The 41,310-nt window shown below is 75.3% G+C and carries 40 protein-coding genes and 1 riboswitch; of the genes, 32 read left to right on the forward strand and 8 right to left on the reverse strand.

All coding sequences use genetic code 11. The features are described from left to right. From dacB to ACGBYP_RS16260, 10 genes are all read left to right on the forward strand, one after another. Nucleotides 1-2,218, forward strand: a 2,218-nt coding sequence (dacB, locus tag ACGBYP_RS16215) for a D-alanyl-D-alanine carboxypeptidase/D-alanyl-D-alanine-endopeptidase (RefSeq protein WP_411585753.1), incomplete at its 5' end; no start/stop codon positions are given. A gap of 39 nt (nt 2,219-2,257) precedes the next feature. Continuing rightward, the gene (locus tag ACGBYP_RS16220) at nt 2,258-3,349 is read left to right on the forward strand and encodes a zinc-dependent metalloprotease (protein ID WP_411585755.1); all 1,092 of its coding nucleotides are present in this window, start codon (nt 2,258-2,260) and stop codon (nt 3,347-3,349) included. A 14-nt stretch (nt 3,350-3,363) separates the two neighbouring features. After that, nucleotides 3,364-4,395 carry a tRNA lysidine(34) synthetase TilS gene (gene tilS / locus ACGBYP_RS16225; RefSeq protein ID WP_411585756.1) on the forward strand — a complete coding sequence of 344 codons (1,032 nt, stop codon included), beginning with the start codon at nt 3,364-3,366 and terminating at the stop codon, nt 4,393-4,395. A 46-nt stretch (nt 4,396-4,441) separates the two neighbouring features. Beyond that, entirely contained in the window at nt 4,442-4,999 is a 558-nt protein-coding gene (gene hpt, locus ACGBYP_RS16230; protein WP_411586060.1) for a hypoxanthine phosphoribosyltransferase, read from the forward strand. A 182-nt stretch (nt 5,000-5,181) separates the two neighbouring features. Continuing rightward, nucleotides 5,182-7,182, forward strand: a complete 2,001-nt coding sequence (gene ftsH, locus ACGBYP_RS16235) for an ATP-dependent zinc metalloprotease FtsH (protein ID WP_411585758.1) — start codon at nt 5,182-5,184, stop codon at nt 7,180-7,182. A gap of 65 nt (nt 7,183-7,247) precedes the next feature. Continuing rightward, nucleotides 7,248-7,850 (forward strand): GTP cyclohydrolase I FolE, encoded by a 603-nt coding sequence (folE, locus tag ACGBYP_RS16240; RefSeq protein WP_411586061.1) that lies wholly within the window; start codon nt 7,248-7,250, stop codon nt 7,848-7,850. Further along, nucleotides 7,847-8,710: a dihydropteroate synthase gene (gene folP, locus ACGBYP_RS16245; RefSeq protein WP_411585759.1), complete on the forward strand. Its 864-nt coding sequence runs from the start codon at nt 7,847-7,849 to the stop codon at nt 8,708-8,710. The genes folE and folP overlap by 4 nt, the downstream gene beginning before the upstream one ends. Further along, nucleotides 8,703-9,122 carry a dihydroneopterin aldolase gene (folB, locus tag ACGBYP_RS16250; protein ID WP_411585760.1) on the forward strand — a complete coding sequence of 140 codons (420 nt, stop codon included), beginning with the start codon at nt 8,703-8,705 and terminating at the stop codon, nt 9,120-9,122. The genes folP and folB overlap by 8 nt, the downstream gene beginning before the upstream one ends. Continuing rightward, the gene (gene folK, locus ACGBYP_RS16255) at nt 9,119-9,610 is read left to right on the forward strand and encodes a 2-amino-4-hydroxy-6-hydroxymethyldihydropteridine diphosphokinase (protein WP_411585762.1); all 492 of its coding nucleotides are present in this window, start codon (nt 9,119-9,121) and stop codon (nt 9,608-9,610) included. Before folB ends, folK begins: the two co-directional genes overlap by 4 nt. Further along, entirely contained in the window at nt 9,607-10,095 is a 489-nt protein-coding gene (locus tag ACGBYP_RS16260; RefSeq protein ID WP_411585763.1) for a DUF3180 domain-containing protein, read from the forward strand. The genes folK and ACGBYP_RS16260 overlap by 4 nt, the downstream gene beginning before the upstream one ends. Here ACGBYP_RS16260 and ACGBYP_RS16265 read toward each other — a convergent pair. Then, nucleotides 10,092-11,270, reverse strand: a complete 1,179-nt coding sequence (locus ACGBYP_RS16265) for an ABC transporter ATP-binding protein (RefSeq protein ID WP_411585764.1) — start codon at nt 11,268-11,270, stop codon at nt 10,092-10,094. The two genes, ACGBYP_RS16260 and ACGBYP_RS16265, sit on opposite strands and share 4 nt — an antisense overlap. Nucleotides 11,271-11,319: 49 nt before the next feature. On the opposite strand from ACGBYP_RS16265, the gene ACGBYP_RS16270 reads away from it, so the two are divergent. The 3 genes from ACGBYP_RS16270 to ACGBYP_RS16280 all read left to right on the forward strand — a co-directional run bounded on the left by ACGBYP_RS16270 (nt 11,320) and on the right by ACGBYP_RS16280 (nt 13,884). Then, nucleotides 11,320-11,994 carry an ABC transporter permease gene (locus ACGBYP_RS16270; RefSeq protein ID WP_411585766.1) on the forward strand — a complete coding sequence of 225 codons (675 nt, stop codon included), beginning with the start codon at nt 11,320-11,322 and terminating at the stop codon, nt 11,992-11,994. Next, nucleotides 11,991-12,713, forward strand: coding sequence for an ABC transporter permease (locus tag ACGBYP_RS16275; RefSeq protein ID WP_411585768.1), 723 nt, complete (start codon nt 11,991-11,993; stop codon nt 12,711-12,713). Before ACGBYP_RS16270 ends, ACGBYP_RS16275 begins: the two co-directional genes overlap by 4 nt. A gap of 154 nt (nt 12,714-12,867) precedes the next feature. Then, nucleotides 12,868-13,884 (forward strand): glycine betaine ABC transporter substrate-binding protein, encoded by a 1,017-nt coding sequence (locus ACGBYP_RS16280; protein ID WP_411585770.1) that lies wholly within the window; start codon nt 12,868-12,870, stop codon nt 13,882-13,884. Between the two features lie 114 nt (nt 13,885-13,998). Here the strand turns inward: ACGBYP_RS16280 and ACGBYP_RS16285 are convergent, their stop codons facing one another. Further along, entirely contained in the window at nt 13,999-14,604 is a 606-nt protein-coding gene (locus tag ACGBYP_RS16285) for a DUF1684 domain-containing protein (RefSeq protein ID WP_411585772.1), read from the reverse strand. Nucleotides 14,605-14,695: 91 nt separating this feature from the next. Here ACGBYP_RS16285 and ACGBYP_RS16290 point away from each other — a divergent pair, with 91 nt between their 5' ends. The 11 genes from ACGBYP_RS16290 to ACGBYP_RS16340 all read left to right on the forward strand — a co-directional run bounded on the left by ACGBYP_RS16290 (nt 14,696) and on the right by ACGBYP_RS16340 (nt 27,547). Continuing rightward, the gene (locus ACGBYP_RS16290) at nt 14,696-16,336 is read left to right on the forward strand and encodes a DUF6779 domain-containing protein (protein WP_411585774.1); all 1,641 of its coding nucleotides are present in this window, start codon (nt 14,696-14,698) and stop codon (nt 16,334-16,336) included. A 237-nt stretch (nt 16,337-16,573) separates the two neighbouring features. Beyond that, nucleotides 16,574-17,536, forward strand: coding sequence for a Rossmann-like and DUF2520 domain-containing protein (locus tag ACGBYP_RS16295; protein ID WP_411585775.1), 963 nt, complete (start codon nt 16,574-16,576; stop codon nt 17,534-17,536). Next, nucleotides 17,533-18,390 carry a pantoate--beta-alanine ligase gene (gene panC, locus ACGBYP_RS16300; RefSeq protein ID WP_411585776.1) on the forward strand — a complete coding sequence of 286 codons (858 nt, stop codon included), beginning with the start codon at nt 17,533-17,535 and terminating at the stop codon, nt 18,388-18,390. Before ACGBYP_RS16295 ends, panC begins: the two co-directional genes overlap by 4 nt. Then, nucleotides 18,387-18,812, forward strand: a complete 426-nt coding sequence (gene panD, locus ACGBYP_RS16305; RefSeq protein WP_411585778.1) for an aspartate 1-decarboxylase — start codon at nt 18,387-18,389, stop codon at nt 18,810-18,812. The genes panC and panD overlap by 4 nt, the downstream gene beginning before the upstream one ends. After that, entirely contained in the window at nt 18,809-20,455 is a 1,647-nt protein-coding gene (locus ACGBYP_RS16310) for an L-aspartate oxidase (RefSeq protein ID WP_411585779.1), read from the forward strand. Before panD ends, ACGBYP_RS16310 begins: the two co-directional genes overlap by 4 nt. A 52-nt stretch (nt 20,456-20,507) precedes the next feature. Then, complete coding sequence (gene nadC, locus ACGBYP_RS16315; RefSeq protein ID WP_411585780.1) at nt 20,508-21,428, forward strand: carboxylating nicotinate-nucleotide diphosphorylase; 921 nt, start codon at nt 20,508-20,510, stop codon at nt 21,426-21,428. A gap of 3 nt (nt 21,429-21,431) precedes the next feature. Beyond that, a complete protein-coding gene (locus tag ACGBYP_RS16320; RefSeq protein ID WP_411585782.1) occupies nt 21,432-22,244 on the forward strand; it encodes a type III pantothenate kinase in 813 nt (270 codons plus the stop codon). Nucleotides 22,245-22,254: 10 nt separating this feature from the next. Then, nucleotides 22,255-23,760 (forward strand): lysine--tRNA ligase, encoded by a 1,506-nt coding sequence (lysS, locus tag ACGBYP_RS16325; protein WP_411585783.1) that lies wholly within the window; start codon nt 22,255-22,257, stop codon nt 23,758-23,760. A gap of 139 nt (nt 23,761-23,899) precedes the next feature. Beyond that, nucleotides 23,900-24,277: a histone-like nucleoid-structuring protein Lsr2 gene (locus ACGBYP_RS16330; protein ID WP_411585785.1), complete on the forward strand. Its 378-nt coding sequence runs from the start codon at nt 23,900-23,902 to the stop codon at nt 24,275-24,277. A gap of 349 nt (nt 24,278-24,626) precedes the next feature. Beyond that, nucleotides 24,627-27,170 carry an ATP-dependent Clp protease ATP-binding subunit gene (locus ACGBYP_RS16335; RefSeq protein ID WP_411585786.1) on the forward strand — a complete coding sequence of 848 codons (2,544 nt, stop codon included), beginning with the start codon at nt 24,627-24,629 and terminating at the stop codon, nt 27,168-27,170. A 164-nt stretch (nt 27,171-27,334) separates the two neighbouring features. Continuing rightward, nucleotides 27,335-27,547 carry a hypothetical protein gene (locus ACGBYP_RS16340; protein WP_411585788.1) on the forward strand — a complete coding sequence of 71 codons (213 nt, stop codon included), beginning with the start codon at nt 27,335-27,337 and terminating at the stop codon, nt 27,545-27,547. A gap of 12 nt (nt 27,548-27,559) precedes the next feature. On the opposite strand, the gene ACGBYP_RS16345 is transcribed toward ACGBYP_RS16340, so the two are convergent. After that, entirely contained in the window at nt 27,560-28,462 is a 903-nt protein-coding gene (locus ACGBYP_RS16345) for an A/G-specific adenine glycosylase (RefSeq protein WP_411585790.1), read from the reverse strand. Nucleotides 28,463-28,642: 180 nt separating this feature from the next. Between ACGBYP_RS16345 and ACGBYP_RS16350 the strand changes: the two genes are divergently transcribed. After that, nucleotides 28,643-29,338, forward strand: coding sequence for a MucR family transcriptional regulator (locus ACGBYP_RS16350; RefSeq protein ID WP_411585792.1), 696 nt, complete (start codon nt 28,643-28,645; stop codon nt 29,336-29,338). A gap of 105 nt (nt 29,339-29,443) precedes the next feature. Here the strand turns inward: ACGBYP_RS16350 and disA are convergent, their stop codons facing one another. The 3 genes from disA to ACGBYP_RS16365 form a co-directional block, all read right to left on the reverse strand. Continuing rightward, nucleotides 29,444-30,526 carry a DNA integrity scanning diadenylate cyclase DisA gene (gene disA, locus ACGBYP_RS16355; protein ID WP_411585793.1) on the reverse strand — a complete coding sequence of 361 codons (1,083 nt, stop codon included), beginning with the start codon at nt 30,524-30,526 and terminating at the stop codon, nt 29,444-29,446. Between the two features lie 121 nt (nt 30,527-30,647). Continuing rightward, nucleotides 30,648-32,015 carry a DNA repair protein RadA gene (radA, locus tag ACGBYP_RS16360; protein WP_411585795.1) on the reverse strand — a complete coding sequence of 456 codons (1,368 nt, stop codon included), beginning with the start codon at nt 32,013-32,015 and terminating at the stop codon, nt 30,648-30,650. A 61-nt stretch (nt 32,016-32,076) separates the two neighbouring features. Then, entirely contained in the window at nt 32,077-32,667 is a 591-nt protein-coding gene (locus ACGBYP_RS16365; RefSeq protein ID WP_411585797.1) for a copper chaperone PCu(A)C, read from the reverse strand. A gap of 102 nt (nt 32,668-32,769) precedes the next feature. Here ACGBYP_RS16365 and ACGBYP_RS16370 point away from each other — a divergent pair, with 102 nt between their 5' ends. Next, nucleotides 32,770-34,335 (forward strand): cryptochrome/photolyase family protein, encoded by a 1,566-nt coding sequence (locus ACGBYP_RS16370; RefSeq protein WP_411585799.1) that lies wholly within the window; start codon nt 32,770-32,772, stop codon nt 34,333-34,335. Here the strand turns inward: ACGBYP_RS16370 and ACGBYP_RS16375 are convergent. Further along, nucleotides 34,332-35,192 carry a UbiA family prenyltransferase gene (locus ACGBYP_RS16375; RefSeq protein WP_411585800.1) on the reverse strand — a complete coding sequence of 287 codons (861 nt, stop codon included), beginning with the start codon at nt 35,190-35,192 and terminating at the stop codon, nt 34,332-34,334. The genes ACGBYP_RS16370 and ACGBYP_RS16375 overlap by 4 nt on opposite strands. Before the next feature lie 130 nt (nt 35,193-35,322). Here ACGBYP_RS16375 and ACGBYP_RS16380 point away from each other — a divergent pair, with 130 nt between their 5' ends. The 6 genes from ACGBYP_RS16380 to ACGBYP_RS16405 all read left to right on the forward strand — a co-directional run bounded on the left by ACGBYP_RS16380 (nt 35,323) and on the right by ACGBYP_RS16405 (nt 39,929). After that, nucleotides 35,323-35,805: a CarD family transcriptional regulator gene (locus ACGBYP_RS16380; RefSeq protein ID WP_166753741.1), complete on the forward strand. Its 483-nt coding sequence runs from the start codon at nt 35,323-35,325 to the stop codon at nt 35,803-35,805. 53 nt (nt 35,806-35,858) lie between these two features. After that, nucleotides 35,859-36,539: a 2-C-methyl-D-erythritol 4-phosphate cytidylyltransferase gene (gene ispD, locus ACGBYP_RS16385; RefSeq protein ID WP_411585802.1), complete on the forward strand. Its 681-nt coding sequence runs from the start codon at nt 35,859-35,861 to the stop codon at nt 36,537-36,539. Continuing rightward, the gene (gene ispF / locus ACGBYP_RS16390) at nt 36,536-37,045 is read left to right on the forward strand and encodes a 2-C-methyl-D-erythritol 2,4-cyclodiphosphate synthase (RefSeq protein ID WP_411585804.1); all 510 of its coding nucleotides are present in this window, start codon (nt 36,536-36,538) and stop codon (nt 37,043-37,045) included. The genes ispD and ispF overlap by 4 nt, the downstream gene beginning before the upstream one ends. Next, the gene (gene cysS / locus ACGBYP_RS16395; RefSeq protein WP_411585806.1) at nt 37,042-38,442 is read left to right on the forward strand and encodes a cysteine--tRNA ligase; all 1,401 of its coding nucleotides are present in this window, start codon (nt 37,042-37,044) and stop codon (nt 38,440-38,442) included. Before ispF ends, cysS begins: the two co-directional genes overlap by 4 nt. Then, nucleotides 38,427-39,410 carry a 23S rRNA (guanosine(2251)-2'-O)-methyltransferase RlmB gene (rlmB, locus tag ACGBYP_RS16400; RefSeq protein WP_411585807.1) on the forward strand — a complete coding sequence of 328 codons (984 nt, stop codon included), beginning with the start codon at nt 38,427-38,429 and terminating at the stop codon, nt 39,408-39,410. Before cysS ends, rlmB begins: the two co-directional genes overlap by 16 nt. 125 nt (nt 39,411-39,535) lie before the next feature. Next, a riboswitch (guanidine-III (ykkC-III) riboswitch) is annotated at nt 39,536-39,604 on the forward strand. Further along, nucleotides 39,603-39,929: a DMT family transporter gene (locus ACGBYP_RS16405; protein ID WP_411585809.1), complete on the forward strand. Its 327-nt coding sequence runs from the start codon at nt 39,603-39,605 to the stop codon at nt 39,927-39,929. It overlaps the preceding riboswitch by 2 nt. A gap of 4 nt (nt 39,930-39,933) precedes the next feature. Here ACGBYP_RS16405 and ACGBYP_RS16410 read toward each other — a convergent pair whose 3' ends face one another. Beyond that, nucleotides 39,934-41,211: a DUF445 domain-containing protein gene (locus tag ACGBYP_RS16410; RefSeq protein WP_411585810.1), complete on the reverse strand. Its 1,278-nt coding sequence runs from the start codon at nt 41,209-41,211 to the stop codon at nt 39,934-39,936. Between the last annotated feature and the right edge of the window lie 99 nt (nt 41,212-41,310).

Raw genomic sequence — 41,310 nt, forward strand, 5'->3', positions numbered from 1 at the left:
GCTGGTCGAGCTGCCCGAGGTCGGACCGTCGGACGTCGGGCCGTCGGACGTCGAGGCCCCCGCGGTCGAGTCGTCGGCGATCGATCCGTCTGACGCCGCGCCGTCCCACGCCGGCCCGGTGGAGGCCGCGTGGCTGGACGGGGCCGCGGCGCCGGAGCTCCCGTCCCCGGCGGACGACGTCCCGGCGGACGACGTCCCGCCGGAGGACCCCGAGGCGGCCGCCCGCCGCGCCGCCGCCGCTGCCCAGGCCGCCGCCGACCTGGCCACGATCAAGGAGTGGGCGGCCCAGCGAGCCGCAGCGCAGGCCGCCGAGGAGCAGGCCGCGGCCGAGGAGCAGGCCGCGGCCGACCAGGCGGTCCCGGACGAGGCCGAGGTCGCACGGCTCGCCGCCGCGCAGGCCGCCGCCGACCTGGCCGCCGTCCGCGAGTGGGCCGCCCAGCGGGCGGCCGAGGAGCAGGCCGCCGCCGACCGGGCGGCCGCCGAGCGCGCCGAGAGCGAGAGCGCCGAGAGCGAGCGCGCCGAGACCGCGCGGCTGGCCGCCGAGCGTGCCGCCGAGGTGCAGGCGGAGTCCGAGCGCGCTGCCGCAGCCGCCCGGGTGGCCGCCGAGCGGGCAGCCGTCGCCCAGCAGGCCGCCGACCGGATGGCCGCCGAGCGCGCCGCCGCCGACCAGCAGGCGGCAGAGCAGGCGGCGGCAGAGCAGGCGGCAGCCGAGCAGGCATCGGCCGACCGGGCGGCAGTCGAGCTGGCCGCCACCCGCCGGGCGCAGGAGGCGGCCCGACCCGCGTCCGGGGCCACTGCGGCTCCCGCCCGGGGTCGTCGCCGGGCCGCGGCGGGCCGGGGCAGGCGGCGGGTGAGGGTCCTCGTCGCCTCGCTGCTCGCCCTGGTCCTCGTGGCGGCCGGCGTGGTGCTGGCGCTCGACCTCACCGGCGGCCGGGGTGGTGACCCCGCGACGCCGGAGGCCGAGCCGGTGGCCGACGCGGTCCTGCCCGAGCTCACCGGACCGCAGCCGGTCCTCGCCGGCCTCGCCACCACCGCGCCGGTGCCCGACCCGGGCGTCCTGGCCGCCACGCTCGCGCCGCTGCTCGACGCTCCGGCGCTGGGCAGCGGGCTCTCCGCCCAGGTCGTCGACGTCGCCACCGGCCAGGTGCTGCTCGACCGCGACGCCGCCGACCCCGGCACCCCGGCCTCGACGAACAAGCTGCTCACCTCGGTGGCCGTGCTGACCACCCTCGACCCGACCGCCACCCTGCCCACCACGGTGGTGGCCGGCAGCGCCCCCGGTGAGGTCGTGCTGGTCGGAGGCGGTGACCCGACCCTGTCGACCACCGCCCCCTCGACCGACTACCCGGGCGCGGCCACCGTCGCCGACCTCGCCGACCAGGTCCGGTCCGCCCTGGGCGGCACCCCGCTCACCCGGGTCGTGGTCGACGGCTCGCTGTTCACCGGGCCGCAGACCGCGCCGGGCTGGGGCCCGGGTGACGCGCCCTCCACCTACGCCGCGCCGGTCACCGCGGTCGCCGTCGACGGCGGGCGCGTCCGGCCGGGCCGCGACCCGCGCAGCGGGCAGCCGGACACCGACGCCGGCGCCGCCCTGGCCGCGGCCCTCGGCGCGCCCGGCGTCCCCGTCGAGCCCGGCGTCGCCCCGGCCGGCGCCCGCACGCTGGGCCGGGTGGAGTCGGCGCCGGTCGCGCGGCTGGTGGAGCAGGCGCTGACCGCCTCGGACAACCTGCTCGCCGAGACGCTGGCCCGCCAGGTGGCCCTGGCCCGCGGTCTGCCGGGCAGCTTCGAGGGCGGCGCCCAGGCCGTCACCGCCGCGCTCGCCGAGGCCGGCCTGGACACGACCGGGGTCTCGCTCGCCGACGGCAGCGGGCTCTCCGGTGACGACCGGGTGCCGGCCCGGTTGCTCGTCGCCGTGCTCCGCGGGGCCGCCGACGGCAGCATCGACGGCGCCGACGCCGTCCTCTCCGGGCTCCCGGTCGCCGGCTACGACGGCACCCTGGCCGAGCGCTCCGCCGACGGGAGCGGGGTGCCCGCCGCCGTGCGCGCCAAGACCGGCACCCTCGGCGGCGTCAACGACCTCGCCGGCACCGTGCTCACCGCCGACGGCCGCCTCCTCGCCTTCGCCGTCCTCGCCGACGGCACCACCGGTGGCCTGGTCGCCAGCGAGGCGGCGCTGGACCGGGTGGCGGCCGCCCTGGCCGGCTGCGGCTGCCGCTGACGAGGGGCCGGGGCCCGGGCCGATGAGTACGGTCGGGACATGAGCCGCCCCTCGTCCCTGGTCGACTGGGCCCTCGCCGGCCGCACCGCCCGGCGCCTGGTGAAGCCCGGTCCGCCCACCTCGCGCGAGGAGGCCGCCGCCGTCGTCGCCGAGCTGCACCGCGCCGCCGCCACCGCCGTCGCGCACGTCGAGGGGCTCACCGGGCTGCGCCCGCTGCCCGGTGGGCCCGTGCCGACCGTCGCCGTGGTCGACCGGCCCGGCTGGGTCGACGCCAACACCGCGGGCATGAGCGCCCTGCTCGACCCGCTGGCCGCCGGCATCCAGGCCGCGACCGGCAAGACCCCCGGCGCGCTGGCCACCGCCGTCGGCTCGCGGGTCACCGGCGCCCAGGCCGGCGCCGTCCTGGCCTTCCTCTGCTCCCGCGTGCTGGGGCAGTACGAGGTGTTCGGCAGCGGCGGCCGGCTGCTGCTGGTGGCGCCCAACATCGTCGAGACCGAGCGCCGGCTCGGCGTCGACCCCGCCGACTTCCGGCTCTGGGTCTGCCTGCACGAGGTCACCCACCAGCTGCAGTTCACCGCCGTCCCCTGGCTGCGCAGCTACCTCGAGGAGCAGATGACGCTCTTCGCCGAGGCCACGGACCTGGACTCCGACGTCCTGCTCGACCGGGTGCAGGAGCTCCTGCGCAGCCTCGTCGGCGCCGTCCGCGGTGGCGGGACCGGCGACGGCCCGCAGGGGCTGATGGCGCTGGTCACCCACCCCGAGCAGCGGGCCGTGCTCGACCGGGTCACCGCGGTGATGAGCCTGGTCGAGGGGCACGCCGAGTACGTCATGGACGGCGTCGGGCCGGACGTTGTCCCGTCGGTGCGCGTACTGCGCCAGCGGTTCGCCCAGCGCCGCAAGGGCCGCAGCCCGCTGGACCGCGTGCTGCGCCGGCTGCTCGGGCTGGAGCAGAAGATGCAGCAGTACGCCGACGGCCGGGTGTTCGTGGCCGGCGTCGTCGACCTGGTCGGGATGGACGGGTTCAACCAGGTCTGGGCCGGGCCGGAGAACCTCCCGTACCGCGACGAGCTCACCGACCCCGCCCGCTGGGTGACCCGCGTGCTGGAGACCCGGCCGGCCTTCCCCGGCTGACCGCACCGCCCGCCATGGTCGGACCCGACCCCGCCGTCGCCGCGCTGCGCAGCGCCGTGCGACCCGGCCTCGCCGCGACCACCGGCCCGGTGCTGGTGGCCTGCAGCGGGGGAGCGGACTCCGTCGCGCTGGCCGCGGCGCTGGCCTTCGAGGCGCCCCGCGCCGGGCGCCGGGTCGGTGCGGTGACCGTCGACCACGGGCTGCAGGCCGGCTCGGCCGAGCAGGCGCGCCGCACCGCCGAGCTGCTCCGGTCGTTGCGGCTGGACCCGGTGCTCGTGCTGCCGGTGACCGTCGGCGCCGCGGGCGGCCCGGAGGGCGCTGCCCGGGACGCGCGGGCCGCCGCGCTGTCGGCGGCCGCGCGGGACCACGCGGCGACCGTCGCGCTCGGCCACACCCTCGACGACCAGGCCGAGACGGTGCTGCTCGGGCTCGCCCGCGGCTCCGGGCCCCGGTCGGTGGCCGGCATGGTCGAGCACCGGCCGCCGTTCTGGCGCCCGCTGCTGGGCGTGCGCCGGGAGACCACCCGCGCCGCGTGCGCCGCCCAGCAGCTGCCGGTCTGGGACGACCCGTGGAACGCCGACCCGGCCTACACCCGCGTGCGGCTGCGCACCGCGGTGCTGCCGCTGCTGGAGGAGGTCCTCGGCGGCGGGGTGGCCCTGGCGCTGGGTCGCACCGCGGCCATGCTGCGTGAGGACCTCGACGCGCTGGACGCCCTGGCCGCCACCGAGCTCGACGCCCTGCAGGCCGCGGACGGCGCGCTGCCGGCCGGGCCGCTGGCCGAGCTGCCCCCCGCCCTGCGCCGGCGGGTGCTGCGCGGCTGGCTGCACCGGGCCGGGGTGCGGGACCTGCAGGCGGTGCACCTGGCCGCCGTCGACGCACTGCTCACCCGCTGGAGGGGGCAGGGCCGGGCGGACCTGCCGGGCGGTAGGGGGGTGGTCCGGGCGTCTGGCAGGCTGGAGGTGCAGCGCGGCGCCGCTCCCGGTCCCCGGACCGGACGGCGCACCGCGCGCCCCGCCCCCGCCGTCGTCCCCCCTGAGGAGCACTGAGCCCGTGACCGAGCCCGCCACCACTGCCGCGCAGGCCGCCGGACCACTGGGCCACGACCACGGCTACGGGCCCGACATCGACCACGTCCTGCTCAGCGAGGCGCAGATCCAGGAGAAGATCTCCGAGCTCGCCGCGCAGGTGGCCGTCGACTACGCCGGCCGCGAGGTGCTGCTGGTCGGCGTCCTCAAGGGCGCGGTGCTCTTCATGTCCGACTTCGCCCGCACGCTGCAGCTGCCCACGCAGATGGAGTTCATGGCGGTCTCCTCCTACGGCAGCTCGACGAGCTCCTCCGGCGTCGTCCGGATCCTCAAGGACCTCGACCGGGACATCGCCGACAAGCACGTGCTGGTGCTCGAGGACATCATCGACTCGGGGCTGACCCTGTCCTGGCTGCTGAAGAACCTGGGCAGCCGGCGGCCGGCGAGCCTGGAGGTCTGCACGCTGCTGCGCAAGCCCGACGCGGTGAAGGTCGACGTCCCGGTCCGCTACGTCGGCTTCGACATCCCCAACGAGTTCGTCGTCGGCTACGGGCTCGACTACGCCGAGCGGTACCGCGACCTGCCCTACATCGCCACGCTCAAGCCCGAGGTCTACTCCAGCTAGCGGAGGCGTCCCGCGGGCGGGGGACGGCGCGCACGCAGCTGTCTCACAGGTCACGCGGTGTACCGTCGACCCAACGACGTCGCCCTGCCGCGGGGTGCCACCCGGGGTCGTGGGCCGCGTCCTGCGACGATCAGGAGGGTCGACGGGCAAGGCCGGGCTCGCCCGGTGCCCGGACACGGTGTATGGAACGTAAGAAGATCGTCCGGAGCCCCTGGTTCTGGATCGCCATCGTGCTCCTGCTGGCCCTCGTCGGCTCCAGCTTCTTCCGCGGCAACGGTGGGTTCACCGAGGTCCCCACCTCCACTGCGCTGACCCAGCTCGCCGAGGGCAACGTCGCCAAGGCGACGATCAACGACCGGGAGCAGACGCTCGAGCTCGAGCTCCGCAACCCGGTCAACGACAGCTCCGAGGTCGTCGCCTCCTACCCGGCCGAGGCCTCCGACGACGTCTTCACCGCCGTCCGCGAGGCCTCCGACGGCGACGGACCGCTCGACTTCGACACCGAGGTCAGCCAGGACAACCTCCTGGTCAGCCTGCTGGTGAGCTTCCTGCCCTTCGTCCTGCTGCTCCTGCTGCTGTTCTGGCTGTTCAACTCCATGCAGGGCGGCGGCCGGGGCGTCGCGGCCTTCGGCAAGTCCAAGGCCAAGATGGTCAGCAAGGACACCCCGAAGACCACGTTCGCCGACGTCGCCGGCGCGGACGAGGCCATCGAGGAGCTGCACGAGATCAAGGACTTCCTGCAGAACCCGGTCAAGTACCAGGCCATCGGCGCGAAGATCCCCAAGGGCGTGCTGCTGTTCGGCCCGCCCGGGACCGGCAAGACGCTGCTGGCCCGCGCCGTCGCCGGCGAGGCCGGCGTGCCGTTCTACTCGATCTCCGGCTCGGACTTCGTCGAGATGTTCGTCGGTGTCGGCGCCAGCCGGGTCCGTGACCTGTTCACCCAGGCCAAGGAGAACGCCCCGGCGATCATCTTCATCGACGAGATCGACGCCGTCGGCCGGCAGCGCGGCGCCGGCATGGGCGGTGGGCACGACGAGCGCGAGCAGACGCTGAACCAGATGCTGGTCGAGATGGACGGCTTCGACGTCAAGGGCGGCGTCATCATGATCGCCGCCACCAACCGGCCCGACGTCCTGGACCCGGCGCTGCTGCGCCCGGGCCGCTTCGACCGGCAGATCGCCGTCGACCGCCCCGACCTGCAGGGCCGGGTCGCGGTGCTCAAGGTGCACGCCACCGGCAAGCCGCTGGCCAGCGACGTCGACCTGACCACGCTCGCCCGCCGCACCCCCGGTTTCACCGGTGCCGACCTGGCCAACGTGCTCAACGAGGCCGCGCTGCTCACCGCCCGCAACGGTGGCACGCAGATCACCGACGCCACCCTCGAGGAGGCGATCGACCGCGTGCTCTCCGGGCCGGAGCGCAAGACCCGGGCGATGAGCGAGAAGGAGAAGAAGGTCACCGCGTACCACGAGGGCGGCCACGCCCTGGTGGCGCACGCACTGCCGAACACCGACCCGGTGCACAAGGTGACGATCCTGCCGCGCGGCCGCTCGCTCGGGCACACCCTGGTGCTGCCCACCGAGGACAAGTACACCCAGACGCGCTCGGAGATGATCGACCAGCTGGCCTACATGCTCGGTGGCCGCGCCGCCGAGGAGCTCGTCTTCCACGAGCCCACCACCGGTGCCGGCAACGACATCGAGAAGGCCACCTCGGTGGCCAAGGCGATGGTCACCCAGTACGGCATGAGCGCCAAGCTCGGTGCGGTGAAGTACGGCAGCACCGACTCCGAGCCGTTCCTGGGCCGGGACATGGGCTCGCGGCCGGACTACTCCGACGCCGTCGCCGCCGACATCGACGGCGAGGTGCGCGCGCTCATCGAGACCGCGCACGACGAGGCCTGGGAGATCCTGGTCGAGTACCGCGACACCCTCGACCGGCTGGTGCTCGAGCTGCTGGAGAAGGAGACGCTGTCCCGCGAGGACATGGACCGGATCTGCGCCGGGGTGGTCAAGCGCCCGTCGATGGCCCCCTACAACGGCTTCGGCAAGCGCACCCCGTCGCAGCGCCCGCCGGTGCTCACCCCGGCCGAGCTGGCCGGTCTCAACGGTGCGACGGCCGCGTCCGCCAACGGCCACGGTGCCCCGACCGGGGACGTCGGCACCCCGGCTCCCGGCCGGTGACCGCCGGACCCGGGGGAGCAGGTCAGGGCGCGACGCCGCAGGTCGACGGCCTCGGCCAGGACCCGGTGACCGGTGACCCGGTCGCCGACCTGGCCGCGGGCCGCATCGACGCGCCCCGGATCGAGGCCGCCGTCCGCGAGATCCTGCTCGCGATCGGTGAGGACCCCGACCGTCCGGGGCTGGTCGACACCCCCGCCCGGGTCGCCCGGGCGTACGGGGAGACCTTCGCCGGCCTCTCCCAGGACCCCCGCGAGGTGCTCGCCACGACCTTCGACGAGGGCCACGACGAGCTGGTGCTGGTCCGCGACATCCCGATGTACTCGACCTGCGAGCACCACCTGGTGCCCTTCCACGGCCGGGCGCACGTCGGCTACATCCCCGGCCCCGACGGGCGGGTGACCGGGCTGTCGAAGCTGGCCCGGCTGGTCGAGGTCTACGCCCGCCGCCCGCAGGTGCAGGAGCGGATGACCCGACAGGTCGCCGACGCCCTGTTCGAGGTCCTCGCGCCCCGGGGCGTCATCGTCGTGATCGAGGCCGAGCACCTGTGCATGGCGATGCGCGGGGTGCGCAAGGCCGGGACGACCACGGTGACGTCGGCGGTGCGCGGGGCCTTCCGCGACAACGCGGTCACCCGTGGTGAGGCGATGAGCCTCATCCTGGGCCGGTGACCACGCTCCTCCCGCTGCCGCGCCCGCAGCGCTGCCTGGTGATGGGCGTCCTCAACGTCACCCCGGACTCGTTCTCCGACGGTGGCACGTTCGCCGACCCGGCCGTCGCCGTCGAGCACGGGCTGCGGATGCACGCCGACGGCGCCGACTACGTCGACGTGGGCGGGGAGTCGACCCGCCCCGGCGCCGACCGGGTCGACGCCGACGAGGAGTGCCGCCGGGTCGTGCCGGTGGTCCGCGAACTGGCGGCCGCCGGCGTGCGGGTCAGCGTCGACACCACCCGCGCCGAGGTCGCCGCGGCGGCGCTGGAGGCCGGTGCGACGCTGGTCAACGACGTCAGCGGCGGGCTCGCCGACGAGGGCATGGCCCGGCTGGTCGCCGAGGCCGGCGTCCCGTGGGTGCTCATGCACTGGCGCGGCCACAGCCGCGAGATGCAGGCCGCGGCCCGCTACGGCGACGTGGTCACCGAGGTGGCCGCCGAGCTCACCGCCCGGGTCGAGGACGTGGTGGCCGCCGGGGTCGACCCCGCGCAGCTGGTGCTGGACCCGGGGCTGGGCTTCGCCAAGAACGCCGAGCACAACTGGGCGCTGCTGGCCGGGCTGGACCGGCTGGTCGGGCTCGGGCTGCCGGTGCTCGTGGGGGCCTCCCGCAAGACCTTCCTCGGCCGGCTGCTCGCCGCCCCCGACGGCACCGTGCGCCCGGTCGAGGGCCGCGAGGCCGCCACCCTGGCGATCTCGGTGCTCGCCGCGCAGGCCGGGGCCTGGGGCGTGCGCGTGCACGACCCGCGGCAGTCGCTGGACGCCATCGCCACCGTGGACGCCGTGCGCGCCGCCCGAACCGCTGGAGGAACCCGTGGCTGATGCAGGACCCCGCCCCTCGCAGGCCCGGGGCGTGCCCCGGGACGGGGCCGTCCCCGACCGGATCACCGTGCACGGGCTCACCGGCCACGGCTTCCACGGCGTCTACCCCGCCGAGCGCCAGCACGGTCAGACCTTCCGGGTCGACGCCGTGCTGGAGCTGGACACCGCGCCGGCCGCGGCCACCGACGACCTGGCCCGCACCGTCAACTACGCCGAGCTCGCCCAGGCGCTGCACGCGGTGCTGGTCGGCGAGCCGGTCGACCTGCTGGAGACCCTGGCGCAGCGGCTGGCCGACCGCTGCCTGGCCGACCCGCTGGTCGACGCCGTCGAGATCACCGTGCACAAGCCCGACGCCGACCTGGGTGTGCCCGCCGACGACGTGACGGTGGCGATCCGCCGCACCCGCCGGTGACCACCGCCGTCCTCTCCCTCGGCGGCAACCTGGGCGACCGGGAGGCGACGCTGCGCGCGGCGCTGAGGGCGCTCGCGGAGCAGGGCCTGGTCGCTGCCTCGGGCCTGTACGAGACCCCGCCGTGGGGGCCGGTCGAGCAGCCGCCGTACCTCAACGCGGTCGCCGTCCTGACCGCTGACCGGGACGCCGCCGGCTGGCTGGCGCTCGCGCACGAGCTCGAGCAGGCCGCCGGCCGCACCCGGGAGGTGCGCTGGGGCGCCCGCACCCTGGACGTCGACGTCGTCACCGTCACCGCGGACGACGGCACGCCGGTGCGCTCCGACGACCCGGAGCTGCTGCTGCCGCACCCGCGCGCCGCCGAGCGGGCGTTCGTGCTGGTGCCGTGGCTGGCGCTCGACCCGGCGGCGATGCTGCCCGGGCACGGCCCGGTCGCCGACCTGGTGGCGGCGCTCCCGCCCGCGGACGTGGCCGCCGTGGTCCCGGCGTGACCCCGGTCAGCCGCCGCGACCTGGTGGTCCTCGCCCTGGGGCTGACGCTCGCCAGCTGGATCGTCGTCCGGGCCGCCTACGGCGAGCTGCCGGCGCTGCGGTGGTGGCTGCCGGTGCCCGTCGGGCTGCTCGCCCTCGCCGAGGCCGGCGCCGCCCGCAGCGTCCGCGCCCGGCTGCGGGCCCAGCGCGACCGGCGTCCGCTGCCGGGCTCCGGGCCGGTCGAGCCGCTGCTGGCCGCCCGGCTGGCGGTGCTCGCCCAGGCCAGCGCCTACGTGGGCGCGGTGCTCGCCGGCTGCTGGGCCGGCCTCCTGCTGCACACCGCGCCCGCGCTGGGCCGGCTCACCGCGGCCCGCGGCGACACCACCACCGGGGTGATCGGCGTGGTCCTCGCCGTCGCGCTCACCGGGGCGGCGCTGTGGCTGGAGCACGTCTGCAGGCTGCCCCGGGACGAGGACGACGAGCCGCCGGGCGGTGTGCGCGCCTAGACGGCGCCGGCGGTCTCGGGGACGGTGCCCTCGACGGAACGGCGCAGCGCGGCGTGCAGCGACTCGGGGGTGAGCACCCCGCAGAACCGGTCGCCGTCGAGCACGGCGACCCAGCCGGCCTCCAGTTGCAGCATGGTGGAGAACGCCGTCTTCAAGGTGGCGTCGATCGGCACCCAGGCCTCCATCCTCTTGCCCGCCCCGCGCACCGTGCCCGCGCCGGTGGCGCGCTCGGCGGAGAGCCAGCCGTGCAGCGCCTGGTGGTCGTCGAGCACCACGGCCCACCGGGCGCCGGCCCGCTGCAGGGCGGCGCGCGCGTCGGCCAGGCTGTCGTCGACGTGCACCACGGGCGGCTGCTCCAGGTCGGCCATGTCGATGCCGGTGACCGCCAGCCGCTTGAGCCCGCGGTCGGCGCCCACGAAGTCGGCGACGAACGGGGTGGCGGGGGAGCCGAGCAGCTCGGCGGGGGCGGCGAACTGCTCGACCTTGCCGCCGGTGCTCATCACCGCGATCCGGTCACCGAGGCGCACGGCCTCCTCGATGTCGTGGGTGACGAAGACGATGGTCTTGCGGACGGTGTCCTGCAGCCGCAGGAACTCCGTCTGCAGCCGCTCCCGCACGATGGGGTCGACGGCGGAGAACGGCTCGTCCATGAGCAGGACGGCGGGGTCGGCGGCCAGGGCCCGCGCCACCCCGGCCCGCTGCCGCTGCCCGCCGGAGAGCTGGTGCGGGTAGCGGTCGCCGAAGGCGGCCGGGTCCAGGCCCACCAGGTCGAGCAGCTCCTCCACCCGGTCGGCGGTGCGGCGCTTGTCCCAGCCCAGCAGCCGGGGGACGGTGCCGACGTTGCGGCGGACGGTCTGGTGCGGGAAGAGCCCGACGTTCTGGATGACGTAGCCGATCCGGCGGCGCAGCTCCACCGGGTCGACCCGGGTGACGTCGTCGTCGCCGAGCAGGATCCGGCCGGTGGTCGGCTCGATGATCCGGTTGATCATCTTCATCGTGGTCGTCTTGCCGCAGCCCGACGGCCCGACCAGCACGGTCAGCTCGCCCGCGGCGAAGGTGAGGTCCAGCTCCCGCACCCCGACGCTGCCGTCGGGATAGGTCTTGCTGACCCCCTCCAGCCGGATGGCCTGGGCGGGGGAGGCTGTGGTCTGGGGCTGGGGAGCGCTAACGTCCACGAGTGGCCTTCCTGACGGGCGCCCGGTGCTGAGCGCGTCGAGCGGTGCGGTGCTCGCTGCCGATGCGGCGCCGAACCCCTGGTTCGACCCCTCCTACGTGACGTCGAACTGGGGCACCATCCTCGCCTACCTGGGCGAGCACGTGCGGCTCACGGTCGCGGCGGTGCTGCTCGGCGCGTTGATCGCGCTGCCGCTGGCCCTGCTCGCCCGGCGCAGCCGGTGGCTGGCCGGGCCCGTGCTCGGCCTGTCGACGCTCGTCTACACGATCCCGTCGCTGGCGATGTTCGCCTTCGTCGCACCGATCACCGGGCTGTCCGCGACCACCGTGCTGATCGGCCTGGTGCTCTACTCGCTGGTGGTCCTCGTGCGCAACTTCCTGGCCGGCCTGCAGTCGGTCCCGGCCGACGTCCAGGAGGCGGCCCGGGGCATGGGCTACGGGCCGGTCCGGATGTTCTGGCAGGTCGAGCTGCCGCTGGCGCTGCCGTCGTTCATGGCAGGCATCCGGGTCGCCACGGTCTCCACCGTCGCCCTGGTCACCGTGGGGGTGATCGTCGGCCACGGCGGGCTGGGCCAGCTGATCACCGGCGGGTTCAACGCGAACTTCTACCGGGCGCAGATCGTCACCGGCGCGGTCGGCTGCGTGCTGCTGGCGCTGGTCGCCGACCTGCTGCTGGCCGGCGCCGAGCGCGCGCTGACCCCGTGGACCCGGCGGGCGCGGGCATGAACCAGCTCCAGGCGGCCCTCCGCTACCTCAACGACCCGCTCAACTGGACGCGCACCAACGGGATCCTCGACCTGCTGGTGCAGCACCTGCGCATCTCCGTCGTGGCCATCGCGGTCGCCATGGCGATCGGCATCCCGGTCGGTGCGCTGCTCGGCCACACCGGCCGGGGCGGTGCCTTCACCGTCGCGCTGTCCAACGTCTCCCGTGCCGTCCCGACGCTGGCCCTGCTGACCGTGTTCGCCGTCACCCCGATCGGCTTCGGGCCCACCGCGACCACCATCGCGCTCGCGCTGTTCGCGCTGCCCCCGGTCCTGACGAACACCTACGTCGGGTTCCGGGGCGTCGACCGGGACGTCGTCGAGGCCTCCCGCGCCATGGGGATGAGCGAGCGGCAGGTGCTGCTGCGCGCCGAGCTCCCGCTCGCGGTCCCGCTGCTGATGACCGGGGTCCGCACGGCCGCGGTGCAGGTCGTGGCCACCGCCACCCTGGCCGCGCTGGTCGCCGGCGGCGGTCTGGGCCGGATCATCACCCTCGGCTTCCGCCAGCAGGACTACGGCGCCGTGCTGGCCGGCGCCCTGCTCGTCGCGCTGCTCGCGGTGGCCACCGAGGTGCTCCTGGCGCTGGTGTCCTGGGCGGTCACCCCCGGCCCGCGGCGGCTCGCGTTCGGCCGGGTGCGCACCCGGCAGGTGGGCGCCGGGGCGGTGGCCGCCACCCCCTGACCGGGTGGACGAGGTCACCGCCGGATAACGGTCGGGCACGACGGACTTGCCCTCGAGCGGCCCCGGGGGGTTGAGTGTCCGACGCGGGGCACCCCCCGCCAGACACGCGTGGACGTCCAGCAGAGGGCCCCACGGGACACAGAAGGCGGAGCTGATGCGCACGCGTCCCCGTTTCCAGACCATCCTCCCCATCGCCGCCGTCGCGGCCGTCCTCGCCACCGCCGCGTGCGGTGAGTCCGGTTCCTCGGGCACCGGCGGCCAGGCCGCCGCCACCGGGTCCGCCTCGGGCGACGCCTGCGCGCCGGTCGCCGGTGACCAGCTCGTCGTCCTCGAGGACGACAAGGGCCTGCAGAACGCCGACAACGTCGTCCCCGCGGTCAACGCCGCGGCCGCCGCGGCCAACCCGGCCGTCGTCCAGGCGCTCGACACGGTCTCGGCCGCGCTGACCGGCGACGACCTGATCGCGATGAACAAGGCCGTCGACATCGACCGGCAGACCGCGACCGACGTCGCCGCCGCCTACGCGCAGGAGAACGACCTGGGCTCGGGCGTCACCGGCGGCAGCGGCCCGATCGTCGTCGGTGCCGCGGACTTCAGCGAGTCCCAGGTGCTGGCCAACGTCTACGCCCAGGCGCTGAACGCGGCCGGCTTCCAGGCCACCGTGCAGACCGTCGGCAACCGCGAGCTGTACCTGCCGGCGCTCAAGAGCGGTGAGATCCAGGTCTTCCCGGAGTACCTGGCCACCGTCGCCGACATCATCAACGAGAACGTCTCCCCGGGCGCCGAGCCGATCGCCACCAGCGACGCCGACGAGACGCTCGCCGCGCTCGAGCCGGTCGCCGAGCAGTACGGGCTGGTGTTCGGCACGCCCGCCGAGGCGACCGACCAGAACGCCTTCGCCGTCACCACCGCGTTCGCCGACGCCCTCGGGGTCACCACCCTCACCGAGCTGGCCGAGAAGTGCGGCGACGGCTCGCTGACCCTCGGCGGCCCGGGCGAGTGCCCGACCCGGCCGCAGTGCCAGCTCGGCCTGGAGGAGACCTACGGCCTCACCTTCGCCGGCTTCAGCGAGTACGACGCCGGCGGCCCGCTGACCAAGGCCGCCATCCAGCAGGGTGACGTCTCCATGGGCCTGGTCTTCAGCTCCGACGGCGCCCTCGCCCAGGGCTGAGCCCCAGGACCACCGCAGCGGCGGGCACCTCCCGGGGTGCCCGCCGCTCGGCATCCGGCCCCCTTGCCGGGTCCCGCCGTGAGCCTGCGCACGGTGGGGGGCAAGGGGGTCCTCCTAGTACCAGCCGCCGGGGGGCAGTTGCTCGCCGGCGGTGACCACGGTGGGCACGCGGTTGCCCTCGGGGGCCAGCGGGCAGGTCCACTGCGGGTCGTAGGTGCACGACGGGTGGTAGGCGAAGTTAAGGTCGACCACGAGCCGGTCGCCGGTCCCGCCCAGGTCGGCGCTCTTGACAGTGTCGAGCAGGTAGCGGCCGCCGCCGTAGGTCGTCGTCCCGGCGCTGCCGTCGCGCAGTGGCAGGAAGACCCCACCGCCGTACCCGCCCGTCCACCACACGTCGAGCCGGCCGACGTCGCCGAGGGTGACCCGGCCGATCCGGTGGAGCACCAGACCGCCCTCACCGGTGGGCACCCCCAGCTGCAGCGGCTCGACGTCGGTGTCCACGGCGGCGTCGAAGCGCAGCGCCGGGTCGTAGGGGGCCATCGGCACCCCGGTGAACGCGGGCCGGACCGCGGCGTCCAGCGGGGAGTCCGGGTGCGTGCCGAGCAGGGCGTCGCGGCCGGTCCGCCAGAGCTGCCAGCCGGCCTCGGGGTCGTCGGCGGCGCGCACGTCGGCGTACAGGGCAGCGACGCGTCGGCGCCAGTCGAGCAGGGTGAGCGTCACCGCCCCACCCTGTCACCGACCGCGGGCCCGGCGGTGCACGGATCCCCCGACAACCACTCGCCGGAGCCCCTCCAGCCCGTAGAGTGACGGCATGGGAGGTCGCCGGGACGACGACGGTCCTGCCCGCAACGCCTTGCCCGCGGTGCCCCCGCGCCCGCCGGCGCCGCGCCCCCGACCGGTCCCGCCGCCGGCCGAGCCGGCCGCGGCCGAGCGGCCTGTCCCGGTGCGTCCCCGCGACGAGGAGCGCGGGAGCTCCGCCCGTCGCGCCTGGCTCGCCGTCGGGCTGGTGCTGGCCGCCGTCGCGACCGCCGCGGTCGTGCTCACCGACAACCCGCTGGTGCTGCGGATCGTGCTGCTGGGGGTCTGCTGGGCCTTCGTGGTCGCCGCCTTCCTCGGCGGCAGCCGCGACAGCGACCGGATCGCCGCCGCCGCCCGGGAGGCCGAGCAGCGCGCCGCCCGCGAGCTGGAGCGCGAGCGCGAGGCCTCCGCCCGGCACGCCGAGGAGGCCGCGCTGCAGGACCGGCTGCGGCGGGAGGCCGAGGAGGCGATGCGCGGGGAGCTGCAGCAGCTGCGCACCCAGCTCTCCGCCCTGGACCGGCTGCAGGACGACCTCGCCGCGGTCGGCCGGCTGCGCGGCGACCTCGACGCTCTCGCGCAGCTGTCCGCCCAGCTCACCGAGCTGACCGAGCTGCGCGGTGAGCTCGCCGGGCTCACCCAGCTGCGGTCCCAGCTCACCGGCGTCGGCGAGCTGCGGACCGAGATCGGGCGGCTGCGCACCGACGGCACCGAGCAGCTCTCGGGTGAGGTGCTGGTCGAGCGGACGGTGATGCGCGCCCAGTCGGTGCGCGGCCCCGCGCAGGGCCCCGACACCTTCGGCGGCCGGACGCTGGACGGCACGCCCGACTGGCCGGCGGAGCCGCCGCTGCGCACCGGAGGCTGGGAGGTCGACTCCTGGACCACCCGGGTCGAGGGAGGCGCGGCCACGGACGACGCCGAGCCCGCGCCGCGGCCGCTCGACCCCCCGCCCACCGACCCGACCCGCACCTCCGCCGTGGTCGACGAGGAGCAGGGGTCCCGGCACCGGCCGCCCTCGCCGGTCGAGTGGCTGCAGGGCGAGCCGCGGCCGGCGCCCGGCCCGGCCGCGGTGCCGAGGTCGCCGCGCGCGTGGCTGGACGAGCGGTCGCAGGTCGGCACGGGCGACCCGACCGGTGGGCTCCCGCTCGCCGGCGAGGGCGTCGGCCCCGCCACCACCGCGTGGTCGCCGGCGCCGGAGCCCCCGCGACGCCACCGCCGGGCCGCCGAGCCCGACGAGCCCGCCCCCTGGGCCGACCGGCTGCGCGGGACGACCCCGGACGAGTCGCCGTCGTCCGAGGTCGCGTCGTCCGAGGTCGCGTCGTACGTGAGCGCGTCCCACGACCCGTCCTCCGGCGAGGAGCCGTCCGACGAGGGCGCGGCGTACGAGCCGCCGTCCTGGCTCGACCGGGGCACCACGGACGCCGGGGCGGCCACCGGCAGCACCGTCTGGACCCCGGCCGAGGAGCCGGACGACGAGATCCGCCGCGCCCCCGAGCCGGCGGCGCCGCAGCGCGCCGGCCACGCCCGGCTGGAGCAGATCCTCGCCGAGAGCGGCGTCGCGGCGCCCAGCGGTGCCCGGTCGCGCCGTCGGCGCTACCGCGAGGAGGGCCAGGACGAGGCGGACGACGTGCTGGCCCGGGTGCTCCGCCGGGACTGACCCCGGCCGGTGACCCAGCACACAGCGGCCGGACGTTGCCGCGGCACCCCGCCCGGTAACACACTCGCCACTGACGGATCACGTGTGTGACACACCCACGCCGGGTGGTTGCAGCAGGTGTCCCCGTCGCTCGACGAGCACCCGCTCGACCCGCACCACCCAGCGGTCTCCGGCGACGGAGGCCGACGCGACCTGAGTCCGGTACCCGCACGGGACTGGAACGAGAGGTGCACCGGGATGCCCGACCGTCCCCGCGCGGCCGCCGCTGCGCGTGCCGCCGTACCCGCCGCCGGGCTGCCCCCGGCCGCCGAGGCCCCCGCCCGCCTGCGCGTCGGCGTGATCGGCGCCGGCCGGGTGGGCGCCGTCCTGGGCGCTGCGCTCACCGCCGCCGGCCACGACGTGGTCGCCGCCTCCGGCCTGTCCGCGGCCTCCGCCGAGCGCGCCGCCCGGCTGCTGCCCGGGGTGCCGCTGCTGCGCGCCGACGAGGTCGTGGCCGCCAGCGACCTCGTCGTGCTGGCCGTGCCCGACGACACCCTGGCCGGGCTGGTCGCCGGCCTCGCCGAGACCGGTGCCTGGCGCCGCGGCCAGCTCGTGTTCCACACCTCCGGCGCGGTCGGGCTGGCCGTGCTCGCCCCGGCCGAGGAGGCCGGCGTGCTGCCGCTGGCCCTGCACCCGGTGATGACCTTCTCCGGCGCCCCCGAGGACGTGCACCGGCTGGTCGCGGCGCCGTTCGGCGTCACCAGCCGGCCCGAGCACCGGCCGGTCGCCGAGGCGCTCGTGCTGGAGATGGGCGGGGAGCCCTGGTGGGTCGCCGAGGCCGACCGCGGGCTCTACCACGCCGCCCTGGCCAGCAGCGCCAACCACCTGGTCACGCTGGTGGCCGAGGCCGCCGACCTGCTGCGCACCGCCGGCGTCGACGAGCCCGCCCGGCTGCTCACCCCGCTGCTGACCGCCGCGCTCGAGGGCGCCCTGCGCCGGGGCGACCGCGCCCTCACCGGCCCGGTCAGCCGCGGTGACGTGGGCACCGTCGCCGCCCACCTGCACACGCTGGGCGAGCGGGCGCCGGGGGCGGTCGACGCCTACGTCGCGCTGGCCCGGCGCACCACCGAGCGCGCGCTGGCCGCCGGCCGGCTCCGGCAGCACGAGGGCGCCCCGCTGCTGGAGCTGCTGCACCACCCGGCCGAGGAGGTCACCCGATGAGCGGGCCGTCGCGCCACCCGGCCGTCGCCGAGACCACCGCCGAGCTGCGCCGCTCGCGGGCTGCCCTGCCCGGTCCGGTCGTGCTCGTGCCCACCATGGGCGCGCTGCACGAGGGGCACCGCACGCTGGTGCGCGCCGCCCGCGAGCGCGGTGGCAGCGTCGTCGTCTCGGTGTTCGTCAACCCGACGCAGTTCGGGCCGGGGGAGGACTTCGACCGTTACCCGCGCACCTGGGACGACGACCTCGCCGCGCTGGCCGCCGAGGGCGCCGACGTGGTGTTCCACCCGCCGGTCGACGAGGTGTACCCGCCGGGGGCGGCCGGGGTCTCCGTGCAGCCCGGCCCGCTGGGCGACGTGCTCGAGGGCGCCGTCCGGCCCGGTCACTTCGCCGGCGTGCTGACCGTGGTGGCGAAGCTGTTCGGCCTGGTGCGTCCCGACGTGGCCGTCTTCGGCGAGAAGGACTACCAGCAGCTGACCCTGATCCGGGCGATGGCCCGCGAGCTCGCGCTGGGCGTCGACGTCGTCGGCGTCCCCACCGTGCGGGAGGAGGACGGCCTGGCGCTGTCCAGCCGCAACCGCTACCTGTCCGCGGAACAGCGGGCCACCGCCGCGGCGTTGTCCGCGGCGCTGCGCGCCGGGGCGGACGCCGGGCCGCACGGCGCCGACGCCGTCCTGACCGCCGCCCGGGCGGTGCTGGCCGGGGCGCCCGGGCTCGTCCCGGACTACCTGGAGCTCACCTCGCCGGAGCTGGGGCCGCCCGCTGCCGGCGGCCCCGCCCGCCTGCTGGTCGCGGCCCGCGCCGGCAGCACCCGACTGATCGACAACACCGCTGTGACCCTGGGGAGCCCCCGATGATGCGCACGATGCTCAAGAGCAAGGTCCACCGCGCCACGGTGACCCAGGCCGACCTGCACTACGTCGGGTCGGTGACCGTCGACGAGGACCTGATGGACGCCGCCGACCTGCTGGCCGGTGAGCAGGTGGCCATCGTCGACGTCACCAACGGCGCGCGGCTGGAGACCTACGTGATCCCCGGCGAGCGCGGCAGCGGCGTGCTGGGCATCAACGGTGCCGCCGCGCACCTGGTGCACCCCGGCGACCTGGTCATCCTCATCACCTACGGCCTGATGGACGAGACCGAGGCCAAGTCGTACCTGCCGAGGGTCGTGCACGTCGACGCCGCCAACCGCGTCGTCGAGCTGGGCGCGGACCCCTCGGCGCCGGTGCCGGGCGCCGACGACCAGCAGCGGAGCCCCCAGGGCGTACCGGTCCGGTGACCGGGCTCCCGTCCCGCCTGTGCGCCCCCGCGCCCGGCTGGGAGCTCACCGCCGACGTCTGCGTCGTGGGCTCCGGCGTCGCCGGCCTCTGCGTCGCGCTGCACGCCCGCGCCGCCGGGCTGTCGGTCGCCGTGGTCACCAAGGTCGAGGTGGACGACGGCTCGACCCGCTGGGCGCAGGGCGGGATCGCCGCCGTCCTGTCCGCCACCGACACCCCCGCCGCGCACGCCCGGGACACCGAGGTCGCCGGCGTCGGGCTCTGCGACGCCGACGCCGTCCGGGCGCTGGTCACCGAGGGGCCGCAGCGGCTGCACCAGCTGATCAGCTGGGGCGCGGCGTTCGACCGCGACCCCGGCGGCCGGCTGCTGCTGACCCGCGAGGGCGGGCACTCGACCGACCGGATCGTGCACGCCGGCGGGGACGCCACCGGCGCGGAGGTCCAGCGGGCGCTGCGCGACGCCGTCGCAGCCGACCCCGGCACCACCCTGGTCGAGCACGCGATGGTGCTGGACCTGATCACCGACGTCGACGGCCGCGCCGCCGGGGTCACCCTGCACGTGCTCGGCGAGGGCAGCGCCGACGGCGTGGGCGCCGTGCGCGCCCGGGCCGTCGTGCTGGCCACCGGTGGCATGGGGCAGGTCTACGCCGCCACCACCAACCCGTCGGTCTCCACCGGGGACGGCGTCGCGCTGGGCCTGCGGGCCGGGGCGGTCGCCACCGACCTGGAGTTCGTCCAGTTCCACCCCACCGCGCTCTACCTGGGGCCGGACGCGCAGGGGCAGCAGCCGCTGGTCTCCGAGGCGCTGCGCGGCGAGGGCGCGGTGCTCCTCGACGGCGCCGGGGAGCGGTTCATGGTCGGCGCGCACGAGCTGGCCGAGCTCGCGCCCCGCGACGTGGTGGCCAAGGCCATCACCCGCGTGCAGCTGCGCGACGGCGTCGATCACGTCTGGCTCGACGCCCGCGGCATCCCCGGCCTGGCCGAGCGGTTCCCGACCATCGTCGCCCGCTGCCGGGAGGCCGGCGTCGACCCGGTCACCGACCTGGTGCCGGTCACCCCGGCCGCGCACTACGCCTCCGGCGGGCTGGCCACCGACCTGCACGGGCGCACCACCGTGCCCGGGCTCTACGCCTGCGGCGAGGTGGCCTGCACCGGCGTCCACGGGGCCAACCGGCTCGCGTCGAACTCGCTGCTCGAGGGGCTGGTGTTCGCCGGCCGCATCGGTGAGGTGCTCGCCCGGGAGCTGCCGGTGCCCGCCGCCCCCGCGCCGGTCGACCCGCGCCCGCAGGGGCTGGTCGACGCCGCCGCCCGCGGACCGCTGACGGCCACGATGTCGGCCCGGGTCGGCGCGCTGCGCACCGGACCGGGGCTGGCGCTGGCCGCGGAGGAACTGGCCGGGCTGGGGGAGCGCACCACCGCCGTCCCCGGTGTGCCCGGCTGGGAGGCCACCGACCTGCTGACCGTGGCCACCGCGGTCACCGCCGCGGCCGGCGCCCGCGAGGAGACCCGCGGCTGCCACTGGCGGGAGGACCACCCCGACGCCGCCGACGCGTGGCGGGTGCACCTGGACGTGCGGCTGGACGACGAGGGCCGGGTCACCCTGTCCCGCCGCCCGGTCGGCGAGCCGGTCACGGTGTCGTGGTGACCGGCAGGACGGCGGCGTGACCGGCGGGAACGGGGTGGCGGGGACCGGCAGGATGGAGGCCGTGACCAGCCACCCCACCGACCTGACCGGCACCGGGCTGAGCGCGGCCTGGGTCGACGAGCTGGTCGAGCGCACGCTCACCGAGGACCTCACCGGCGGCCCGCCGCTGCCCAGCGCCCCCGACGTCGCGGTGGGCTACGACGTCACCAGCGCCGCCACCGTCCCCGGGACGCAGTTCGGGACCGCCGACCTGGTGGCTCGCGCCGACGGCGTCGTCGCCGGCCTGCCGGTGGCCGCGCGGGTGTTCACCCGGCTGGCCCCCGGCGCGACCCTCACCGCCTCGGCCACCGACGGCGACCGGGTGCGCCGCGGCGACGTGCTGCTGACCGTGCGCGGGCCGGTGCGGGCGCTGCTGGCCGCCGAGCGCAGCGCGCTCAACATCGCCAGCCGGGCCAGCGGCATCGCCACCCACACCCGCGCCTGGGCCGACGCGATCGCCGGCACGGGCGCCACGGTGCTCGACACCCGCAAGACCACCCCCGGCCTGCGCCCGCTGGAGAAGTACGCGGTGCGCTGCGGTGGCGGGGCGAACAAGCGGATGGGCCTCTACGACGTGGCGATGGTCAAGGACAACCACGTCACGGCGGCCGGTTCGGTCGCCGCCGCCGTGGCCCTGGTCCGCGAGCGGGCGCCGCGGGTGCCGGTGCAGGTCGAGTGCGACACCGTCGAGCAGGTCGTCGAGGCGGTCGCGGCGGGTGCGGACTTCCTCCTGCTCGACAACATGACCCCCGACCGGCTGCGCCAGGCCGTCGCGCTCGTGGGCGACCGCGACGTCGAGCTCGAGGCCACCGGCGGGCTCACCCTCGCGGTGGCCCGCGAGTACGCCGAGACCGGCGTCGACTTCCTGTCCGTGGGCGGGCTGACCCACTCCTCGCCGATCCTGGACCTCGCCCTCGACCTGCGGGTGGGCTGAGCGGTGCTGCTCGCCGTCGACGTCGGCAACAGCCAGACCGTGCTGGCCACCTTCGACGGCGACCGGCGGGTCGGCGGCTGGCGGGTCACCACGCACGCCCGCGCCACCGCCGACGAGCTGCGACTGCTGTGGCGCGGGCTGCTGGCCGGCACGGAGCTGACCGGGGTCGCGGCCTGCTCCACGGTGCCGGCGCTGCTGCCGGCGCTGCGCGAGCTGCTGGGCTCCCTCGCCGTCCCGGTGACCCTGATCGGGCCCGGGGTGCGCACCGGGGTGCCGCTGCACGTCGACAACCCGCGCGAGGTCGGCGCCGACCGGGTGGTGACCGCGCTGGCCGCGCACGAGCTGTTCGGCACCGCGCCCGACGGGCACGGGCGTCCGGTGGTGGTCGTGGACTTCGGCACCTCGACCAACGTCGACGCCGTCGGGCCCGACGGGCAGTTCCTCGGCGGCGCGCTGGCCCCCGGGGTGGAGGTCAGCCTCGACGCGCTGGCCGCCCGCGCCGCCCAGCTGCGTTCGGTGGAGCTGCGGGTGCCGCCGCAGGCCATCGGCAAGAACACCGTCGCCGCGCTCCAGTCCGGGCTCGTGCTCGGGTTCGCCGGGCTCGTCGACGGGCTCGTGGGCCGGATCGCCACGGAACTGGTCGCCCAGTTCGGTACCGAGCCGGTCGTCGTCGCCACCGGCGGCCTGCACCCGCTGGTGGCCGGCAGCTGCCGGACGATCGGGGTGCGTGAGCCCGATCTCACCGTGCACGGGCTGCGCCTGGCGTTCGACCGCGATCAGGCCAGCGGTGGCGGGACGGCGTCCCGGCGCCCGTAGTCTCGTGGCCGTGAGTGACGAACAGCCTGGCACCCCGGACGACGAACTCCCCGAGCAGCTGCGGGTCCGGCGGGCCAAGCTGGACCGGATCCGCGAGTCGGGCATCGACCCCTACCCGGTCGCCGTCGCCCGCACCACCTCGCTGGCCGACGTGCGCGCCGCGCACCCGGACCTGGGACCCGACACCCTGACCGGTGAGCGGGTCGGCGTCACCGGCCGGGTCATCTTCTCCCGCAACACCGGCAAGCTGTGCTTCGCGACGCTGCGCGAGGGCGACACCGAGCTGCAGGTCATGCTCTCCGTCGACCGGGTGGGCCCCGAGCTGCTGGCCGCCTGGAAGGCCGACGTCGACCTCGGTGACCACGTGCTCGTCACCGGCGAGGTCGGGACGTCGCGGCGCGGCGAGCTGTCGGTCTTCGCCGACGCCTGGGAGATGACGGCCAAGGCCCTGCGCCCGCTGCCGGTGGCGCACAAGCCGATGAGCGAGGAGCTGCGGGTCCGCCGTCGCTACGTCGACCTCATCGTCCGCGACGAGGCGCGCCGCACCGTCCGGCAGCGCGCCGCGGTGATGACCGCGCTGCGCGCCGGGCTCGCCGCCCGCGACTTCCTCGAGGTCGAGACCCCGATGCTGCAGACCGTGCACGGCGGTGCCGCCGCCCGGCCCTTCCGCACGCACATGAACGCATTCGACCTCGACCTCTACCTGCGCATCGCCCCCGAGCTGTTCCTGAAGCGGTGCATCGTCGGCGGGCTCGACCGGGTCTTCGAGATAAACCGGAACTTCCGGAACGAGGGCGCGGACTCCTCGCACTCTCCCGAGTTCGCGATGCTCGAGTTCTACGCCGCCTACGGCGATTATCAGGACGGCGCCCGCATCACCCGGGAACTGATCCAGGAATGCTGTGAGGCGCTGTTCGGTGACCAGGTCGCCCGGCACCACGACGGCACCGAACTCGACCTCTCCGGAGAATGGCCGCAGGTCAAGCTGTACTCGGTGGTCTCGGAAGCCGTCGGCGAGGAGGTCACCCCGGCCACGCCCGTCGAGCGGCTGCGCGAGCTCGCCGAGGCGCACGAGATCGGCGTCGACCCCGCCTGGCTGCCCGGCAAGCTGGTCGAGGAGCTGTTCGAGGCGCTGGTGCAGCACACGCTGCAGTCCCCGACCTTCGTCATCGACTACCCGGTCGACACCTCGCCGCTGACCCGCGCGCACCGCACCGACCCCGGCGTGGCCGAGAAGTGGGACCTCTACATCGGCGGCATCGAGCGCGGTACCGGCTACTCCGAGCTCGTCGACCCGGTGGTGCAGCGCGAGCGGCTCACCCAGCAGGCGCTCCTCGGCGCGGCCGGTGACCCCGAGGCGATGGCGCTGGACGAGGACTTCCTGGAGGCCCTCGAGTACGGCATGCCGCCCACGGCCGGTGTCGGAATGGGCATCGACCGGCTCATGATGACGCTCACCGGACTCGGCATCCGGGAGACGATCCTGTTCCCGTTGGTCCGTCCGCTCCACCAATGACCTGCACTTCCGGGGAGAATTCCCCGGAAGTGTGAACAGGGATTGGTGTGTTCGGTGATCAACGTGGTGCAATGGCCCGGCGAACACGGGGGCCAATCGCACCGGTGCACGAACGCACGGCAACAGGAGTGGGTGGAAAATGGCACGCAAGGTCCAGGTGATCCTGAGCGACGACCTCGACGACAGCATCCCCGCTGACGAGACGGTCACCTTCGCGCTCGACGGGACGACGTACGAGATCGACCTGTCGGACAAGAACGCCTCGGAGATGCGTGAGGTCTTCGGGAAGTACGTCGACGCCGCCCGCAAGGTGAGCAGCCGCGGCACCCGCGCGTCGGGCGCCGGCCGCTCGCGCGCCACCGGCGGTGCCACCGGCGGTGGCGGCAACGGCGGCGGCCGCATGGACCGTGAGCAGGCCGGCGCGATCCGCGACTGGGCCCGCAAGAACGGCCACGAGGTCAGCGACCGCGGCCGCATCCCCGGCAGCGTCGTCGAGGCCTACGAGGCCGCGCACTGACGCAGCACCCCTCGCGGGGCCGTACCGGCTGAACTGCCGGACGGCGGGACACGTTCCACGACCCGGCTCCCTGCACGGGGGGCCGGGTCGTCGTGCGTCCGGGGCCCGGCGTGGCGTCCGCTGTCGGCGTAATGACGGCGCGGGAGCGGCGGAACACCCCCAGTGGGACGACAGTTGTCTCCATCGAGCCCCCGACCACAGCCCGACGGCCTCGTCTGGACGGTGAGCCGGTGGTGCGAACTACAGTGGAGCGACCGGTGCCCAGCGCGCCGACGCACGTCGGGTGTCCACCGTCCCCGCAGGGGGACACGAGCACAGCAGGTCCAGCCGGTCAGAGGAGAAGCAGCAGATGTTCGAACGGTTCACCGACCGAGCCCGTCGGGTGGTCGTCCTGGCTCAAGAAGAAGCCCGGATGCTCAACCACAACTACATCGGCACCGAGCACATCCTCCTGGGCTTGATCCACGAGGGTGAGGGCGTCGCTGCCAAGGCGCTGGAGTCCCTCGGCATCTCGCTGGAGGGCGTGCGTCAGCAGGTCGAGGAGATCATCGGGCAGGGCCAGCAGGCGCCGTCCGGCCACATCCCCTTCACCCCGCGTGCCAAGAAGGTCCTGGAGCTGTCGCTGCGCGAGGCGCTGCAGCTCGGCCACAACTACATCGGCACCGAGCACATCCTGCTCGGCCTGATCCGCGAGGGCGAGGGCGTCGCCGCCCAGGTCCTGGTGAAGCTGGGCGCCGACCTCAACCGCGTCCGCCAGCAGGTCATCCAGCTGCTGAGCGGCTACCAGGGCAAGGAGCCCGCCGCTGCCGGCGGCCCCGCCGAGGGCACCCCGTCGACCTCGCTGGTCCTCGACCAGTTCGGCCGCAACCTCACCCAGGCCGCCCGCGACGGCAAGCTCGACCCGGTCATCGGCCGGGCCAAGGAGATCGAGCGGGTCATGCAGGTGCTGTCCCGCCGCACCAAGAACAACCCCGTCCTCATCGGCGAGCCCGGCGTCGGCAAGACCGCCGCGGTCGAGGGCCTGGCCCAGGCCATCGTCAAGGGCGAGGTGCCCGAGACGCTGAAGGACAAGCAGCTCTACACCCTCGACCTCGGTGCCCTCGTCGCCGGTTCCCGCTACCGCGGTGACTTCGAGGAGCGGCTCAAGAAGGTCCTCAAGGAGATCCGCACCCGCGGCGACATCATCCTGTTCATCGACGAGATCCACACCCTCGTCGGTGCCGGTGCCGCCGAGGGCGCGATCGACGCGGCGAGCATCCTCAAGCCGATGCTGGCCCGCGGCGAGCTGCAGACCATCGGCGCCACCACGCTCGACGAGTACCGCAAGCACCTGGAGAAGGACGCCGCTCTCGAGCGCCGCTTCCAGCCGATCCAGGTGAGCGAGCCGACGCTGGCCCACACGATCGAGATCCTCAAGGGCCTGCGCGACCGCTACGAGGCGCACCACCGGATCAGCATCACCGACAGCGCGCTCGTGGCTGCCGCGACGCTGGCCGACCGGTACATCTCCGACCGCTTCCTGCCCGACAAGGCGATCGACCTGATCGACGAGGCCGGCGCCCGGATGCGGATCAAGCGGATGACCGCCCCGCCGGACCTGCGCGAGTTCGACGACCGGATCTCCGGCATCCGCCGGGAGAAGGAGTCGGCGATCGACGCCCAGGACTTCGAGAAGGCCGCCTCCCTGCGCGACAAGGAGAAGCAGCTGCTCGGCGAGAAGTCCGAGCGCGAGAAGGCCTGGAAGGCCGGCGACATGGACGTCGTGGCCGAGGTCGACGACGAGCAGATCGCCGAGGTCCTGGCCAACTGGACCGGCATCCCGGTCTTCAAGCTGACCGAGGAGGAGACCACTCGTCTGCTCCGCATGGAGGACGAGCTCCACAAGCGGATCATCGGCCAGGAAGAGGCCATCAAGAGCGTCAGCCAGGCGATCCGGCGCACGCGGGCGGGCCTCAAGGACCCCCGTCGTCCCGGTGGCTCGTTCATCTTCGCCGGCCCCTCGGGTGTCGGTAAGACCGAGCTGGCCAAGGCGCTCGCGCAGTTCCTCTTCGGCGAGGACGACGCCCTCATCCAGATCGACATGGGCGAGTTCCACGACAAGTTCACCGTGTCGCGGCTCGTCGGTGCCCCTCCCGGCTACGTCGGCTACGACGAGGGTGGCCAGCTGACCGAGAAGGTGCGGCGCAAGCCGTTCTCGGTGGTCCTCTTCGACGAGATCGAGAAGGCGCACGCCGATGTCTTCAACACGCTGCTGCAGGTGCTGGAGGACGGCCGGCTGACCGACGGCCAGGGCCGGATCGTGGACTTCAAGAACACGATCCTGATCCTGACCACGAACCTCGGTACGCGGGACATCTCCAAGGCCGTCGGCCTGGGCTTCCAGTCCGGGAACGACAACACCAGCAACTACGAGCGGATGAAGCTCAAGGTCAACGAGGAGCTGAAGGGCCACTTCCGGCCCGAGTTCCTCAACCGCATCGACGACATCGTCGTGTTCCACCAGCTGACCGAGGACGAGATCGTCCACATCGTCGACCTGATGCTCGGCCGGGTCGAGAGCCAGCTGGCGAACAAGGACATGTCGCTCGAGGTCACCCCGGCGGCCAAGAAGCTCCTGGCGGCCCGCGGGTTCGACCCGGTGCTGGGTGCGCGGCCGCTGCGCCGCACGATCCAGCGCGAGATCGAGGACGCGCTGAGCGAGAAGATCCTCTACGGCGAGATCGCCTCCGGCGAGATCATCGTGGTGGACGTCGAGGAGAACGCCGACACCACCAAGTCGACGTTCACCTTCCGGTCGGAGACCAAGCCGGTCGACCTCCCGGACACTCCGCCGGTGGCCCTCGCGGCCGCCGACGGCGACGACGACGGCCCCCAGGCCCTCGCCGCCGAGTAGCTCCTCAGCAGGTCATGACGAGGCCGCCCCCGCTCTCCGGAGCAGGGGCGGCCTCCGTCGTCCCCGGGGTCCGTCCGGGATCAGGAGAGCTGATCGTGCGTGCTCCTGGCTCACCGTGGACGCTGAGCCAGGAACATGCACGGTGAGCCAGGACAGGAGGACCCATGGCGCGCGGAGACCACCCGATGCGGACGCCGCTCTACGGAGGGCTGCTGGTGGCGGTGGCGATGGTCGGCGGGGCCCTGGCCGCCGGTCGGCGCGACACGTGGCCGGGGTGGGCAGAGACCGTCGTCCTGGTGGTCGCCGGGGTGGCGATGCTGGTCGGGGTACTGCTCACCCTGCGAGACCGGACGCTGCCGCGCCGGCCTCGCGGCTGACCAGTCGCTGGCTCAGTCGGGGAGGGTGAAGCGGCCGTCCTCGGTCTGCGCGACCAGGCCGTCGACCAGCAGGGAGTCCAGGCAGCGGGAGCGCTGCACGGCGTCGTCCCACGCCGGCATGAGGGCCTCGGCCGGCACCGGCCCGGACGCCGCCCGCAGCACGTCCAGCAACCGGCCGCGCGCCTGCCGGTCGGTGCCGGCGTACCCCTGCACCTTCTTCGGCGGCCCGTCGTACGCCGGTGACCCCGCCAGCCGCCAGGCGCAGCGATCGCGGACCGGGCACGCGGGGCAGCGCGGTGTCCCGGCGACGCAGACCAGGGCGCCGAGCTCCATCACGGCGACCGAGAAGCGCACCGCGCGGTCGTGGTCGTCCGGCGCCAGGGCGGCGATGTCGGTGAGGTCGGCGGCGCGCGCCGGGGCCGCCTCGGCCCGCCCGTGCACCAGCCGGGCGACGACCCGCCGCACGTTGGTGTCCACCACCGGCTGACGGCGGTGGTGGCCGAAGCAGGACACCGCCCGCGCCGTGTACGTGCCGACGCCCGGCAGCGCCTCCAGCTCGTCGACCCCGGCCGGCACCAGGCCGCCGTGCCGCTCGGTGACGGCCACGGCCGCCTCACGCAGCCGCAGGGCGCGGCGGGGGTAGCCGAGCTTCCCCCAGGCGCGGATGACCTCGGCCGGGCTGGCCTGCGCCATCGCGGCCGGGGTCGGCCACCGGGCCAGCCACTCGCGCCAGACGGGCTCCACCCGGGCCACCGGGGTCTGCTGGAGCATCACCTCGCTGACCAGCACCGCCCACGGGTCGGTGCCGGGCGCGCGCCAGGGGAGGTCCCGCGCGGCACCGGCGTACCAGTCGACGATCACCTCGCCGACCGGTTCACCCTGCGAGCCGGTGGGCGGGGCGGAAAGGGTGCTCACGAGCGTCCAGTGTGCCCGGCGCGCACCCGAGCCGTCGGGGGTGCTCCGTTGGTGCGCTCCGGCACTCAGGGTGACGCCTCGCCGCACGGGTGCGGCCGGTGTGCGCGGTGAGGCGGCGCACCGGGCGCAGTCAGGCGTGGCGGTCGCCGAGCGCGGCGGAGCGCCGGTTAGCGTCGCGGGGTGCTGCACCCGGTGGGCCCCCTGCCCGCTGCCGTCTACTGGCGGCGGCGGCTGCTGGTGCTCGGCTGCGCCGTGGGCGTGCTGGGCGGTGGCGGCTGGCTGGGTGCCGCCGTCGCCACCGGAGGACCGGACGACGCACCGACCGTCGCTGCACCCCCCGGCGGCGCCCCGCGCCCGACGCCGGGCCTGGAGCAGGTGGTGCCGTCCCTGGCCGCGGTGCAGGTGCCCACGGCCGCACCGTCACCGCCACCGGCTGCCGAGCCGCAAGCGCCGGCGTCCAGTGCGCCCGCCGGCCCCACCCCGGGCGGCCCGTGCACCGACGACATGATCGCCGTCGAGGTGCGGCCCGACCCGGCCAGCACCCCGGTGGGCAGCAAGCCGACGTTCGAGCTGGTGGTCACCAACACCTCGACGGTCGCCTGCGTGCGGACCGTGGACGCCGCGCTGCAGGAAATCATCCTGATCGACGACGCCGGAGAGCGCGTCTGGGGCAGCAACGACTGCTTCCCGGAGACCACCACCGGGCAGCGCACGCTCCAGGCGGGGGAGAGCGTGGGGTTCCCGGTGCCGTGGAGCGGGCTGAGCAGCGCCCCGGGGTGCGCCGCCGACCGCACCACCCCGCCTGCCGGCACCTACGTGCTGCGTGGCCGGCTGGACACCGACGTCAGCCCGGACGCGACCTTCACCCTGACCTGATGGAGGTCCTCCCGCCGCTCGTACCTCGCGGCGGGACCCCCGAGGGGGCCCGGGCCTCGCCCTGCACGACTCGCAGGCTCGCGGCGGGGCCCTGCGAGGGGGCCCTCAGCTGTAGCGGTCGAGGATGGAGGTCTCGGCCAGCCGGGAGAGGCCCTCGCGGATGCCGCGGGCGCGGGCCTCGCCGACGCCCTCGACGGCCAGGAGGTCCTCGATGGTGGCGGCCAGCAGCTTCTGCAGCCCGCCGAAGTGGGTGACCAGGCGGTCGATGATGCTGGCCGGCAGCCGGGGCACCCGGGCGAGCAGCCGGTAGCCCCGCGGGCTGACCGGGGAGTCGAGCGCGTCGGGCGAGGTGGGCAGGCCGTAGCAGCGGGCGACCGCGGAGAGGTCGAGCAGCTCGGTGGCGGTCAGCGCGCGGAGGTCGGTGAGCACCTCCTCGCCGGTGCGGCGGCGGCCCGCGCTGGGCAGGTAGTCGCGGACCAGCAGGCTGCGGTCCTCCTCGACCCCGGCGAGCATCTCGTCGAGCTGCAGGGCGAGCAGTCGCCCGTCGGTGCCCAGCTCGACGACGAAGCCCTCGATCTCGTCAGCGATGCGCCGCACCATCTCCAGCCGCTGGCTGACGCTCATCGCGTCGCGGACCGTCACCAGGTCCTCGATCTCCAGCGCCGAGAGGGTGCTGGCGACCTCGTCGAGCCGGAGCTTGTAGCGCTCCAGGGCGGCGAGCGCCTGGTTGGCGCGGGCCAGGATCGTGGTGGGGTGCTCGAGGGTGTAGCGGCGCCCGGCCACGTAGACCGAGATGATGTGCATCGACTGGCTGACCGAGATCACCGGGAAGTCGGTCTGCAGCGCGACCCGTTCGGCGGTGCGGTGCCGGGTGCCTGACTCCTCGGTGGGGATCGTCGGGTCGGGCATGAGGTGCACGCCGGCGCGCACGATGCGGCTGCCGTCGTAGGACACGATCACCGCGCCGTCCATCTTGGCGAGCTCGCGGAGCCGGGTGGCCGACAAGGCCACGTCGAGGGCGAAGCCGCCGGTGCACAGCGACTCGACGACGCGGTCGTAGCCGAGCACGATCAGCGCACCGGTCCGGCCGGCGAGGATCCGCTCGAGACCGTCCCGGAGGGCGGTGCCGGGGGCGATCCGACCGAGCAGTTCCCGCAGCGCGGCCTCAGGGTCCACAGCGGGGGGCACGAGCGCTCCTGACGGTCGGGCGGTACAGAGGCCGATTCTACGGGTCCGGGGTGGACAGGCGGTCACCGCAGGTCGCCGCCGGCCGCCCGGGGGGGGGGGGGGCGTCAGCGGGCGACCGGGCTCACCACAGCCGGTGGATCGCGCCGGCCAGGTCGGCCACCTCGATCAGCCGGATGCCCTGCGGGGTGGGGCCGGAGTCGACCGGCACGAGCGCCGCGGTGTAGCCCTGGCGGGCCGCCTCGGCCAGCCGCCGCGCGGTGCCACCGACCCGGCGGATCTCGCCGGAGAGGCCGACCTCGCCGATGGCGACCAGGCCGGCGGGCAGCGGCCGGTCCTTGGCCGCGGAGGCGATCGCCAGCGCCAGCGCCAGGTCGGCAGCCGGCTCCAGGATGCGGACGCCGCCCACGGAGGCGGCGAAGACGTCGGCGTCGGCCAGCTTGACCCCGCCGCGCCGCTCGACGACGGCGTTGACCATGGCCACCCGCTGCGAGTCCAGCCCGCTCACCGCCCGCCGCGGCGACCCGCCGCCGCCCGAGGTGGCGACCAGCGCCTGGACCTCGGCCAGCAGCGGCCGGCTGCCCTCCATGGTCACGGTGACGCAGCTGCCGGGCACCGGCGCCGCGCGGCGGGAGACGAACAGGTGGGACGGGTCGGGCACACCGACCACGCCGCCGTCACCGATCTCGAAGCAGCCGATCTCGTCGGCGGGGCCGAAACGGTTCTTGGTGGCCCGCACCAGCCGCAGCGTCGAGTGCCGCTCGCCGTCGAAGGAGATGACCACGTCGACCAGGTGCTCGAGCGCCCGCGGACCGGCGATCGCGCCGTCCTTGGTGACGTGGCCGACCAGGATCGTGGTCATGCCGCGGGCCTTGGCCACCCCGCTGAGCGCGCTGGCGACCGCGCGCACCTGGGTGGCGCCGCCGTCGGTGCCGTCGACGGCAGGGGAGCGGACGGTCTGCACGCTGTCGAGCACCAGCAGCGTCGGGTCCACGTCCTCGACGTGGGAGAGGACGGCGGACAGCTCGGTCTCCGCGGCGAGGTACAGCTCGTCGTGCAGGGCGCCGATGCGCTCGGCCCGCAGCCGCACCTGGGCCGCGGACTCCTCGCCGGAGACGACCAGCGTGGGCCCGTTCGCGGCGGCCACCCGGTGGGCGACCTCCAGCAGCAGCGTGGACTTGCCGACGCCGGGCTCCCCGGCGACGAGGAGCACCGCGCCGGGCACCAGGCCACCGCCCAGCACGCGGTCGAACTCGGGGATCCCGGTGGGGACCGCCCGGGCGCCGGCGAGCTCGACCTGGCCGATGGGCACGGCCCGCGAGCTGACCGGACCGGCGGCCACCGCGCGCAGCGGGGACGAGCCGACGGCGCCGACCTCCTGGACGCTGCCCCAGGCCTGGCACTCGGGACAGCGGCCGACCCACTTCGCGGAGGAGTAGCCGCACTCGGTGCAGCGGTGGGCGGGGCGGGACTTCACACCGGGAGCGGGCACGCCACCATGGTGGCAGCGGGGTACGACGGTTCCCGGCGAGGCGACGAGGTCGCCCCGGAGGTCACGGGGCGCTGCCGCCGCCCTGCTGATCCTCTTCCTCCTCCGGGTGGAAGTCGAAGGCCTCGCCGCGGGGCAGGTCGCGCTGGGACACGCCGACGGGCACGGGCACCGTGACGTCGCCGGACTCGGAGAAGGAGAACGTCACGTCGACGTAGTCGCCGACGCTCAGCTCCTCGGAGAGCCCGACGAGGGTGACCGCAGGGCCCTGGCCGTTGCTGAAGTACAGGGTCCCGTCGGCGGGGACGGGCAGCGAGATGCCCGCGGGAGCGCCCTCGGCCGGCTCCTCGGCGTCGGGGACGACCACCTCGACGTCCTCGAAGGCCTCGCCGCTGATCCCCACGAGGGTGTCCTCGGTGTCGGCGGTGCTGACCACGGCGCCCAGCAGGCGGGCCTCGCTGCCGCTGGGGTAGATGCCGCCGGTCGGGTAGGGCAGCTCGAGGGCGCGCAGGGCGAGCGGGCCGAAGTCGGTCTGGCCGCCGAAGTTCTGCTCCTGGGTGTTCGTCTGCGTCACCTGGCCGGCGCTGCAGGCGGACAGCACCACCGGGGAGAGCAGCAGGGCACCCATCGCAGCAGCGCGCAGTGCGCGGTTCACAGCGTCGACCTCCAGAGACGTACCGGCCGGTCCGGGTGGGAGCGGCACGAGTCGCGCAGATCGTAACGGTCCACCCAGGATGTCCGCTGGGAGGTGAGGGACATGGCGGTACGGACCGACGACGGCATGCCGGGTGACGGCGACCCCGCGCTGGGGGAGTTCGCAGCTCAGGCGCCCGGCACGCGGCGCTGGTGCTTCGCCGACCAGCTCGGGCCCCACTTCCTCGACGCGCCGGACCAGCCCGTCCTGCTGGTGGAGTCCAGGGGGGTCTTCCGCCGGCGGCGCTTCCACCGGCAGAAGGCACACCTGCTGCTGTCGGCGCTGCGACACCGGGCCGCCGAGCTGGGCGACCAGGCGGTGTTCCTGCAGACCGACAGCTACGCCGAGGCCCTCGACCAGGTCGACGAGCCGCTGTCGGTGTGCGCGCCCACCACCTGGCCGGCCCGCGACTTCGTCCTCCGCCGTCCCGGCGTGACGGTGCTGGAGGCGCGCGGGTTCGTCACCCGGCAGGCCGACTTCCGCCGCTGGGCCGGTGGCCGGGGACGCCAGCGGCTGCTGATGGACGACTTCTACCGGGTGGCCCGCCGCGTGCACGACGTCCTCATGGACGGCGCGGAGCCCGCCGGTGGCACCTGGAACCTCGACCACGACAACCGGCAGCCCCCGCCGGCCGACGGCCGGGTCGACGCCCCGCCGCCGTGGTGGCCGGTGGAGGACGAGATCGACGCCCGGGTCCGCGCCGACCTCGACGCCTGGGAGGCCGCCGGCGACGTCTCCTTCGTCGGCGACGACGGCCCGCGGCTGTTCCCGGTCACCACCGCCGAGACCGAGGAGCGGCTGGCGGACTTCCTCACCCACCGGCTGCGCGCCTTCGGGCCGCACGAGGACGCCATGCTCACCGGCGACCCGTGGCTGGCGCACTCGATGCTCTCGGCGTCGTTGAACCTCGGCCTGGTCGACCCCGCGGACGTCGTGCACCGCGCCGACGCCGCCTGGCGGGAGTCGGTCGCCGCGGGCGACCCGCTGCCGCTGAACTCCGTCGAGGGGTTCGTCCGCCAGGTCATGGGCTGGCGCGACTGGATCTGGCACCTGTACTGGCAGCTGGGCCGCGAGTACCGGCACGGCAACGCGCTCGAGGCGCACGAGGAGGTCCCGGGCTGGATGGGCGAGCTGGAGGCCGAGGCGGTCGGCGCGAACTGCCTGTCCTCGGTGCTCTCCGACGTCCGCGAGCGCGGCTGGGTGCACCACATCCCGCGGCTGATGGTGCTGGGCAACTACGCCCTGCAGCGGGGGATCGAGCCGCTCGCGATGACCGACTGGTTCCACCGCATGTTCGTCGACGGCTACGACTGGGTGATGGTCGCCAACGTCGTCGGCATGAGCCAGCACGCCGACGGCGGGGTGCTGGCCACCAAGCCCTACGCCGCCGGCGGCGCCTACATCGACCGGATGAGCGACTACTGCGGCGGCTGCCGGTACGACCCGAGGAAGCGGGTGGGGGAGGACGCCTGCCCGTTCACCGCCGGCTACTGGTCGTTCCTCGAGCGCAACCGCGAGCGGCTGGCGGGCAACTCCCGGATGCGCCAGCCGCTGAACGGGCTGACCCGGCTCAAGGACCTCGAGGTCGTCGTCGACCAGGAGCGGCGTCGCGGCACCGACGCCCCCTAGGTGAGCGCCGCCCCGCCCGACAGCAGCAGCACGACGTCGAGCACGGTCAGCACCAGGACGGCGGGGAAGGCCAGCCGTCGGCCGCGGGGGCTGCCGGCCAGCGCCGCGACGGCGACCGCGGGCGCGGCGACCACGCAGGCCAGCCAGCCGCGCACCCCCGGGTCGCCGTCGGGGCCGAACACCAGCAGCAGCGCCGAGGTGCCCAGCAGCAGGGCGCCGGCGACCGCCGAGGGCACCGGGCCGACCCGGTGCGGCAGCCCGCGCACGCCGGTGGCCAGGTCGTCGGCGACGTCGGGGGCCACGTTGGCCACGTGCGCCGCCCCGCCCAGGGCGGCGCCGGCGGCGACCAGCCACCACGGCGCACCCGGCGTGCCCGGGGCGGCGGCGACCACGCCGGCCGGCAGCGCACCGAAGCCGGTCAGGTAGGGCAGCGGGGACAGCGCGGTGCGCTTGAGGCCGGCGTCGTAGGCCAGCCCGCTGGCGACCAGGACGAGCAGCAGCAGCCCCGGGACGACGCCCAGCGCGAGCGAGGCGACGACCGTGGTGACGACGGCCACGGCCGTGCCGGTGCGCAGCTGGGCGGGGCTGACGGTGCCCTGCACGACCGGTTTGTCGGACCGGCCCACGGCGCGGTCGCGGTCGGCGTCCAGCCAGTCGTTGCACCAGCCGATGGCAGCCTGACCAGCACCGACGGCCACCCCGACGAGCACCGTGCGCCCGGCCGGGACGCCGGCGGCCACGGCGAGCAGCACCGCGACGGCGGTGACCGCCAGGGTGGGCTCGAGGTGGGTGGCGCGGGCGAGCGCGAGGGCCGTCCGGGGTCGTCCCGGAGGCCCCGTTCCGCTGCGCAACTGCACACCGACCACGCTCCTGTCAACCCCCGACTGACCTCGGCCACGCCGCTGACCAGCACTTTTGTCGGACTCTGACGAGCCGGACGGCATTGTGCCGTGGTAACCTGGGGTGAGCGAAAGGGGTCACATACACATGGGCTTCACTGTTGGCGAGACCGTTGTCTACCCGCACCACGGCGCGGCGCTCATCGAGGCGATCGAGCAGCGCACCATCAAGGGCGTCGAGAAGTCCTACCTCGTGCTGAAGGTCGCCCAGGGCGACCTGACCGTGCGGGTCCCCGCCGACAACGCCGAGATCGTGGGCGTCCGCGACGTCGTCGGCCAGGACGGGCTGAACAAGGTCTTCGAGGTCCTGCGTGCCCCCCACACCGAGGAGCCGACCAACTGGTCGCGTCGGTACAAGGCCAACCTCGAGAAGCTGGCCTCCGGCGACGTGAACAAGGTCGCCGAGGTCGTGCGCGACCTCTGGCGCCGCGACAAGGACCGCGGCCTGTCCGCCGGCGAGAAGCGCATGCTTTCCAAGGCGCGTCAGATTCTGGTCAGCGAGCTCGCGCTCGCCGAGGGCACCAACGAGGACAAGGCCGAGGTCCTGCTCGACGAGGTCCTGGCTTCCTGAGCACCGAGCACCAGGGCGCCGGTCTTCCCGCCGGCGCTCCCCAGACCACTCCCGTGCACGCTGTCGGCATCGTCGCAGCGGCCGGGAGTGGTCTGCGTCTGGGGGCGGAACTGCCGAAGGCGCTCGTGCCCCTCGACGGCCGGCCGCTGGTCGTCTGGGCGGTGCATGCGCTGCGCGCCGGCGGGGTGGCCGAGGTCGTCGTGGCGGTCCCCGCGCCGCAGCGGGCGGCGTTCACCGCCGTCCTGCCCGCCGACGTGCACGTCGTGGTGGGCGGTGACACCCGCACCGCCTCGGTCCGGGCGGCGCTGGCGGCCGCCCGCGAGCAGGCCGACGTCGTGCTCGTGCACGACGCCGCCCGGCCGCTGACCCCGCCCGCCGTGGTCGCCCGGGTGCTCGAGGCGCTGGCCGGTGGGGCCCGCGCGGTCGTGCCGGTGCTGCCGGTCGTCGACACCACCGTCGTGGTGGACGCCGACGGGGTGGTCACCGCCGACGTCCCGCGGTCGACGCTGCGCCGGGTGCAGACCCCGCAGGGCTTCGACCGGGCCACCCTCGTCGAGGCCTACGGGCGCGCGCACGGCGCCGCCGCCGAGTTCACCGACGACGCCTCCGTCGTGCGGGCGGCCGGCGTCCCCGTGCACACCGTCGTCGGCGACGAGCGCGCCGCCAAGATCACCGTGGCCCACGACCTCGCGCTGGCCGAGCTGCAGGTCGCCCGGGCGCAGAGGGTCGTGTGACCGCGCCGCTGCCCCGGGTCGGGCTGGGCACCGACGTGCACCCGATCGAGCCGGGCCGGGCCTGCTGGCTGGCCGGCCTCCAGTGGCCGGGCGTCGACGGCTGCGCCGGGCACTCCGACGGCGACGTCGTCGCGCACGCGCTGACCGACGCGGTGCTGTCCGCCGCCGGCCTGGGCGACATCGGCGGGCTGCTGGGCACCGACGACCCGCGCTGGGCCGGCGCCCGGGGCGTCGCCGTCCTCGAGCACGTGCGCGAGGTGCTCGCCGCCGCCGGCTGGCAGGTCGGCAACGCCGTCGTCCAGCTGGTGGGCAACAGCCCCAAGCTGGCGCCGCGGCGGGCCGAGGCCGAGGCCGCGCTGTCCGCGGCGCTGGGCGCGCCGGTGTCGGTCACCGCCACCACCACCGACGGGCTCGGGCTGACCGGCCGTGGGGAGGGGCGGGCGGCGCTGGCGACCGCGCTCGTGGTCGAGAGCGGTCCGATCACGACCGTAGGATCGCGGCCGTGAGCCTCCGCCTGTACGACACGGCCGCGCGTGCCGTGCGTGACTTCACGCCCCTGCGTGCAGGACAGGTCTCCATGTACGTCTGTGGCCTGACCGTGCAGGGGCCCCCGCACATCGGGCACGTGCGGTTCGCCATCGCCTTCGACGTCCTGCGCCGCTGGCTCACGCACACCGGCCACGAGGTCACCTACGTCCGCAACGTCACCGACGTCGACGACAAGATCCTGGCCAAGTCCGCCGCGGCCGGTGAGCCGTGGTGGGCCTGGGCGTACGAGAACGAGCGCGCCGCCACCCGCGCCTACGACGTCCTGGGCACGCTGCCGCCCACCTACGAGCCGCGGGCGACCGGGCACGTGCCGGAGATGATCGAGCTCATCGCCCAGCTCGTCGACCGCGGGCACGCCTACGCCGTCGACGGCGACGTGTACTTCGACGTCCGGTCGTTCCCGGCGTACGGCGAGCTGTCCGGCCAGAAGCTGGGCGAGCTGCAGGCGGCCGCCGACACCGAGACCGACGAGCGCAAGCACGACCCGCGCGACTTCGCGCTGTGGAAGGGCCTCAAGGACGGCGAGCCGGCGACCGCCTCCTGGGCCACCCCGTGGGGCCGCGGCCGCCCGGGCTGGCACCTGGAGTGCTCGGCGATGGCCGAGAAGTACCTCGGGCCGGAGTTCGACCTGCACGGCGGTGGGCTGGACCTGCGCTTCCCGCACCACGAGAACGAGCGGGCCCAGTCCCAGGCCGCCGGGCACGGGTTCGCCCGGTACTGGCTGCACAACGCCTGGGTGACCATGGGCGGCGAGAAGATGAGCAAGTCGCTGGGCAACACGCTGCTGGTCGACGAGGTCGTCCAGCGGGTGCGCCCGGTCGAGCTGCGCTACTACCTCGCCGCGCCGCACTACCGCTCCATGATCGAGTTCAGCGAGCCCGCGCTCGCCGAGGCCGCCACCGCCTACCAGCGGCTGGAGTCCTTCGTGCGCCGGGCCGCCGAGGTGGTGGGGGCCGACGCCGGCGCACCCGAGCTGCCCGCCGCCTTCACCGCCGCGCTGGACGACGACCTCAGCACCCCGGCCGCCGTCGCGGTCGTGCACGAGGTCGTGACCCGGGGCAACACCGCCCTGGCCGCCGACGACACCGAGGGCCTGGCCGCGGCGCTGGGCGCCGTCCGGGCCATGCTCGGTGTCCTCGGGCTCGACCCGCTCGACCCGCAGTGGGCCGACGCCGGTGGCGACCGCCGCCTGGCGCAGGCCACCGACGGCCTGGTCCAGCTCGCGCTCGACCAGCGTGCCGCGGCGCGCGCCCGCAAGGACTACGCGGCCGCCGATGCCATCCGTGACCAGCTCGGCGCCCTGGGCGTGCAGGTCGAGGACACCCCCCAGGGCACACGATGGGAGCTGACCTGATGGCCGGCAACAGCCAACGACGCGGCCGCTCGGCGGGTGCGGGCAAGAAGACCGCCACCGCCGGGACCGGCGGCAAGAACCGCCGCTCCCTGGCGGGTCGCGGCGCGACCCCCAAGGCCACCGACCGGCCGCACCACCCGGCGTACAAGGCGGCGAAGGCCGCAGCCGCGCGCCAGGACAACCGGCAGCGGGTGCAGCGGCGCAACGCCGAGGCCCCCGAGCTGCTGCTCGGCCGCAACCCGGTGCTGGAGGCGCTGCGCGCGAACATCCCGGCGACCGCGCTCTACGTGGTCACCGGCGACACCACCCGCGGCGGCACCGACGAGCGGATCGCGGAGTCGGTGCAGCTGGCCGCCGACCGCGGGCTGCCGCTGCTCGAGGTGGGCAAGTCCGAGTTCGACCGGATGAGCGACCACGCGCTGCACCAGGGCATCGGCCTGATGGTGCCGCCGTACGACTACGCGCACCCCGACGACCTGCTCGACATCGCCCGCGACGCCGGCCGCCCGCCGCTGATCGTGGCGCTGGACGGCGTGACCGACCCGCGCAACCTGGGCGCGATCATCCGCTCGGCCGCGGCTTTCGACGCGCACGGCCTCGTCGTCCCCGAGCGCCGCGCGGTGGGCATGACCGGCTCGGCCTGGCGCACCAGCGCCGGTGCCGCGGCCCGGCTGCGGGTGGCCCGGGCGGTCAACCTGTCCCGGGCGCTGGCGTCCTACCAGGACGCCGGCCTGCAGACCGTGGGCCTGGCCGCCGACGGCGAGATGGGCATCCACGAGTACGACGGCTTCGCCGACCCGATCGCGCTGGTCGTCGGGGCTGAGGGCGCCGGGCTGTCCCGGCTGGTGCGCGAGCGCTGCGACGTCGTGCTGTCGATCCCGATCACCAAGGACACCGAGTCGCTGAACGTCAGCGTCGCGGCCGGCATCGCCCTGTTCGCCGCGGCCTCCGCCCGCCGTTCGCTGTAGCGCCCCGTCCCGGCCGCCCCGCTGCGGGGCGGCCGGGCGCCGCGCGCTCTGCGGTCCCGTGGCGTCGGGGACCGGAGGACCACGGGAGCGCAGGTGTCGCGCCGGCCGCGACGTGCGACCCTGGAGGGGAGCCCGGCGAGCGGGTCTCCCGGACGAGCGGCGCCGTACCCGGACAGCGACAAGACGGCGACCGTGGGAGTCCCCGTGTACTGGTTCGTCCTCGTCCTGTCCGGTGCCCTCGAGGCCGTCTGGGCCAACGCCCTCGACCGCTCCGAAAACTTCACCCGCCCGGTCCCGGTCGTGGTGTTCCTGGTCGCGCTGGCCGGGAGCATGGCCGGGCTGGCGTACGCGCTGCGCGGCCTGCCCGTCGGCACCGCCTACGCGGTCTGGGTCGGCATCGGCGCCGCGCTGACCGCGGGGTACGCCATGGTCTCGGGTCAGGAGCAGGCGTCGGTGGTGCGCATCGCGCTGCTGCTGGGCATCGTCGGCTGCGTGGCCGGGCTCAAGCTGGTGTCCTGACCACTCAGGACAGCAGCTGCGCCACGGTGTAGATGACCAGCCCGGCCAGGCCGCCGACGACGGTGCCGTTGACCCGGATCCACTGCAGGTCCCGGCCCACCTGCAGCTCGATCCGCCGGCTGGTCTCCTCGGTGTCCCAGCGGGCGACGGTGGTGCCCACCAGGTCGGCGGCGTCGCCGGCGAAGCGCTCGACGGCCCAGCCCGCGCCCCGGCGGAACTGCCGCTGCACCAGCTCGCGGATCGTCGGGTCGGTCTGCAGCAGCCCGGCGCCGGCGTGGATCAGTCGCACCACCCGCGCCCGCAGCTCGGAGTCCGGGTCGGCCGCGGCGGTGACCACGCCGTTCTTCGCCGTCGACCACAGCGAGCCCGACCAGGTGCGCACCGCCGGGTGGTCGAGCACCTCGGCCTTGAACTGCTCGACCCGGGCGGCGGCGTCGGGGTCGGTGCGCAGCGCGTGCACGTACGCGCGCAGCCGCCGGTCGTAGACCGCCCGCACCGGGTGGTCGGCGTCGGCGCCCACCTCGGCCAGGAAGCCGCGCAGCAGCTCGAAGACCCGGTCGAACACCCGGTCGTCGACCCAGTCGGGCACCCAGGCGGGGGAGGCGGCGCCCAGCCGGGCGCGGAACACCAGCCGGTTGTCGGCCAGGAACTCCGCCAGCCCGGAGAGCCCGGCCGAGAGCACCTCCTGGTGGCGGTCGCCGTCGACGGCCAGCTCCAGCACCCGGGCCAGCCCCGGGGCGGCCGGCGTCTCGCGGAGCTTGCGGTCGACGAACGACGAGACCGCCTGCTGCACCTCGTCGTCCTCGATGAGGTCGGTCAGGGCGCCCAGCGCCTTGCCGGCGTCCCCGGCCAGCCGCTCGGCCCGGCCGGGGGAGGCCAGGAAGGCGCCCAGCCGGCCGGGGACGTCGACGCCGTCGAGCCGCTCCTCGACCACCGCGCGGGTGAGGAAGTTCTCCTGCACGAAGGTGCCCAGGCTGGTGCCGATCTGGTCCTTCTTGCGCGGGATGACCGCCGTGTGCGGGATCGGCACCCCGAGCGGGTGCCGGAACAGCGCCGTCACGGCAAACCAGTCGGCCAGTGCCCCGACCATCGACGCCTCGGCGGTGGCCCGCACGTAGCCGACCCAGGTGCGGTCGCCGCCGAACAGCACGCAGGCGAGGAACACCGCTGCGGCGAGCACGAACAGGCCGGTCGCCAGGCGCTTCATCCGGGCCAGGTCGCGGGCCCGGGCCGGGTCGTCCAGCGAGCCGGTGAGCGGGACGTTCGGGAGGGGAGCCGGCACCCGGTCGAGCGTAGGTGGTGCGGACGGACGACGACCCCGGGGCCGCAGGGGGTCGGCTCCGGGGTCGTCGGTCCGGGGGGGGGGGGGGGGGGGGGGCGG

The sequence above is a fragment of the Modestobacter sp. SSW1-42 genome (assembly GCF_046635825.1).
Lineage (GTDB): Bacteria > Actinomycetota > Actinomycetes > Mycobacteriales > Geodermatophilaceae > Modestobacter.

What these genes read in the sequence shown, in the direction of transcription:
- ACGBYP_RS16220 (WP_411585755.1), top strand. Translation starts at nt 2,258, where the DNA reads ATGAGCCGCCCCTCGTCCCTGGTCGACTGGGCCCTCGCCGGCCGCACC.
- tilS (WP_411585756.1), top strand. Translation starts at nt 3,364, where the DNA reads ATGGTCGGACCCGACCCCGCCGTCGCCGCGCTGCGCAGCGCCGTGCGA.
- ftsH (WP_411585758.1), top strand. Translation starts at nt 5,182, where the DNA reads ATGGAACGTAAGAAGATCGTCCGGAGCCCCTGGTTCTGGATCGCCATC.
- ACGBYP_RS16275 (WP_411585768.1), top strand. Translation starts at nt 11,991, where the DNA reads ATGAACCAGCTCCAGGCGGCCCTCCGCTACCTCAACGACCCGCTCAAC.
- ACGBYP_RS16280 (WP_411585770.1), top strand. Translation starts at nt 12,868, where the DNA reads ATGCGCACGCGTCCCCGTTTCCAGACCATCCTCCCCATCGCCGCCGTC.
- ACGBYP_RS16290 (WP_411585774.1), top strand. Translation starts at nt 14,696, where the DNA reads ATGGGAGGTCGCCGGGACGACGACGGTCCTGCCCGCAACGCCTTGCCC.
- ACGBYP_RS16295 (WP_411585775.1), top strand. Translation starts at nt 16,574, where the DNA reads ATGCCCGACCGTCCCCGCGCGGCCGCCGCTGCGCGTGCCGCCGTACCC.
- panC (WP_411585776.1), top strand. Translation starts at nt 17,533, where the DNA reads ATGAGCGGGCCGTCGCGCCACCCGGCCGTCGCCGAGACCACCGCCGAG.
- panD (WP_411585778.1), top strand. Translation starts at nt 18,387, where the DNA reads ATGATGCGCACGATGCTCAAGAGCAAGGTCCACCGCGCCACGGTGACC.
- nadC (WP_411585780.1), top strand. Translation starts at nt 20,508, where the DNA reads ATGGAGGCCGTGACCAGCCACCCCACCGACCTGACCGGCACCGGGCTG.
- ACGBYP_RS16330 (WP_411585785.1), top strand. Translation starts at nt 23,900, where the DNA reads ATGGCACGCAAGGTCCAGGTGATCCTGAGCGACGACCTCGACGACAGC.
- ACGBYP_RS16335 (WP_411585786.1), top strand. Translation starts at nt 24,627, where the DNA reads ATGTTCGAACGGTTCACCGACCGAGCCCGTCGGGTGGTCGTCCTGGCT.
- ACGBYP_RS16340 (WP_411585788.1), top strand. Translation starts at nt 27,335, where the DNA reads ATGGCGCGCGGAGACCACCCGATGCGGACGCCGCTCTACGGAGGGCTG.
- ACGBYP_RS16370 (WP_411585799.1), top strand. Translation starts at nt 32,770, where the DNA reads ATGGCGGTACGGACCGACGACGGCATGCCGGGTGACGGCGACCCCGCG.
- ACGBYP_RS16380 (WP_166753741.1), top strand. Translation starts at nt 35,323, where the DNA reads ATGGGCTTCACTGTTGGCGAGACCGTTGTCTACCCGCACCACGGCGCG.
- rlmB (WP_411585807.1), top strand. Translation starts at nt 38,427, where the DNA reads ATGGGAGCTGACCTGATGGCCGGCAACAGCCAACGACGCGGCCGCTCG.